Here is a 57,495-nt window from a genome sequence, read left to right as displayed (position 1 = left end):
AGTTGCCGCAGGGCTTGAAAAACTACATTACCCCGGCGGGCCATCAGCGGCTGAAGGATGAATTCGATCAGTTGTGGAAAGTGGAACGGCCGGAATTGGTTAAAACGATTACCTGGGCGGCTTCCAATGGTGATCGATCGGAAAATGGCGATTATATCTACGGCAAGCGTCGGCTGCGCGAAATCGACCGGCGCTTGCGGTTTTTATCCAAGCGCCTGGATAACGCCGAAGTGGTCGACCCCGCGCAACGCGGCGAATGCGATCAAGTGTTTTTCGGCGCTACCGTGACCATTTGCAATAGCCAAGGCGAGGAAAACACCTACAGCATCGTCGGCATGGACGAAGCCGATCCCGGGCGCGGCCGTATCAGCTGGATTTCCCCGCTCGCCAAAGCGCTGCTCAAGGCGCATGAAGGCGACGTGGTGAAGCTGCATACGCCGGGTGGATTGGAAGAACTGGAGGTGGTGGAAATTCGTTACGAAGCGTTGTGAGATTCAATTCCTTATCAGCAATTTATCCGGATAAGCAGTTTGTGCTGAATAGTAGTAACTCCGTGATTTTTCGCACAGAACAATATTAATCATAGCCTTATACTGAATCCGTGGTGAAAAAGTGGAGGACGTATGGATAAGTATATTGCTTTTATGCTGGTTGTTTTGTTATCTCCGGTTGATGTGCAAGCATCATATTTCAATACCGACCGGCCTCAAAAAATCATTGGATCATTTTTGAATGAGGTCGAACACATCGATGAAATAGCAGAATTCAGTAATGCGTTTGGATTTATACCAAAGAGTGTCGATGAAATTACACGCTATCTTGATGCTAATGTGTACAAGATGCTTCCGGTGATTTCGATAGGCAAGCTTCTGTTTGATCCGGAAACCGGCATGTACCGGAACGATCCGTATGGGATTATTGATGCAATTGAGATGTCTGCCGTGCACCATAGAGAAATTTTATTTTTATTCGATGAACCGTTGTGGATGATACGAAAGGCGTGTAGCGAAGGAAAACCCAAGGCATGCCATGATATCGAAAATCGCTATGCAGGCACTTTGTCTGCATTGAGATCGGTAGGGCGATTGCTTAGACAGCAATTTCCGGGGGCTGGTGTGATACATATTGAAGCTTGGGCTGAGTTAGTCCTGCAAAAGCAAGCTTACCCCGATGAACTCGTGATTATGCTGGATGATGCCGAGTATTTGGGTTTTGATTGTTATGGCGATTTTAATTTCTGCGGCTCGCCGGAACTGGGTTATAACTCACACGTTGATTATGGAACAGGGGTGTGGAGCACCATGCAGGCGCTCGAATCAGCGAATCCGATAGGCCGTAAATTATTTTTAGTGCCTGGAGGGTTCTTAGCCGACAAACTCTTTGACGATGTCGAAACGCTAATGGATCAACTATACCGATATGCCTATTTATTGGATCAATCGAAAGAAATTGGCGGGCTGGGTGTGTTCTTATGGAGCGATATGATCGAAGATGGCCGGTTTTTTACCGGTGCGCGGAATATTCAATCAATCGTTGATCTTATAGCTTTGATCGCGCAATTTTTCGGTACGGGGAATAAAACATCGTTTTAAGCGCTCGCGGAACATCTTTTACGATTCAGAGAGCCGGGTGTGTTGGAGCGCAATCCCGCAAAATTCACAGAATCTCGCCATCCACATAAAACCACCGGCCATTTTCCCGCACGAAGCGGCTGATTTCGTGCAAGCGGTGCGCCCGGCCGTTGATTTTGTAACGTGCGGTAAATTCCACGATGGCCTGATCCGCAGCAGTTTGTTCATGCCGTTTGACGGTTAAGCTAAGCCAATGCTGCGCCGGTTGTCCGGTCAAATTCAGGGAGGCCGGGCGTGTATTGGAATGCCAGGTGGCCAGCAGATAGTCTTCACGCATCAATGTATAGGCGCTGTAGCGTGAGCGCATCAGGTTTTCCGCCGTGATGGCAATTTCGTTTTGATCCAGATAACGGCCGCAACAGCTGTTGTATGGCTTGCCGCTGCCGCACGGGCAGGATGATTCTTGTGTGCTTTTCATGCTGGTACTCAAGATGCTGAGTATGCGGAAATTAATTCCAGCTTTTGGCTGCGCGATAGGGATTTTATCGATAGCTCTCTTTTTGTCGCTTCTGCGCGGTTTTTATGGAATTCTTGGTGTACAAGCTGGAATGGCCCACGGCCTTGGGTGTAGCGCGCGCCTTTGCCTGCGTCGTGCGCTTTGACTCGGCGCGTCAGATTGGTTGTGATTCCGGTATACAGACTTCCATCGGCGCATCTTAGGATATAGACTGTCCAATGCATATCAATTTTCTTTGTTGATCGTTCAATCTCAAACATAAAGTAAAAAGCTTGTGGCCAAAGAAGAGGCCGTGCTCACTGATATTGGTTTTATGGTGTAATTTATCACAATCCTCATTTTGCTATCGTGTAAACAATGGATACCCCGCAACGCCGCATCGCGCATCTGGATATGGATGCTTTTTACGCCTCGGTCGAGCTGTTGCGTTATCCAGAATTGCGCGGCTTGCCGGTCGTGATCGGCGGAAGGGACGAGCACCAGCCGGTGCTGCAAGCCGATGGCAAACGGCATTTTTACCGTTTGCGCGATTATGCCGGGCGCGGTGTCATTACCACCGCTACGTATGAGGCGCGTGCGCTGGGTGTGCATTCCGCTATGGGGGTGATGAAGGCTGCACAGCTGGCGCCGGATGCGATTCTGCTGCCGGTTGATTTTCCTGTTTACCGGCATTATTCGCGTTTGTTCAAAAGCGCGGTTGCCGGTATTGCCGCGCAGATTGAAGATTCCGGTATCGATGAAATCTATATCGATTTGACCGGTCTGCCGGAAGATACGCTGCCGCTGGCGCGGCGGATTAAGCAGGCGGTGAAAGACGCGACCGGGCTTTCGTGTTCGATTGGTATCACGCCGAATAAACTGTTGGCAAAAATCTGCTCCGATCTGGAGAAGCCCGATGGTTTGACCATCCTGGCGTTTGATGACATCGCGGAGCGGATTTGGCCGCTGCCGGTGCGAAAAATCAACGGTATCGGCCCCAAAGCGGCCAGTAAGCTCGCGTCACTGGGTATCACGACGATTGCCGAATTGGCGCAGGCCGAACTGAGTTTGCTTCAGACTCACTTCGGGCGCAGTTACTCAGCCTGGTTGTATGAGGTGTCGCGCGGGATCGATCATCGTCCGGTGATTACGAATGCAGAGCCTAAGTCCATCAGCCGGGAAACCACGTTTGAGCGCGATCTGCACCCGCGCCAGGATCGCCCCGGCTTATCCGAGGCATTTACCGCATTGTGTGTGCAGGTTGCCGGTGATTTGAAACGCAAGGGCTATGCCGGGCGTACCATCAGTATCAAGCTGCGTTTCGAGGATTTTCGCACTATCACGCGCGATTTTTCTCTGCCTGGCTATACCAACGATCCGGTCCGGATACGCAGGGCTGCCGGGGAGTGTTTACGCCGGGTGCCGTTGCAGAAGAAGATCCGGTTATTGGGTGTGAAAGTCAGCGCGCTGTGCGCCGAGACTGCCGTGCCGGCGGCCGACGCTTCCCGTCAATGGGAATTGCCACTGGTGTTGTGATTTCATCGCAACGCGGTTGACGTTAATATTCGATAAAGGACAGGTAACTGGTTGTTATTGCTATTTTGATTTTTACCCGCTCTTATACACTGGCTGGAATGAGATCCATGGATTGAATACCCGCTGTTGTTCGTTGCCCATCACAAAAATTTAATAAGGAATTGATCAATGATTGATCGCACGAATCTGTACCGGATTGCGCCTTTTGCTGCCTATGTTTTTTTCATGATATTGGAAGATGTGTTGTTGAAGTTTGGCTGGCAAGTTGATGAATTGCGTCTGCTCTATGTGGTGAAAATCGCAGTCGTGGCCGGTTTGTTGTGGGTGATGCGAAGCGCTTACAGTGAATTGCGCTGGCCCAGCGGTGCAGGCTTCCGGATTTGGGGGGCTGCGCTGGTCGCCGGTATTGTGGTCTTTATCGCGTGGATTAATCTGACGGCCGATTGGATGGTGATGGGTGACGCGGTGGGATTTGATCCGCGCGATAACGGTGAAATCGACTGGTTTCTTGTGACAGTGCGAATCATCGGCGCAGCGCTGGTGGTTCCGGTGATGGAGGAGCTTTTCTGGCGGTCATTTCTGATGCGCTGGATTGAGCATCCCAATTTTCTGACCGTCAATCCGGCGCAGGTTGGAATTAAAGCCTTCGGCATCGCTGCTGCCTTATTTGCGCTCGCGCACAGCTTATGGCTGGCGGGGTTATTTGCCGGTATTGTTTACGGTCTGTTATACACGCGTAGCAGAACGCTGTGGTTGCCGATTCTCGCGCATGCGGTTACCAATGCGGTATTGGGTATATGGATCGTGCTGACAGGGAATTGGGGTTTCTGGTAGAGGGAAAACGATGGCGGGAATTCCTTCCCGCCATCGTTTAAATTACATTTTCAGGGTGTTCAACTATTTCCTGATAAATCAAGTGACGTAGCGCGAATACTTGATCCGGTTTGATGCCGGTATATTCAACGCCCGTGCAGATTATTTTCTGATTTTTCTTGGCGCTTTGCTTGGCGGATCTGATGGTCGCTTTGATGGATAAAGGTATTTCCCTGTCATGTAAAGCGATAGCAAAAGATAGCGTGACTTCCGAACCTAATGTTCCCAATGGCAGGCTTGACGTGATTCCGGCGCCGCAGATACTGAGATCCGTGATGCTGATCGGAATTGATTTCTCAGCAACTGTTGCGGGGAAATTGCATTTGATTCGGCGTGACTTCCGGATACTTTGACCTTGTATGTCTTTGGGGAAAGACAAGTGTAAGTATTTAAAAGGCACTCGAATAATCTTGTCGACAAAAACGGTAAATTTATACGCATATTGCCCGGTAATTAAGCGCACGTGAATTTGCTCACCTTCAATAAAAGGCTCGCCGATTAATTGATCGGATGCAGGCATGGAGACAATCAAAGTGCTGTCCGGCACATAGCCGATCATGGAAACCGCGCATGAGTTGTTTTCGCTGGCATTTTTTGAATAAGTGGCCAAAGTGAGATGCATTTTATGGCCTACTTTCAGATGCATATCTTCAAAGCCGGTTTTTTCCGGTGCTTGAGTAACGGGTTCCGTTTGTTCTGGATCTTGCTTTTCCATGCGGAAGACCGGTAATTCTTCCAGTTGTTTTAACTCATCTTCCGTCTTGAAAATGTAACCGCGCTTTTGTATGGGTTGACGACCCTGATCGAATAAATCCCACGGCAGCGGTTGGCCAACCATCAAGTCTGTTGTTTGTATGGGTATCAAATCCATAGTCGTTTGCTTAAAGTTAATCGTGAAATTTGCTCAACGGACTAGTCAATCGGATCACGGGACGCGAACCTGCATTTAAACTGTCAGTATCAGATTTGCTTTTAACGGAGCGGTTGTTTTAAAACTTTAACAGCGGTGGGTGTATTACAGGGTTAAGATATAGAATAAACGCAAGGATTTTGCCTACGGATTGTAGGAAAAATTAAATATTAAAGGTGTGTTCCCGCTAATACTCTGGTGATGAATCAAGTATCAGTGACGAAGGCGCACAACACAATTTTCCGTGTTATATTTTTTTCTAATCAGTCAAATATCCCGAAGGTTTGCGTTGACCCTTCAAGCAATTCGGTGTTAGAGTTCAATCCATGTGCTAGTTATGGTTTTTGTGGCTCTATTATGTGTTTATTTTTTATAGTCTTTTTTAAAGAGGGGGAAGAATGGCGTATAAAGCGATCGACAAAAAACAGATGACGCATGCTGTGGCAGGAGGGTTGTTGCTGCTTGGTATGAGTTCATCTGGTGTTCATGCAAACAGCGTGATGAGTACCGACAGTTTAAATAATAATCCTTTTGCCAAAGCAATTAAAAATAGCGGCATTGAATTTGGTGGCTGGGTGCAAGGTGGTGCAACGTTTAACCCAAGCCAGACACATGGTTTCATGGGACCGGTTACTTTCGCGGATCAAGCGAACAGGTTTCAATTGAATCAATTAAATTTCTTTATACAACGCGGGGTAAAAACAGAAGGCAAAGGTTGGGATTTTGGTTTCCGGGCTGATTTTATGTTCGGTACTGATGCTATTTTCACCCAAGCTTATGGTAATCCCGCTTTTGATGTGAATAACGGCAGGCCCTTGGCGGATAGGGGTAACTGGGACCTGGAGATATGCTGTAATTCCAGCCGTACGTATGGCATTGCAATTCCGCAAGCTTTTGCCGAGATATATGCGCCAGTTGGTAATGGCTTGAATATTAAAGTGGGCCATTTCTATACACCAATCGGGTATGAAACGGTTCCAGCACCCAATAACTTTTTCTATACCCATGCCTATACGATGCAGTACGGCGAGCCTTTCACGCATACCGGCGTATTGGGTAACTACAATGTGAATAAAAACGTCGTGGCGATGTTTGGTACTATCGGCGGTAGCGGAACAGGCGGCTGGGATGGTAATTTTGACAAACAGATGGAAAATTGGGGCGGGATCGGTGGTGTCACATGGAGCAGTGATGATCACAACACTTCTCTCAATGTCAGCGGTACCGGTAGTACGACTTCAACACGCAACAGCAGTTTTTGGGGAATGTACAGCATCGTCCTGAAACATAAATTCACAGACAAAACGCATCTGATTCTGCAACATGATCACGGTTTTGCGGATAACGTTATGTTATTTAATAACATATATTCCGGTGTTGTCAAGGATGCGGAATGGTACGGTGTTAATTCACACTTTTACTATGATGTGACGCCGGATGTATCGGTCGGTGTGCGGGCTGAATGGTTTCGTGACCGTGACGGCTTCCGTGTGTTTGCACCGGGCAGGGTGACCGCGGCAACCGATTACACGGGAAGAAGCTTTGCGAGTAACATCGGCTTGTTGGGTACCAGTACTCCCGCCGATTATTATGCAGTGACCCTCGGCGCGAACTGGAAAGCCGCTAAAACATTAAAAATCGGCTGGCAAGGATTGAAACAATTGAACATCCGTCCGAATATCCGTTATGACCGTGTGGATGCATTGCACGAATCGCTGCAAGCTTCGGCTTACCGGCCTTTTGGCGGCAACAAGGATCAGATCGTATTTTCACTGGATGCGATTTTGCCTTTCTAAGTTAATAGTTTGATACATGTGACGAGAGTTATGAAATATGAAACAAAAAAATGCGCCCTTGGGCGCATTTTTTTATTCTGCAGTGAATTGATACGATATTGCTGTATCAGGTACATTAGATTATCCATACCTTCCCAATACTCCGGCGACCCGGAATGACTGCATCGTAGGCTTCGGAGGATCTGTCGAAGAGCTCCGCTACGCCTTGAAGCGAAGTTCTTCATTGAGGAATTGCATTCTTACCGGTGGTGACGGCGATGCGAAAAATCAATCGTATCGAGTCCGGATTGATCGTGCGATTCCCGCCCGTAGTAGCCATAAAGCTCGGGAGATTTGAGTAGCGTATGCCGGATGCGTTTGAGGGAAGCGGGCGACTCTCTTGCCGTCAAGTTAGCAGCTGCAGGATCATCCGAATTGATGATTGCGTTGGCTACCGCCAATCCCAGCAATTGTCCCTGCAAGTTGTCAAAACCGAAATGAACCCCCAGATAAAGCCTGCTGGCGCCATTCTCCAGTTGTGCTTGCGAGAACGTCTTGACTGAGCGGCTGGTGATGTTGCCTGTACCGCTGTTAGTTCCGGTAAGCCAAGGGAGGGTGCCCAAACTGACAGCTCCTCCATCGGGTCTGATCTTATCGCCAAAGAATGCACGCAAGATTTCAAACGCTGCGGCGCCGGTTGCGCTGTGCCCGGAGGTGTTGGAAGGATGGGATGGGGTTGCAGCCAGCGGGCGCCAATCGCTATAGCCATTGGTTACCGTGCCATCCGTTCCGGCATTCAATGCCGTAATCGGCCGCCAAAATTTCTGCTCGTATTTGGAAGCGAATGCGGCAATGCGGGCATCGGCGACAGCGCTGTGCAGCAGTGCGAATAGTTTGGCGTTTTGGTCCAGTGTTAACCCTCTGGCTGTGGAGGCGATGTGCGCGGCTTCATTGACGAAGAGCTCGGCATCGATTTTGTAGTACAGGGCTTGCGCGGTCTGGTCGGCGCTGCGAACGCTGGATGTATCCTGGCCATAGGCTTGGACATAATCCAGCTCCAGCTCATATTCCTGGCTGCCAACTTCGGGAGAAATGGGTACCAGCGCCACCAATCTGGCTTTCTCCGAGTTACTCAGGCTGAATGGCGTGACATCCCGCCAGTTCAGATCGATGGCCGGTCTGCCTTGGATCACGCCGCTGGCATCAAACCCGGTTGGCGCGCCGGTGCTGGGATTGGTAACTCCGGCTCCGGCATTGCTTTGACGCCACAGGCCGATGCCGGGATTGGTTGTTGGCGATAGCGCGGCGCCATAAGTTGTGGCTGGACTGGCATTGTCAAGCTGCCGCGCGGCAATAGCGGCGGCTGCCGCCTCTTTGCCCGCCTGGATACCCGGATCTGATGCTGTTACGCCCAAAGCGGCCAAATCAGCGGCGAGCTGTGTATCCAGCCAGATTCTGGTCGGTCCCCAAGCATCTGCCGCAGGGAGCTGACTCACGATCACATCGTGCGCGGCTTGCGCTGCTGCGGCTTGAGCGGAACCGGCATTGCTCTGATGGTAATAGTAATAACCGCTGCTGAAGTGGTTGATGGAATTTACCGCATCGAATACTGCGCGCGCCGCAATAGCGGAGATGCGGGTGGACAGATTGGAATTCAGCGTGACACCGCTGCCGGTGGTGCCATCAAAACCTTTGGTGGCTTTGGCGATATGCTGATTCCAGTCGGTAATTACATCAGCGTGCGCTGGAGGTGCGGATAAAATAATGGTTGCAGCAAGGGTGATAATGGCATGCGGCAATGAGAATAAATGGATTGAGATTTTCATGATGCCCTCTAAAATTAAATAGAGATGTGTCCGTCCGGCTATCCATTGGGAATGGTTTGCGTGTTCCAAGGTTTTGCTCAATAGCGACGATAAGCTAGTCAGTGTTCCAATCTCAGCCAATATAGCGGTTTCTGTAATCTTCTTCATGCGCTCTCCTGCATTTAATTGATTGATGAGTTAAGAGATTTCAATGGCATGCCGGAGAAAACGCACGATCACCTTACAGGTTGTTGAGAAACTAACTGTGCCGCCGCTACCCTGTGAAGAATAGGTTTAATGCTGGTTTGAATGCGTTTTCAAACGATCTGTCAGATCAGATGCGAACTCCGATGGCTGCTTACTTTATCGATCGTTATTTATAATGACAAACAATATTAATTCATCTATCTATAATAATTATGTATATAGGAGTGATTGACATTGCCGCTTGAAGAGACGGGAGTAAGGCCAACATGGATTTGGGCTGTTGCCGGTGCATTCAATCTGCGGCAACTTAATGGATGAGGGAGATAGTGTTTGCGGGAGATGAAAGATAAGGCGTTATTTCTTTGAATTGGAGTGGACTAAAGACGGGCTGATCGAATAAAAAGCTAGTTTCATTCCAATCCAAGAACTGGATTAAATTCTGTAGCATCCGGCTGGCTGTATTGCCGCACTGTGTGCAATAGATTATCCATATCGGCTGGCACCTCAGCTTCCCATGTCAGCATTTGTTGTGTTTGCGGGTGAGTGAGCGCCAGTTTCTGAGCATGCAGCGCCTGCCGGGGGAAATCAGCTAATCGTTGTCCGATGGCTTGCTGGATATTCTTGGGATGGCCGCCGTAAACAGGATCGCCCGCCAGCGGGTGCCCGATGGAGTGCATATGCACCCGTATTTGATGTGTGCGGCCCGTTTCAAGACTGCATTGAAGCAAAGTGCACCCGGAAAAATTCTCGAGCACCTGATAATGCGTAACTGCCGGTTTTCCTGTGTGGGTTACCGCCATTTTCGTGCGGTGAACGGGGTGGCGTCCGACCGGCGCATCGACACTACCCGATTGTGTCATTTCACCTAAAACCAGCGCCAGATAATCGCGTTTCACCGTGCGTTGCTGCAACTGGCGCACCAAGTTTGTTTGCGCTTCGAGCGTTTTGGCCACGACCAATAGTCCACTGGTGTCTTTGTCCAAACGATGAACGATACCGGCCCGCGGTACGTTTTCCAATTGCGGCGCGTGGTACAGCAAGGCATTCAGCAAAGTGCCCTGCCAGTTGCCATTGCCCGGATGGGTAACGAGACCGGCGGGCTTGTTAACGACGATAAGCGCTTCATCTTCGTACACAATGGTCAAGCTGATCGCTTCCGCCGTGTACACCGATTCCGCAGCGCTGTCCTGAGGCAAGATCCTGATATGTTCATTCCCCCACACTTTCTGTTTTACACTGGCTTTCACACCGTCCAGCGTGACCCTGTCCTCGCTAATCCAAGTTTGCAACCGGCTGCGCGACCAATCGGGCAGCAGCTTCGCCAACGCTTGATCAAGTCGTAAGCCGGCGTAATCTGCGGGAATCGTTAATTCAATGGCAGGCGTGGTAAGTTCATTGCGTGCTTGCGCTGGCGGCTTTACGCTATAATCTCCGGCTGCATCTTTGTTTTTTATGGAATTCGTCATGTTACGTAGTTTAGCTTTTATTCTGTTGTTAACGTTATCCGCGTGCAAATTATTGCAGGATCGCACGGAAGATCAGCAGGATTGGTCGGCCAATAGGTTTTATTCGGAGGCGAAAGAAAAACTTAATGAGGGCAATTATACTGCGGCTATCAAGCTGTATGAATCATTGGAAGCACGTTATCCCTACGGCCGGATTGCACAGCAGGCGCAGCTTGAAATTGCTTATGCGCATTATAAAAACGAAGAGCATGCTTCCGCGATCGCAGCAACGGACCGGTTTATCAAATTGCATCCGAATCATCAGAATGTAGATTATGCTTATTATATTAAGGCATTATCAAACTTTAACGATAATTGGGGCATGATGGGGTTCTTGCTGAGAGGCCCGCTGAAGCAGGACATGAGCGAGCGCGATTCAAAAGCTTCGTACGAGTCGTTTGAGAATTTCAAGGAGCTGGTGACGCGTTATCCGGAGAGCAAATATGCGGCTGATTCCAGGCAGCGGATGGCGTATTTGCTGAATTCCATCGCCATGAGCGATATTCACGTCGCGCGTTACTATATGAAGCGCAAAGCCTATGTCGCCGCAGCCAACCGGGCGCAAAACGTGGTGAAGGAATATCCCCGCACACCGGCTACCGAAGAAGCCTTGTATATTATGATCAAAGCCTATGAAGCGCTGGGAATGTACGATTTGCGCGAGGATGCGGAACGCGTGATGCGAATCAATTTTCCGCAAAGTTACTTTTTGACCGAGTTGCCCGAAGTGGGCGGAAAAAACTGGTGGCAATTCTGGAGAAACTGACGCTGCCCGATCACACCTGGGTTATTTCCTGACCCACTTACAGATGAACGGCCAGCACATCGCATTGCGCGTGATAGAGAATGCCTGACGCCGTCGAACCCATCAGCACCGCCAATCCGTGCCGTCCGTGGGAACCGGCGACAATCAAATCGATCCGTTCTTGCGCGGCCAGCCGGATAATTTCCTGTTGCGGTTCACCCCAGATCAGCCAGCGCCGTTGCGCTGCAATACCGAGTTGATCGCTCATCCGGATTAATTTGTTTTTTTCCGCTTCCAGCAAATCATCCGATGAATCTTCATCGAGTGAAATCACCGTGCCATAGGGTGTGTCAGGCATGGGAATATTATCCAGCACATGAATGATGTGAAGCTGCGCATTAAACTGCTCTGCCAGCGATTGCGCTTTTTGTGCGACAGCCTGGCCATGATCGGAAAAATCGACAGCGAGCAAAATATTCTGATATTGATTCATGTTGAGTTCTTTTTGTTGAGTGGATGCAAAAGCGGCAATACGCATTCTAAAACAGGCAGGCACTTTATCATAGCTGTGCTCGTGAGAGCCGCAATGATACTGTGTTATCCGTCATCCTGCGGGCGCAGATAATAGGACAAAAAATCACTGACGCGCTGCTCGTATTCTCTGCCGGCATAGCTGTGCATATTGAAATGCCGCGCGCCGGGGACAATCCATAATTCCTTGGGAAATCTTGCCGCATCGAACAAGCGTTCGGTTTCCGTTTGCGTTGTGTGCACATCATGCGTCCCGGAAATGAACAATACGGGCGCGCTGAGGTTATTGATCCGCGTGATCGGACTCAGTGCATCCAGGGAAACATCCAAGTAGAATGATAGTTGCCACAGCATGAGCGGCAACAGGATCGAGCCATGATCGCCAAAATGCAGCTTTAACCGGTTATCAACCGCTTCTTCGATGGTGGGGTGAAGCGACTCCAGAATGACAGCGTCCAGTTTCAGATTCTGCTGCGCGAGCACAATCGCGGCCGCTCCCAGGGAAGCGCCGATCGCGCCAATCCGCTCGGACGGAAAGGTCTTGCGCAGAAAGGCGACGGACGCTTCGACATTTTCCGCTTCGCGCAAACCGAACGTAATGTGATCTCCGGCAGTTTCCCCATGCGCTTGCAGATCGATAAACAGCACACTGTATCCTTGATCCTTCAGAAATCGCGCCCGGCTCAGCATTTCCATCCGGTTGCTACGCATCGAATGCACCAGCAGCAGCACACCGCCACCGGGTTTTCCGCGAGCCAGCCAACCATGCACGGTGACTCCTTGTTGCGAGGGAATTTCCACGGACTCCACCGGAAAATCCGCTGACAGTGTACTCACTGCCGTGGGTGCCGGAGCGGTCAGAAGCGGGCCGAGGGAAAACAGCATGAGTGTGATGGCGGTGGTTGCGATGGTGATGAGCAGGATCCGGAAGCGAGTTGTGTGTTGCATAATTGCAAATGAGTGATAAGCGTTGTCGGGGAATGTTTGTTTATCTTCTAATCCAGCCAATATTGCTGAATAGGGCGTAATACCTGGAGTGCAGGGAATCGGGTAAAAACATTAATGAGTACTTTAACTGATGATAAACAAGCCCGGATAGAGATGATTTTGACATTTCACTTTCAGTTCTCTATATGATGCTAATGAAATTTAAAAGTAAATTAATTTAGTGATCGACTTTTAGGGGTTAGATTGTGAAATTGAATTTCCTTTTTTTGAATACACTGGCTGCAAAAGATATACAGATCGTAAGAAACGTTAACCCGCAATGGATGCTTTTGCTCTGACTGCCGCGGCAAGGCAGGTTTTATCACAGAGACATAAATCCTATGCATTAAACTGCAAAGCTTAGGCAGGATTGGATACCTTATCATGATTACTAAAGAGCACAAAGAATTTCAGGAAAGGATGCGTTTGGTGTTGGCTGCATTTGCGCAAGAGCTGCCGCACCGGATCAGTGAGATTGAGTCTCTATGGCAAAAGCTGCGGTCGGAATGGGATAGCAAAGCTTTGCAGGAAATGCATCGTTCCGTGCACCATTTGGTCAGCAATGGTAAAACGTTCGGTTACCCGGAACTGAGTGTTGAAGCACGTGCGCTGGAAAAAATCCTGAAAAGCATGTTGCAGGTTACGACTCCGGTAGACGATTCGCAATCGAGCCGGATTTTGCAGCAGATCGACGCCTTGAAGCGGATTTCTATCGAGCAGGAATCCAAGCAAGCACAGGATGCCGCTGCGACGGTTCATGACGAAAATGCATTGTTGCCGAACGCGCAAACATCCAGCCTGATATATGTCGTGGAAGCGGATGCCGAAGCCGCGCAGGAGCTTGCACTGCAACTGCGCTATTACGGTTACGAAGTGGAGGTATTCAACCACCTGGATAAATTCCGCGCCGCCGTGCAGCACAGGCCCGATGCCATTATCCTGATGGATGTTGAGTTTCCGGAAGATGAAATGGGCGGGATTCTGGTCATGGAACAGATTCAGAAAGAGCTGGCGCAACCGGCCCGGGTGATCTTTATCTCAACGCACGATGCGATGGCTTACCGGCTCGGTGCCGTGCGTGCCGGCGGCGTGGCGTATTTCACCAAGCCGATCAACTCCACCGAATTGATTGATCAACTCGATTTGATTACCGCCTCGCAAATTCAGGAGCCGTTCCGGGTATTGATTGTGGACGATAGTCAAACCATATTGGCGTACCACGCCACGATACTGGAACAAGCCGGGATGCTGGTGAAAACCGTGGGCGAACCGCTGAAGCTGCTGGGCGCATTGAACGATTTCAATCCCGATCTGATTCTGATGGATCTGTATATGCCAGGGTGTAACGGCGTTGAACTGGCGCGAGTCATCCGGCAAATCGATGGTTTTCTGAGCACCCCAATCGTATATCTTTCTTCGGAAAATGATTTCAATACACAAGCGGAAGCCATGAGCTTGTGCGGCGATGATTTTCTGGTCAAACCGATCGGGGCCGGGCATTTGGTTTCGGCCGTGACGACACGGGCGACGCGCGCGCGCTTTTTGCGTTCGATGATGATTCATGACGGTTTAACCGGTTTGCTCAATCACACCGCGATCAAGGAAGAATTGGCGCGCGAAGTGATACGATCCAGCCGTTTGAGCTCGCCGCTCTCGCTGGCGATGGTGGATATCGACTTCTTCAAGAAAGTGAATGACACCTACGGACACGCCGCAGGCGATCGTGTGCTCAAGAGCCTGGCGCGGCTACTGAAACAGCGTTTGCGCGAAACGGATATCGTCGGACGTTACGGCGGCGAGGAATTCGCCGTGATCATGAACGATACCGATGCGGCGTCGGCGGCCAAAGTGATTGATGAGATACGCACGGTTTTCTCGCGCTTGCTGCATCTGAGCCACGATGAAGAGTTTTCAGTCAACTTCAGCTGCGGGATTGCCGATCTCGCGCATTTTTCCGATGCCGTGAGCCTGAGCGAAGCAGCTGATAAAGCGCTTTATCAAGCGAAACAAAGAGGGCGCAACAAGGTGATCGTGAATGCCGGGGATTGAATCCGCGTAGTTACCGGTCATCGCTGCGGGTACGCAGCAAGCGGGGCGGATGGATATCCGTATCGAAAGCGAATTGCCGCTTACTGAAAGCGGCGCGGGATTGTGGATCGGAATCAATAGTTTCGATCGCTTCGATGACCGCAACGCGCGGCGCCAGACCGGCGCGATTAGCCACCTGAATGGCAAGCCCGGGGCGGGCGTTGAGCTCGATGATCATCGGCCCTTGATCCCTATCCAACACCAAGTCCGCACCCAAATAACCCAAACCAGTCATCTCATAACAAGCGGCAGCCAGCTGCAATAGCTTATCCCAATGCGGTACGGTCAATTCGGCAAAAGTCTTGCGTGTATCCGGGTGGTGCGTGACGGATTCGCCGTACTGCACCGCATGTAACGCCCGGCCTGTTCCGATGTCGATGCCAACGCCGACCGCGCCCTGATGCAGATTCGCCTTGCCATCGGAAGCGTGCGTGGTCAGCCGCAGCATAGACATGATGGGATAACCGCGCAACACGATGATGCGGATATCGGGAATACCTTCATAACTGTAATCGGAGAAAACCGGGTCAAGCTGGATCAGCGATTCGATCATCACGGTATCCGGTTTGCCGCCCAAGCTATGCAATCCGCTCAGAATATTCGATACATGCCGTTCGATGTCGGCCAGTTGTATCGCATCGCCGCTGGGTTTGAAGTAAAGATTATGGTCATGTTCGGTAATCACCAGAATACCTTTGCCGCCGCTGCCCTTGACCGGTTTGATGACAAACTGGCTGTATGGATGCAATATTTCCTTCAGCGACTTCACATCATGCTGATACTGCACGGTACCGAGCAATTTGGGCACGGTGACCCCGGCTTGCTGCGCCAGCAGTTTGGTTTTTAACTTGTCATCGACCAGCGGATATAAGTGGCGCGGATTATAGCGCGAGATCAAACCAAAATTTCTTTGGTTCATGCCGATAATGCCGAAACTCCGCAGCTTCTTAGCGCTTGCCAGCAACATTGCGTCGTTCCAGGGCGTGAAAACGGTACAGCTCGGATAAACGGTAACCGGTATATTGTCCAAGAATCAGGATCAGTGCCAGATTGACCAGCATCAGCTCGGGAAAATTAAAGGTTAAATATTCAATCGTGCGGTTGGTCATAAATAAATACGCAATCACCGCAGTCAACAAACTGCCGCCACCCTGGATGAAAACTTCCCGGGGGCCGTCTTCCTCCCACAGCACCGACATGCGCTCAATGGTCCAGGACAGAATGATCATCGGGAAGAAAGTCACGGTCATGGCCTGATCGAGGCCGAGTTTGTTACTGAGGATGCTGATACTCGCAATAATGGCGATGACCACAATGATCACCGCCGAGATGCGCGCGACAAACAATAAGTTCAGTCGCGACAAATAGGATCGGATCAGCAGCCCCGTGCCCACCACGGTGAGAAAAATGATGAGGCCGGTGAGCAATGTGGTCTGTATCAGCGCCAGTGCAATCAGGATCGGCATGAACGTGCCGGACGTGCGGAGACCGACCAGCAAGCGCATGATCACCACAATCAATGCGCCGATCGGCAACAGCAAAATCATTTTGAACGCATTCTGTTGCTCGATCGGCAAGCTGTAAATGGAAAAGTCGATGATGCCGGCTTGCTTGTTCATACTGTCGCGCACCACCAAATCCCGGGTGGAATGAATATTGCGGATAATGGAAAAGGATATCTGCGAGTTTTTACCGCCGACCACATCCAGCAGGGATTGGTCGCCACGTTGCCAGACCAGGAATTTTTTCGGTTTTCCGCTTTTTCCCGAGTTTTGGTTGAACAGCAACCATTCGTTACCGATATACACTTCCACAAAATTGGTCAGCGACTGTCTGCGGCGGCCATCTTCCAAGTACAAACCACGCACGATGCGCGCGCTGATGCCTTCCAACGCCAGCAAGTTGATGATCAGGTGGGTTTTGTAATCTTCACTGGACTGATCATTAATCAGCAAACTCAAGTTCTGGCTGGGTGCTTTGGAATTTAACGTCGTGATCAGTTCCCGGGTAAAAATTTCGGTGTTGGCGGATCTACTGCGCACCTGATCCAGCAATGTGGTTGCTGCGGTTTTAATGACTTCATCAAATTCCGGTTTCTCCGGTTCCGGGGGCAGGTCTGGCGTATCGGGTGGCTGGGTGAGCTGGCCGGTTTCGTACATACTCAGGCGATAATAAGCTGTCTGCAAGCCGGATGCCGCCCTTTTACTCCACTGCGCGCGGCGTCCCGACGGGGAAGTCAATTCGCTGAAGCTGTAATCGGAAGAGGCAAAATCTTCTTCCATAAAAACAGTATTGGGGGTTTCGGGTGGTAGCGCGAAGGAAACGATAACGGGATCGCCACGTGCAACAAAATCGATTCTGGCTTCGATGGTCCACACTGATTTTTTGTCATCCGGCGATAACGGAAACCCCAAAGCGAAATGCTTGTACAAGGTCAAGCCGATTCCCAATCCCAGGAGCAGGATGACTACAATATAGAGTCTTAATTTGGCATACATTATTTTGTCGTGGCGGCTGCGGGATTATCGGCTGTAACCGGAGCGGGTTTTTTACTGACATCGACAATGGCCAGGTCTTGCAGCAAGTTGCGTCCGATCAGCACCTGGTGCTTAAACCGGCTGCGATTTTCCAAGGTGAAGTTGATCTGCTCATCGATATCGGCCAGTATCACGCGCATTCTAACCACCGGGCGGCGTTGCGATTCCCGGTTTCCCAGCTCCTTGACGCGCGCGTAGCGGCGCAGACGCCGGGTGAGTTCTATTTTCTCCCCGGTTTGCGGGTGAATTAAATTGAATTTCACAAAGGGTTTTCCATCCCGCTCGAATTCGACAATGTCCAGTGCATTCAACGACGACGTTTGCGCGCCGGTATCGATGCGTGCGCTGAATTCAAGGCCCGGCGGATCAAGATGCACGATCTCTATACCACCCAGCACGGTTTTTGCGTCGATTTTCCCGGCGTCTTTCAGCGCGGCGGATGCTTCCGTATTCTCGCAAACGCATCCATCCGCTTTGGGAGCGCCGGCATTGTCATCGCCAGTGGAAGGTTTGTCCGTCTGATCTTTTTCCAGCGATTTTTTCAGCTCGACCAGTTCGGCGAACAACGTGACCAGCTCGGATTCCCGTGCATTGACGCGGGCTTCGCGCTCGGATAATGGATCGGACTGCGGATTGCAAGCGGAGAGCATGAAGCACACGAGCAGTAGGATTAAGCAATGGCCGGAAATTTTAGTGGAGTAGTATGAATGAGTGATTCTCATGACCGTGTTTTCTAATTCTTTGAGAGTATGGCATTACTGCCGGATAAATGGTACCCGTAAAATGGGCCGGTTGTGCCCGATGCTTCATCGCAATGTCCGCCAATAGGGCGATACAGCGGTTCATCCGGCAAGATAATTGTGTGCGTTGTTATTGTAGATGAATCGATAAGGTCTGGTTTTTGTACGTGCAGGCGTAGCGGTGAATTTCCAGGCAGTGCGACGTCACGGTAAATTGAAAGCTCCCTGTTTTTTCATTGCGGGTATCGAACTTGAATTCAAACAGCCCGTTCTGATCGCTCGGATAGGATTGATCGGCAGCTACCGATCCGTCCGAGCGGGTCAACTTAAAGTTGAGCAAAACATCGGGTGCCGGTTGTTCGTTGTAATCCACTCTGCCATGCAAAACAATGGTTTCTCCGATGGTGTACTGCGTCTTGGGATCGATCAGAATTGGCTGGGATATATGCGTTGCCCATGCCTGACCGGTGAATCCGGTTAAGACTATCAGCCATGCGGATAAAAGCAAAAAGGTTTTTTTTGAGATCATGATCAATGCGGTAACAAGTTGGAATTCATTAAGGGAGCGGAGCGGGAAGTCAATGCCGGTGCAGAAGGCTATTTCTTGGGCAGGAAAAGATCGGTAATAGTTCCTTCCGCTATCTCCGCGGCAAACAGCACGGTTTCCGAAAGTGTCGGATGCGGATGGATGGTTAGGCTGAGATCCTGCATGTCCGCACCCATTTCCAGCGCCAGCACCGTCTCGGCAATCAACTCACCGGCGTTGACACCGGTCATGCCAGCGCCGAGTATGCGGCGCGTGGTTTTATCCAGCAGCAGTTGCGTCAAGCCTTCTTCCCGCGCCATCGAGATCGCGCGGCCGCTGGCAGCCCACGGGAAGACGGCTTTTTCGTAATCGATACCTTGCTTGATCGCCTCTTTTTCGGTCAGGCCCATCCAAGCGATTTCAGGATCGGTGTAGGCGACCGACGGAATCGTGCGCGCGTCGAAGATGGCTTTGTGCCCGGCGATCACTTCGGCGGCCAGTTTGCCTTCGTGGCTGGCTTTATGCGCCAGCATCGGTTCGCCCACGATATCGCCGATAGCGAAAATATGCGGCACGTTCGTGCGCATTTGCGGATCGACCAGGATAAAACCACGTTCGTTGACCTGAATGCCGATTGCTTCGGCGCCGATCTCGCGTCCATTCGGACGGCGTCCAACCGCCATCAGAATGCGGTCGTACGTTTGCGGTTGCGGTGCGTTGTCACCGTCGAAGGTGGCGGTCAATCCGGCTTCGGTAGCTTCTATTTTCGTGACTTTGGTTTTCAGATAGATCGCTTCGTAGCGTTTGCCGATGCGGCGCTGCAGCGGTTTGACCAGGTCTGCATCGGCGCCCGGAATCAATTGATCCATCCATTCCACCACGCTGATTTTACTGCCCAGCGCGGCATAAACCGTGGCCATTTCCAGGCCGATAATGCCGCCGCCGATGATCAGCATGCGTTGCGGCACATCGCTCAGCGCCAGCGCGCCGGTAGAATCGATCAGACGCGGATCGTCGTACGGAAAACCGGGAATGCGCGTGACGCTGGAACCGGCGGCGATAATGCAGTGCTCGAACGAAACCGTTTTCAATCCTTCCGCCGTTTCGACTTGAATGCTGTGTGCTGTGGCAAATTTTCCGCTGCCGTGCACGACTTCGACCTTGCGCTGTTTGGCTAACGCTTTCAGCCCCTTCGTTAGTTTGACAATGACCGATTCCTTCCAGCCGCGCAGTTTATCGAGGTCGACTTGCGGTTTGCCGAATACAATTCCATGCGACGCCACTTCCTCCGCTTCGGTGATGACTTTGGCCGCGTGCAGCAACGCTTTGGACGGAATGCAGCCGACATTCAGGCACACGCCGCCGAGCGACGAATAGCGTTCGATCAGAATGACTTTCTTGCCCAGATCGGCCGCGCGGAAAGCGGCGGTATAGCCGCCGGGACCCGCGCCCAATACCACGACATCCGCGTGCATATCGCCCGGAACGATGGATTGCGAAGATGCGGCGGGTGCTGGCGCAGCTGGTTGAGCAGGTGCTTGTTCGTGTTCTTGAGTAGTTACTTCCGGGTGCACCGGTGCGGCAGATTGCTCCGTGACTGCCAGAGTGAGAATGACGGTGCCTTCCGACACTTTATCGCCGACCTTAACCTTGAGATCTTGCACCACCCCGGCTTGCGGCGCGGGTACTTCCAGCGAAGCTTTGTCGGTTTCCAGCGTGATCAGCGAAGTTTCTTTTTCAACTTTATCGCCGGGTGCAACGAGCACTTCGATGACCGGAACATCCTTGAAATCACCGATATCGGGAATTTTTATTTCAACAGTTTGCGTCATAACACCCTGGTTGATAAGTGAGTGCCATGCACTCGGTTTGATGCGAAAAAGTACGTGTGCGGCGGATTATTGCCGCAATTGGCCGTCGCCCAGCACGATGAATTTCTGGCTGGTCAATCCTTCCAGTCCGACTGGGCCGCGCGCATGGATTTTGTCGGTCGAAATACCGATTTCAGCCCCCAGACCGTATTCAAATCCGTCGGCAAAACGCGTCGTGGTATTGACCATCACCGAGCTGGAATCGACTTCGCGCAGAAAACGGCGTGCGCGTGTGTAGTTTTCCGTGACAATCGCGTCGGTGTGTTGCGAGCCGTACTTCGTGATGTGATCGATCGCTTGGTCCAACCCGTCGACAATGCGGATGCTGAGAATTGGCGCGAGATATTCCTCGTACCAATCCTGTTCGGTGGCTTCCTTGATTTGCGGAATGATGCCGCGTGCTGCCGCATCGCCGCGCAGTTCAACATTTTTATCGAAGTAAATCTTGCTCAGCGCAGGCAGAATTTTTGCTGCGATACCGGCATGGATCAGCAGCGTTTCCATCGTGTTGCAAGTGCCGTAGCGCTGCGTTTTGGCGTTGTCGGCGATGCGGATCGCCTTGTCGAAATCCGCCTGATCGTCGATGTACACATGGCAAACGCCGTCCAGATGCTTGATCACCGGGATGCGCGCCTCGTTGGCGATGCGCTCGATCAACCCCTTCCCGCCGCGCGGCACGATGACATCGACGAAGTCCTTCATCGTGATCAGCTCACCTACCGCCGCGCGGTCGGTGGTTTCAATCACTTGCACCGCGCTTTCCGGCAAACCGGCCACGCGCAAACCTTCCTTGACGCACGCGGCAATCGCCTGATTGCTGTGAATCGCTTCCGAACCGCCGCGCAGAATCGCCGCATTGCCCGCTTTCAGGCATAAACCGGCGGCATCGGCGGTCACATTCGGGCGCGCCTCGTAAATGATGCCGATCACACCCAAAGGCACGCGCATTTTGCCGACCTGAATGCCGGACGGACGGTAATTCAACCCGCTGATCTCGCCCACCGGATCGGCCAGTGCGGCGATCTGCAGCAAGCCTTCCGCCATCGTTGCCACGCCTTTGGCCGACAACGTCAAACGGTCGATCATCGACGCCTCCAAGCCCTTGGCGCGCGCATTGTCCAGATCCTTGGCGTTGGCTGCCAGTAAGAGCGCTTCGTCGCGCCGGATAGCATCCGCCATCGCCGTCAGCGCGCGATTCTTCGCCGCCGTATCCGCTTTGGCAACCAGCCGTGACGCTGTACGCGCTTCCTGTCCGACGGCTTGCATGTAACTTTTGATATCTGTGGTATTCATGGATTTCGTTTTGATAAGGATATGAATTTCCGGGTAGTGGGGCATTATAGTACAAGATGGAAGCGATAGGATAAGCGGCAACGGCCGCGGTGATTCACAAAAGCCGGAGGGGTGCGGTTATTCGTAGTGCGTCCACAGGCGCAGAATTTTTACGATTTTTTCTTGTTCGAGAACTTGATAAACCAACCTATGTTGAATGTTGATGCGCCGAGAGTAGGCACCGGATAAATCACCCACTAATTTTTCATACGGCGGGGGATTTTGATACGGATTTTGCCGGATAATGTCGAGCAGTGCCTGCGCCGTTTGTTTTAAACCGGCGGATGATAGCTTCTTTGCATCTTTTCTGGCTTGGCTGGTGTAAACGAGCGACCACATCACCAATCCAAGTCTTTGCTGCATTGACTGACGCCGGTAGCGAGTCCCTCAATAATCGACTCACGCATGCCGGGAATCGATAACAAATACAGCGTCTCATTGATCGCATTCCAATCTTCCTCGGACAGCAGCACGGCGTTGGCTCGTTTTCCTTTGATCATGATCGGCTGGTGAGTCTGAGCCGTTTCGTCAATCAAACTGTACAGTTTTGCTCTGGCTTCCGTGGCGTTGAGTATGGTCATAGTCACCTCCAAAAAATAGAAGCGTACGCTGTGGCGTACGTGGTGTCAAAGAGAAAAGTAATCACCTGGAAATGGTGCGATTGATTGGAGCAATACCCGGCGCAACTCCAATTGCGCGCTATCGGGCTTCGCGCTTCATTCAGTCCCGATTCAGACAGATCGCATTACAGTGACCCCAGCGGCAATTTGTGCGGAAAGTACGACTGAAAGGAGAGGTAAAATGAGCATCACAAGAATCGAATTATTCTCTCGCAAACAAGGCGAGCCGGGCGTACACATTCTGTTCCTTGTGCTGGCCGTTATGCTGCTTTCCGGCTGTAAAACCGTGCCCATCCAGGACAGGAATTTTGCCGGAAACGGTGGTTTCTGGGAGCAAGACGAGAATATGGGGTTCCGCCTTCATCGCAACGCCGGAGCGAGCGATGCCGTCATCGGAACGCTCTATGCGTCGGGCAAAAACGTGTTATTGAACGGCGAGCAAGTAAAAGTTTCTGCGCCGGTAAAGAATAACGCGTTCATAAGCTCGGGGATGCAAAGCGGCGCACGCATTGAATTCAAAGCATCGGATTCAACCTGCTCGATACGCGTCGACCAGTTCAATGCCGGCAAAGCGTACGCGGACACATCGAGTTGTCTGCACGATATCGAAACACTGCATGCCAGGATACAAGCCCAAAACGCAGTGCTGCAAATCAACGTATCGCAACAGCAAACCAGCATTATGGTGCTCAGCGGCACAATTGAAGTGATGACGCGGGAGGATACAGGGCAATTCGTGGTTGTCCGGGCGGATCAAAAAATTACCGTCACGCCGGATGCCATCGGCCAACCCCATGCACTGGCCCCGGATGAAATCTGGCAACGCATGCGCTGGCGCGAGGATTTTCAGCTCTATAAAACCGTCGTTGACTGGAGAAAAGTAGTCTCCGGTGTTGCTATCGTTGCACTTGTCGCTGCTGCGATATTATTTGGTAAGGGCCGTGGCGGGAGTGGGCATAGCCATGGTTTTCCTCGGCATCGGTAGATAACGATCATCAGTCTCAAGTCAACTATGCATTTTCTTTGTTCGAGACCTGATCCCGTTAGTGTTTTGCGACTGAGCGGTTCCGTCTTGAAAACGAAATGAAAACGCGGCTTTGTTGATGCTTCACTAGCTGCTTCCGGGATTCTCGTTCGGCTGTACGAGCTGATAGTTGTCTTGCGGAGCCTAAAGTAAAAGTAAGGAACGGCGTGTTTTTGCATCGTTCCTTTTGATTGGTGAGTTAGAGCCTTCTCGGGGCGCTCTTGAGCGTTTCATCAATAGCAGCAATGAGTTTTCCAAAACTTGTTGTTACATCATTTCGAGCCTCCTCAGACTCGGCTCTTGTCTCATGTTTCATGTCTTGCGATATGTACCAACCGGCAGAGTGCGTAACATCACGAAGAGCGGAAGCAATGCTCGGGTAGCGAAGAAAGCGACCCGTTGCAGCACGCAAGAGCTGTAATTTTTCCCGTGCGGCAGCTCGTTCTTCATCAGATCGAATATTGTAAGAGAGCAAATCTTCGACAAGGCGGCCTGCGGTGTCTTCAAGCTCAGAGAATCGATTGAGTTCCCTCTCCCAAAGAACTTTCCGCCGCTCTCGCCCTTCATTGAGATGTGCGCTCCAGAAGAGATTAACGATTGAGACTGCTGCGGCGACACAGGCAACAATAATTGCTGCGTAATCCTTGAGTGCGATAAGCAATTGTTCCATGGCTTTAACTAGAATTAAGTACCTGAGATAACGTAATCTATTACATCAAAGATAAAATCTATCATGGCATGTTGCATGCAATTTGCTTTTTTTCATGAGACTGGATCAACTGGAGTTTTTTCATAATAAATTTTTCTTTATCTACAGCAGCTCGATCTTGATTGGAGATCGCGACAATTCAAAACACCATCACATGATCCACTAAATACCTTCCATCCCGATGCACCAGCACCATTTCCGCAACAAACTCGCCCGGTGCTTTCGTGAACGCTTGCTTCCAAACAAGCGCTGCCGAGTCCGAGCGGCGGAAGACGGAGACAGGGATTCGCGTAGTGAAGTAGCCTTTTTCCGTCTGGTATTGCTGGCAGATGCATTGAAAATAATCCAGCGTGACGATGGTTTTCAGCCGCTCGGTGAAATCGCGCACATGCCGGGCGTGGTCGAGCTGGGTGGAGGCATCCATCAAGTTATCCATGATTGGATCGGCGATCGCCAGAATCTGCTGTTCGCTCATGATTTCAAAGTTCAGGGTCATTTCCTTTAACGCGAATACCGGTTTTTTATTCCGCGATGCTGATACCCGAACCGCCCATTTCCTTCGGAACATCTTTCATCTTGGGCAGTCCGTCCGCGATGCGCAACACGGATTCCTGATAATGCACGTGAATGGCTGGTTGGAACGAGAAATTCTGCAGGATGGGGGCAAATACATCGATGAGATTCCAGCCGGGATGCTCGGAGTAAATATGACCGCCGCATGTTTTGCACCATTTGCGGGCACTTTGCGGCGTTTTGTTGTAGGTGCCGATGTTGTCCGCGCCGCGCGTAATTTGCAGCGCTGCGGGCTTCCATAGCGTAAAAGCATTGACCGGACCGGCAGACCAATGCCGGCAGGATTCGCAATGACAATAACCCATCGCATCCGGCTCACCGGTTACCGTAAACTCAACCGCGCCACAAAAACAATGGCCCTTGTATACCTTTTGATCCATGGAAATCTCCTTGATGGTTTCGTCTATGAACAGGAAGTGTCCGGCTGTCGGATCGTTACTTTCCTGGCGTGTTTTCCAGATCGGACTGTTTCTTGTAAGTTTCATAAGAAGCACCGGCATTGGCCAGGCAGCGCTCGCGTTCCTGTTGATCCACCAGCTGGGTGCATTGGTTGCGTTGCCATGCCTGCCCGGTATTGTGGAGTTGCTGCGTGGTGCAACCGGTTGCCGTCAATATAGCGATGGCGGCAATGATAGCCAGAATGCGGGAGCTCATGCGACGTGTTCGTCGCCGATGACGTTGATCATCCAGGCGATACCGAAGCGGTCGGTGAGCATGCCGAAGCGCGGCGACCAGAAGGTTTTGGTCAGCGGCATTTGCACCTGGCCGCCATCGGACAGCGCGGCGAAATAGCGATCCGCTTCGGCTTCTGTGGCGACCGAAATCGACAGCGAAAAGCCTTTGAATTGCGTTCCTACTTCGCAACCATCCGAAGCCATTATCACATTGCCGGCGACGCGGAAGCTGGCGTGCATGACTTTGTTTTCAAATCCCGGTGGCAGCATGCCGGGCGGCGTGGGATCGGGGCTTTCGCTGAAGCGCATCAGCATGTCGACCTGCGCGCCGAGCGCGGTGCGGTAGAATTCGAGCGCTTCTTCGCAGCGCCCGCCGAACATCAAATACGGTTGAATTAAAGGGTTGGCCATGATGATTCCTCCTTTTGCAGAGCGTTACAAAGTTTTTAAATACTCAATGATCGCAAACGCACCGTCCTTGTCGTTTGACCAGTTGAGACGGTAGGTTTTCTTGCCTTCGACGATATCCTTGTCATGACCTTTGTTGCTCAGTGCGGGTACCGCATTGGTCTGGAACACATAACCTTCTTCCTTATCGCTTGTCTGTTGCGGGCTCCAGGAGAAACCGAGCAGTTTCTGGTCGTAATCGAGGCGGCTTTTGACGAAACTGGCTGGGCGTTCGTCCGGTACCAGCAGATGATAAACCGTCGGCACCGTGCCGTTGTGCAAATACGGCGCTTGCGCCCACACACCGCTCAACGGCCGGGCGTTGTAGCCGTGGTGTTCGCTATTGGGTGACATCAGCAAGTCTTTTTTACCGGCCAGCGAGACGCCGTCAAACTCGGCGCAAGGCTTGATGTCTTTGTTGTACAGCCGGATGGTGGTATCCGGGGAACAGTTGTCGTACAACCCCTTGCGTGCAGCGTAGTTCAGCACCGCGCCGACCACGTAAGCCCGTTTCATGCTGGTGCCGAGGTTGTCGTAGACCTTGCCGTTTTTCGGTTGATGGCAATCGGCGCAGTGTTCGGCGAATAAGTCCTGTCCCTTTTTGGCTAATGCAACATCGACTGCAAACGGATAAGGGCTGGCGGGCAGGCCATCGAGCAATTCTTCGGCAAACGCGGCGACGCGCACGTCGGTCTGTTCCAAGCCCAGCGTGAGCATAGCGACCAGGTTGCGGTAGATCGGCATCGGTATATTGCCGTTCCATTGCCCGCCGCCATTGATCAGCCGTTTATGGCTTTCATCCCAGTTGGCGAGGCGCTTGTCTTGTTCCCAGACCGACATGAAATCGGTAATGCCCGGTTCGGGCGGCAGGACGATACCGGCGAACCATTTCAATATGGGTTTACTGCGCAAACCGATATAGCCGTTGATCGCGCTCAAACCGGTGGCGTCGGCCATGCCGGGAAAACCGGCGATCATCGCGGATTCAAGACCAGGGTAGTTTTTGGCGACCAGAGCGCCAAAGCCTTCGTATTCGGCTTCGACGCGTTGCGCGTATTTTTTCACCGTTTGCCCGGCGGTTTTCTTGAACAGCGCGATCTGCGCCGCTTCGTAATCCGCATCGAATTTTCTGCCCGCGGATTGGTAATTGTTGTAAAAGTAATTCGGGTTTTGCTGGTGCGTGGCATCCAATGCGTTCAGCAGCTTTTGCGTTAGCACTGCGTAGCGCTCATCGCCGGTTTTGCCCGCGTAGGCTTTTTGGAGGGTTTGGTATGCTTTGACGCGGAACTGCACAATGTTGAACGAACCGTTCACCCCGCCGTCGAGGTAATCCATTTGCCCGTTTTCCAGCCGCACGCGGCCAATGTGGCAGGCGCCGCAGGTAAACGAAGCGTAGTCGATGTTGCCTTGCGCTTCGGCTCGCGATAAGCCGCTGAAACCGATACCGCGCGCGACCGGGAAAGTTTTTTGCCGCTCGTCGATGAACAGGCCGATCGCGTCGAGAAAGTTGTCCTCGCTGCCCCACAGTTCCGGCGCGAGTTTCGGCAGCAGTTTCAAAACGAGATAGGGAATGCCGTCGGCTTCGCTGAAGGCAAAATTGCCGAACCAGTCGTAAGCGACCTGATGCGATTGGAGATAGTCTGCTTTTTTCTGCACTATTTTGGCTTGCGCCTGCGGCCAATCATCCGGCACCGGGCTGACATAAGCCGGAGGCGATGGGGCTTCCAAGGGATGCGAACTACAAGCTGCGAGGGTGATGGCGGATAGGGCAAACAGAACAGCGATCCGGGTTTTCATGGACATTCCTTATCGTGAAGTTGAATAGAAGGCTCCAGGCTGTGCGGCATTTCTCAGCGCGGGCCGGTTGCCGCTTGGCTTTGGTAGCGCATCGGGAGCGGATTAACCGGTTTTTTGATTTTATCCTGTGTATATGTGCGTTACTGTACAGATCCAATTCAAAGATGATTGTAATGTAACTTCCGGGCAGTGGAATAAGTAATTCACGCCCGGGCTGCAACTATCCGGTTGCGGCTGAAAAGTTTTCAGGAGGAATTCCTGATTTCAATTATTTTCTCAGGGAGAAAAAACATGCAATTCAATAAAATGAAATGTACTCAGTTAGTGACCGTCATCGCATTGACGTTTTGCGCCTTTGGCGTTAATGCGCAAAAAAGCCATGTGCCCGCGCCGATGAATAAAGACCAAGTAGACGGCAGAATCGGTGAAGCCGAAGGTAAAGTTAAGGAAGCCACTGGCGTGATACTGGACGATAAAAAAATGCAAACGGAAGGCAATGTGCAAAAAAATGTCGGCAAAGCCCAGAAGGGTTATGGTGATCTCAAGCAAGATATTGAACAAGGTAAATGACACGAGCAAAGCTCAACAGGACGGGCGAATCACGGTAGACTGACGGGCTTTGTCTGTTGGAATCCGCGCTGCGCGATAGGAGAGTGAACGTACTGTGAACATTAAGAATTCGATCGAAACCAAACTGCAATCACTGCAACCGCAATTTCTGGAAGTGGTTAATGAAAGCCACCAGCACAATGTACCGGCAGGATCCGAATCCCATTTCAAGGTGACGATCGTTTCCGATGCATTTCAGGGAAAAATACTTGTGGCGCGTCACCGGATGGTGAATCAAATCCTGGCTGATGAGCTGGCGCAATCGATTCATGCGCTTGTTCTACACACCATGACGATGGAAGAATGGTTTGAAAAGAGTGGAACACGCAACGATTCGCCGCCATGCCTGGGGGGCGCTAAATCTCAATAGCCCCGGGATTAATCAATGGGCATCCATTGTTCGAGATTTTAGCCTGGTTACGAAGTGGCCAATTTAACCCTTGAGTTGTAAGAGCGCAGTAAAGGGGAAGTCTAATGCGGGATAGCGTTCCCGGTTATCTGCCCATTCGGGTATAGCAATTGAAAAATAGCGCAATCATTTCAGGAGGCAATCATGATCGAGCAATGGCAAGTCCCCAGTGCAACATTTAAAACGCGCGTGCGCGATGAATCGATAGGCGGCGATAATCCATTTCGCTGGCAGGATGTAACGACGGACGATATTTTTAAGAATAAGCGGATTGTATTATTCGCATTACCCGGCGCCTACACGCCGACCTGTACTACCGCGCATTTGCCTGGTTACGAGCAGCGCTATGACGATTTCAAAACGCTGGGTGTCGATGAGGTGATTTGCTTGTCGGTGAACGATGCATTTGTTATGTATCAATGGCGTAAACATCTCGGGGTCGAGCACATGTTCATGCTGCCCGATGGCAATGCCGAGTTCACGCGCAAGATGGGAATGCTGGTAGACAAATCGAACTTAGGATTCGGCATGCGTTCCTGGCGGTATTCCATGGTTGTTCAGGATAAGCAGATCGAGAAAATATTTGTGGAGCCAGGTTTTGCGGACCATTGCTCTACCGATCCTTTTGAGATTTCAAGCGCTGACGCTATGCTGAAGTACCTAAGATCTCGCTAACAGGCCGTTGAAAAACTATAAGTGTCATTACGAATCGTGCTGGGAGATATATTTTCCCAGTATCCTTTCGTATTGATCCTTAACAACCTCGTAACACTCGCACGCGGCGCCCAGCAGACCCTTCCGGTCAAGTAATTCGATTTTGCCGCGCGTATATTTGATGAACCCATTGTCCTGAAGCTGCGCGGCTGCGGCGGAAACGCTTTCGCGGCGCACACCCAGCACGCTGGAGATACGGCTGTGGGTCATATGGATGGTTGTCGTTTGCAGATTGTCGCTGATGATCAGCAAGAACCGGCATAGCTGCTGTTCGATAGAATGCAGGCGATTACAGATCACATTCTGAGAAATCTGGGCAAGCAGCGTCTGTGTATACAGCATGCAGATTTCCTGAAAGCCGGATATCTCTTCAAAATATTGCTCAACATCTTTGGCTTGCATCACATAGGCCTGGCCAGGATTCATGACTACAGCCCGTTTAGCCATTCGGGCATCGCCGATAAAAGTGACGACACCAACCAGTCCCTGCCTGCCGGTCATTCCAACCTCAATCGATTCGCCGTCTTCTGTTTCGTAGAGCAAGCAGATCATGGCACTCGTGGGAAAATAGATATGTTTGCGCTTTTCGTTCATTTCCCACAGGACTTCATCCAGTTTCAGGTCGACCAGTTTTAACGAAGGTTCAATCTTGTCGAATATCTTTTCCGGCAAGGCTGCCAGAAGCAGATTCTGTATTTGGGAGGGGGTTTTTTTGGCCGTGGGCATAATGGCTATCCAAATTATTCCGGCCTTGACCTGAATCGTCAGTTCGTCTGGAACTCGTTGATCTTTTTAAGAGAAGTGTTTTGCAGTCCGAATATTAGCATAATTTTGAGTGATCGCTCTGTGTGATACCGTACAGACGCTTCTTTTCGCGCCTCGTATCTTTTGCGTAATTGCAATTCATATCTGCCGCTTTTTCTTTTAGACGAACTGCAATGAGTGCCAATCGCTTAGCGCCTTTTACCTTGCTGGAGAATATGATATGAACGATATCAACATGCAGGCGTGCATAGATGCGTGTAGCCGCTGCCACGAAACCTGTTTGCATACTGCGATGAATCATTGTCTTGTAGTGGGTGGCAAACATGTCGAAGCCAGTCATTTCCGCCTCATGATCGATTGCGTCGAAATCTGTCAGTTTTCAGCTGACTTAATGTTAAGCGGTTCGATCTTTCATCACAGGGTTTGTGCTACCTGTGCAGAAATCTGCGAGGCTTGCGCCAAGAGTTGCGAACAGATCGGCGGCATGGAGGATTGTGTCAAGGCCTGCCGCGACTGCGCGGAGAGCTGCCGTAAAATGGCCGCCACCAGCGTCTTACCAGACTGAATAGTGGTGAAATCCGGCGGTAATCCTCAGTTTCTCCAGTTTTGATACTGTAACCAGTTAAAGCGATGGATTACCCGCATCAACTCCAATGAGCTGCAATGATCCAAGTAAAACCGGATGCGTTGATCCGTGCAACTCAGGGTGCGCTCTGAGTTAAATCTGGGAAATCGGGATACGGGAACACCGGAACCCTGAATTACAAATAGGCACAATACTGAATTGCCGCCTTCATTGGAGGAAATTGCCATGAATGAAATACTGGATGTGATTATCGTCGGAGCGGGTAGCGCAGGCTTGTCCGCGCTGCGGGAAGTGAGAAAATATACGCAACACTTTGTGATTATCAATGACGGACCCTGGGGGACTGTCTGCGCGCGGGTGGGTTGTATGCCATCCAAGACGCTGATTGAAGCCGCCAATGCCTTTCATCGCCGCGGTACCTTTGAAGAATTCGGTATCCGCGGCGGGGATCAGCTTACGCTGGATATACCGGCGGTGCTGCGGCGTGTGCGGCGGTTACGCGATGATTTTGTTGCCAGCACGGTAAAAACGACGGAAGAACTCGGTGAACGCGCCATTTCCGGGCGTGTGCGTCTGCTTGCGCCGGATAGATTGGAAGTCAATGGTACGGAATTGCGTGCGCATAAAATTATTATTGCGACCGGATCGCGTCCGGTTGTACCTGCGCCCTGGAATGCATTGGGAAACCGGTTGCTCACGACAGATACCTTATTTGAACAGGAAACGCTGCCCGCACGCATGGCTGTTGTGGGCATGGGGCCCATTGGCGCTGAGATGGCGCAGGCGCTTTCTCGGCTGGGTATTCAAGTGGCGGCATTTGGCGGTAAAGCGATTGCCGGATTAACAGACCCGCAGGTGATTGCAGTGGCGGCTGATCTGTTTAAGAAAGAATTTCCTCTGCATATGGGCGAGAAAGCCGAATTGAGCCTTGTGAAAGATGGCGTGCAGGTACGTGCCGGGAGTATAGAAGTGGTAGTCGATTGTGTGCTTGCGGCGTTGGGGCGACGTCCGAATATCGGCAATCTGGGTCTCGAGACATTGGGCGTCTCGCTGGATGAACACGGCATGCCGCCTGTAAACCCAGGTACCATGCAAGTGGCTGATCTGCCCGTATTCATGGCGGGTGACGCGAATGACCAAGCGCCGCTGCTACATGAGGCGGCCGATGAAGGATATATCGCCGGGCTGAATGCCATGCGTTCTCATCCAATTTGCTTTACACGCCGGACACCCTTGGCCATCGTTTTTACTGATCCGGACATCGCAGTCGTAGGCAGCCGCTTTGAGGCGCTCGATCCGGCAAAGATTGTGGTAGGAGAAGTACATTTTGACCGTCAGGGACGGGCGCGCGCCGGTCAGCGCAACAAGGGTATTCAGCGTCTTTATGCCGACGCAGTAAGCGGCAAGTTATTGGGTGCGGAAATGTGCGCGCCTGCTGGCGAACATATGGCACATCTGCTGGCACTGGCTATCGATCGCTCGCTTACAGTGCAGCAATTGCTGCGTCTGCCGTTTTACCATCCGGTTCTGGAAGAGGGTCTGCGCACGGCACTGCGCGCGCTGGCGGTGCAGCTGCCGTCCGTCAACGAATCCGATTTGTCCATGTGCGGCGCTTATAATACGGAAGCGCTTGATTGATAGCTGTCTTGCGCTGCATGCGCTAATGGCGCTATGACGAGCAGCCAGAATGCGGGATCAGGATAACAACGACAAATAGATTTCCCGGTAAGCCGCCGCGCTGGCATGCCAGCTGAAATCCTTCGCCATACCGTTTTTCTGCAAGCGATGCCAGATTTTTTTGTCGTGATAAGCCGCTGCCGCGCGTTTGATCGTGGCGAGCAAGTGATCCGCGCTCATCGTGTCGAATACAAACCCGCTGGCGCTGCCATTGGCCAGGGTTTGCGGTGTGCAATCAACCACGGTGTCGAGCAGGCCGCCGGTTGCATGTACTACCGGCGGAGTGCCGTAGCGCTGGCTGTACATTTGATTCAGGCCGCACGGTTCAAAACGCGACGGCATCAGGAAGCAATCCGCGCCGGCTTCGATCAGATGCGATAACGCCTCGTTGAAGCCGATGCGCACGGCGATAGCGCCGGGGTGGGCTTGCGCCAGCATCGACAGCTGGTGTTCCAATTGCGCTTGGTCGCTGCCGAGCACGATCAGTTGTGCGGGGATTTTTACCAGTTGCGGTGCGATTTGGATCAGCACATCGATTCCTTTTTGGTGGCTCAAGCGGCTGATTACACCGAATAGCGGAATCTCGGCGTTTACCGTCAGTTCCATCTGCTGTTGCAATGCGCTTTTGTTGAGCGCTTTATCGGCGAGTTTTTTGCTGCTGTAATGTTTGACTAGATGCCTGTCGGCCGCGGGATCCCACTCGTTGACATCAATGCCGTTGACGATCCCGGACAAGTGGCTGCGGCGCGTCGCCAGTAGTCCTTGCAAGCCGAATCCCAACGGTTGCGCTTGAATTTCTTCCGCGTAGTTGGGGCTGACCGTGGTGATATGGTTCGCGTAATAGAGTCCCGCTTTGAGGAACGACAGATTGCCGTAATATTCTACGCCGTTGATAGCGAAACTGTGCGGCGGCAATCCCAGTTGCACCACGCTGCCGGGCGGGAAAACACCCTGGAATGCGAGGTTGTGGATCGTCATGACCGTGGCGGCTTTTTTACCGGGGTGAAAATGCAGGTAAGCGGGCGTGAGACCGCTTTGCCAGTCATTACAGTGCGCAATGTGCGGACGCCAAGCGATCGGACTGTCGTCGCTGGCCAGAATTGCGCCGATTCTCGACAGCAAACCGAAACGCAGCGCATTGTCCGGCCAGTCGCGCCCGAATTCATCCATGTAAGGCCCGCCATCGCGGCGGTACAACCCCGGACAGTCGATGACAAAGACCGGAATGTGTTCGGTTTTGCTCAGCGAAAGCCGTGCCGACAGCAAGGTGGCGGGGGGGAATTGCGGCAGCGCGGTGAACTCGGCCACTTTGGATTTGTATTTAACCCCGGCCAGCACTTGCGGGTAACCCGGCAGCAGCAGCCGCACATCGGTATGCAATGCGCGTAATGCGGCGGGCAATGCCGCGCTGACATCGCCCAAACCGCCGGTTTTACAGAGTGGAAAAACTTCCGGCGTGATGAATAGAACACGCAGTTCTTGCGGTGACGGCATGAGGATTGTCTACTGGTTGGCCTTGAAGTAACCGATCAAGCCGTTGGTGGATGCGTCGTGAGAAGTGACGGTACCTGTGTGTTCCAGTTCGGTCAGGATTTTTCCCGCCAGCTGCTTGCCCAGCTCCACGCCCCATTGGTCGAACGGATTGATATTCCAGATCACGCTTTGCACGAACACTTTATGTTCGTACAGGGCAATCAACGCCCCCAGTGTTTCGGGATCGAGTTTTTTGAATAGAATCGACGTGGTCGGACGGTTACCGGGAAAAATTTTGTGCGGCAGCAATTGTTCCACGGCATTCGCGCTCATGCCCTGTGCAGTTAGCTCGGCGCGGACTTCCTGTTCATTCTTGCCGGTCATCAATGCTTCCGTCTGGGCGAAGAAATTCGCCAACAACATGCGATGGTGATCGCCGACCGGATAATGACTCTGGCAAGGCGCCAGAAAATCGGCGGAAACGGTTTGCGTGCCCTGATGCAATAATTGATAGAACGCATGTTGCCCATTGGTGCCGGGTTCGCCCCAAACGACCGCGCCGGTGGCGTAATCGACCGCCTCGCCGTTACGGGTGATGCGCTTGCCGTTGCTTTCCATTTCCAGTTGCTGCAAATAAGCGGGAAAGCGATGCAGCGATTGATCGTACGGCAATACGGCATGCGATGATGTATCGAAAAAATTGATTTGCCAGATACCGATCAAGCCCAGTATCACTGGCAGGTTTTTTTCCAGCGGCGCGGTGGCGAAGTGCCGGTCCATGCCGCGCGCACCGGCGAGCAGGGCATAAAAGTTGTCCATGCCGGCGGCGAGCGCAATCGGCAAGCCGATTGCCGACCATAACGAATAACGCCCGCCGACCCAATCCCAGAATTCAAACATGTTGTCAGGATCGATGCCGAATTTTTCCACCGCGGAGCGATTAGTCGATACCGCGACAAAGTGCTGCGCGATGTCTTGCTCGCTGCCGCCGTGCGCCAGAAACCAGGTGCGCGCGGTGTGCGCGTTGGTGAGCGTTTCCTGCGTGGTGAAGGTTTTCGAAGCGATGATGAACAAGGTTGTCTCAGGATTGAGATGACACAACGTGGCGGATAATTGCGCGCCGTCGATGTTGGAAATGAAATGCGCCGTGATGCTGCTGAGCTGGTAAGGCTTGAGCGCTTCGGTCACCATTACCGGGCCGAGATCCGAGCCGCCGATGCCGATGTTGACGATGTCGGTGAACATTTTGCCGCTGTAGCCTTTGCGCGCGCCGCTGTGCACCGCGATGGTGAAACGCTCCATTTGTTTCAACACGCGTTTGACTTCCGGCAACACGTCGATGCCACCCACATGGACCGGCTGCTCGCTGCGCAACGCGATATGCAATGCGGCGCGCTGCTCGGTGGAATTGATTTTTTCACCGGCAAACATGCGCTCGATCCAATCGCTCAGTTTTTGCTGCCGCGCCAGTGCCAGCAACAGATCGACCGTGTCCTGATTGACCGGTTGCTTTGAATAATCGAGCAGAATATCGTTGAACAGCAGCGAGAATTTCTCAAAACGCTGCGGATCTTGCTGGAATAAACTGCGCAAATGCTGTTGCGCCATGACGGGTTGATGAGCTTGCAGCGCAAGCCAGGCCGGTGATTGCGTAAGGGATGGCATCATATTTGTGTTAACTGCTGAGATTATGGATCATGCTGACGATTAGCCGGTTCTCTGCTATTTCCTGGTATTGATCTGCAAGGTGACGATCAACTCCGGTGCTGTGACCGGCCATTCCAGGATAAGCGTCGTTGCCTGCATAATTTTTTCAAACCCGCTTTCGGATTGCGATACCGAGAAATGCGGGTGTGCACGTAATGTAACCGGATGAGATGTCGTCAGTGTGACACTGCCGCCCAAGGTGTCATCGTCCAGGGTGAGTTCGGATAGACCGGTTAATTCGAGCCACTGGCCGAAGCCGCCGGGAATTTTACCTTGATAAATATAGCGTCCGCCGACACCGTCGCAGCTCGGCATCGCCAAGTTGATTTCGGTGCTGAAGCTGTGCGCCAGTTTGGCGGTGAAATGATAAGTGACTTGCAGCCGGTTGCCGTCCAGCATAATCAGTTTATGCACCGGATACGCCGTGTTTTCCGACTGGAAATGGTTGTTTTCAAGCGCTGAAGCCAGAGACCGGTAGGTGATGAACATGCCGTCCAGGCGGTCGACGAACAGATTACGCGGATGATCGTCCGGCACAATGTCTTCGGCGCTGATTTCATGCTTGTAGCTGATTCGGTCATGCGCGGAGGCGATGCCGCTAGTTGTGTGGCTGGATGGCGCGCCTGCGCCCGGTTGAATTTTCTGATAATAATGTTCGACCTGGCAGCGCAGGGTATCGCCAAAATTATGCCGGAGCGGATAGGCATCCAGCTCGCAAATGCTGGCAAACTGATCCAGTTTCAGCACGGCTTGCAGAACGCCATTGTGCAAGTAAGTTTCTTCCACGCCGTCCAGATCGGTGTCTTCGGTGAAATACGCCGCGCGTGGCGCGCGCGCGTCGAGCAACGCTTCCAGTTCAACCAGCGCGTTGTACACGGCGCGGCGCAGATGCGGCAAGTACAGCCCGCCGAACAGGCCGTGCCAGTAAGCATCGTTGGCTTGCGATTCGTAAAGCTTTTGCTGCATCAGCGCGCTGCGATACTTTTGCGGCAGCGCATTCAGCCGTGCGGATAGACTCAGCATGCGCTTATGCATCCAGTTGGATTCCGGGTAACGCGAGAAGAAGTTTTTCCAGATACCACCGCGTAAAAACGCTTTTTTGTGCTCGTACCAGCCGCTGGTTTTGGCTTGCTGCACCAAGTCCGCGTAGGTATTGGCGGATTGCGCGGGCAAGGTCCATTCGTTCATCTCAATGTACGATACCGTGGGCAGGTAGACGATGCCACGGGTTTTTTCGCTGGCGTGATATTCGCTGTAGTGCTGCGTGCTGATTTTGTTCGAAGCGAGTACGCCTTGAATAAAACGTTCGAGCCAGCCTTTTTCGTATACCCACTGGTAAGTTTCCGGCCAGATGCCGAATTTCTCGATGTCATCAAAGTAAATCGCCGCCGCGCGGGTATTTTGCGCATGCTGACCGGCGAGTGATTCCAGATAGGCGATGGTTTCCTCGACGGGAGAAAAAGGAATTTTGTAGCGCAGCGATTCGGAAATCGGGAATAAGTCGAGCTTATGGGAATCTTCTTCGGTGGTGAAGTAACCGTTTAATTCCTCCGGTGTTTTGCCCGCGCAGAGAAAATGGTAGTCGTCCACGGTGACATAGCGGATACCGCAATCCGCCAGCGACGGAACGACGGTGGATTCCCACACGCGTTCGGTGAGCCATGCGCCTTGCGGGCGTTGACCGAATTTTGCCGCTAATTTATTGGAGAAGGCGTCAATCTGCCCGGTGCGGTCGCGGTTGGGAATGACTGCCAGCACCGGTTCGGTATCGCCAGCGCCGAATAACTCCACTTGCCGCCGTGCGACCATTTCGTGCAGTAATGCCATATCATCGGGAAAACGCTGCAACAGGTAATCGAGCAGCCAGCCGGAGAAATGCACGGAAAAGCGGAAATCCGGATAGCGGTACAGCACCTGCAGAAACGGTTTGTAACAGCGCAGATGCGCGTCTTCGAGCACTTCGGGAAAATTACCGACGGGCTGGTGCGCATGCACACCGAAAAGTAGCGATACACGTTGTGACATTCAATGATCCTGGTAGTCGTTTTTAAAAACCAGCGCGACCGCACACCCGATTATACAACTGCGCGATGCAGTTGGAGCTGATCAGGTGCTATGAAGACCGCCGCATGGCACTGCTTGCTTCGTTTTGCTCATTGCCTTTGCTAATCGATTCCTGTAATGCCGGTGGTACCGGCAGTTTAAGTAAGCGATACAGATTCATCAGGTTCAACCGGAATAGATGATCGAAACTGGCGACCGAGTGCGCCGGGTTGTAATCGCCAAACCACCAGAACCAGTCGGAGCTTTCGCAGGAGGCCAATTGACGGCTGGCTTCAACCTTTCTTTCGTCGCTCAAGCGATCGCTTTGCATGACCAGGTCAAAACTCTGTTTTGCGGCGCAGAGCATATCCCAGGCATGATTCTTTTCCTTGTCGCCGATCCAGGTTGAGAAGGTGCCATACACCCAGCTACCGGCCGCCAGTGTTGGCAATGTTCTAGTAATATTAGTCTTCTCCGTGCCGGCGATATAGTTCCGGTACGTCGTGGTGCGGATAAACGGGTGGTTCTCGAGCAAACCATAGAGATCATCGAGAAAATAAAAGCCATTGTAGGGATACGACTCCCAGGCATTTTCTCCATCCAGAATCACACTGACTACCGGATTCTCACCGGCAGGGGTGCCATGGTAGATCCGCTCCAGCGATTGGATAAAATTTTCCGCGGCATCGCGGCCAAACCATTTGGCGTATTCAAAGCCGATCAAGTCGGACAATTGGTCGTCACGGAAAAAGCAGATGACTTGTCCGGATTCTCCATCGATTTGGTAGGGGCGGTACAAATACTCGTTGCGGTCCGGTAACGGCGCGTCCGGATAAGAAGCCCGCAGGCTATTGGCCAGTACGCCTTCGCCGCTCGCGCTCCATTGGCAATTTTGCTCGGCAAAGATTTTCAGTAACGCTGACGACAAAGCGCCTTCGGCTGGCCATATCCCGGTGGGTTGTTCATTGAAACGCTGGGTGTGGCTGGAGATGGCCGAAGAAAGATGAAACGCAACGCGGCTGCGGCCGCCCGGATACAGTTGGTGCTCCGGTAATGTTACGCCGGGTTGACTGTCGCGGGCGGAAGTGAAATCGATCAGCAGCGGTGCGAGCGGATGATAATGCGGCGTGGTGGATAACTCAATCTGGCCGGATTCGGCGAGTTTGCGGTAACGCGGGATCAGTTCCCGGATCAATTCACCGATCAGGTTGAACAGTTGCAAGCGGTTTTCATAGCTGAATTCCTGGCTTTGCGCCATCAATTTCATCACAAACTCGTTATTGCGGCGCACGCTTTCGCCCATCCACGCCAAGTGATACCACACCAGCAAATCGGCTAAATACTGCCCGGAGAAATAAGTCAGTTCGCTTTCGCTGCGTTTGTTGAACATCTGGTAGAGCTCGTGCAAACGCTTATAGGCCGGATACGGTTGCAGCATGGTGGTGTGATTGCTGAGAAAGCAACTGTCGAACACGTATAAGCGATCCTGGATGGAGATGTGTTCCAGGTCGGGTGTTGCTAACAGACGCAGCAAGGGGCTGCGGATTTGCCCGGTGGAAAATTGCATGGAGAAATCCTCCAGCTGATCCAGCAGCACCGGCACAAAATTAATGACTGCTTTGGTGCGCGGGTGCATTTCCAGATGATACGCCATGTCGGTATAGTCCTTGATGGCATGGAGATATACCCACGGCAACACAAATTCGTTGGTGACATAATCCCGGTAGTCCGGCTGATGCATGTGCCACAGTAAAACTAGATTTAATTGCTTCATTTAAAAATGGTGATACCCGCTGAATTATTGTTATTAGAGAGGCTTCTCATAGGTTACGTTCGCCATGACCAGGTCAGCAGGCCTTGTGGATTTCCTGTCCCAGCATTTCGGGTGTGATCAAGGTAATACCTCTATCTGTTACATAGAACCGCTTGCGATCTTCATCGGGATCATAGCCCACCACCAATCCTTCGGGAATGATGCATTTTTTTTCCACCACCACACGGCGCAGGCGCGCATGCCGGCCGACCACCACATCGGGCAGGATGACCGAATCTTCCACACTGCTGAAACTATTCACTTTGACATTGGAGAACAGCAAGGAACGGCGCACCGTCGCGCCACTGATAATGCAACCGCCCGATACCGAAGAATCCAAAGCCTGGCCGCGGCGGTCGTCGTCGTCGAAAACGAACTTGGCGGGGGGCAATTGTTCCTGATGCGTCCAGATCGGCCAGTCGGCATCGTACAAATTGAGCTGCGGGGTGACGCTGACGAGATCGACGTTGGCTTCCCAATACGCGTCGATCGTTCCCACATCGCGCCAGTACGGTACTGTATCCGATGCCATGTTGACGCAACTGTTCTGGAAACGGTGCGCGAAGACGCGGTAGCGCGGCACCAGGTAAGGAATCAGGTCTTTGCCGAAATCGTGCGATGAGTCCTGGGTTTGATGGTCGCGGATTAATTGCTGGTAAAGAAATGCGGCGTTGAACACATAGATTCCCATGCTCGCCAGCGCTTTTTCCGGTTGACCCGGTATCGGCGCAGGATGTGCCGGTTTTTCGGTAAAGCTGGTGACCTGCCAGGCTTCATTGACGCCCATCACCCCGAAAGCAGTGGCTTCTTCCAATGGAACTTCGAGGCAAGCCACCGTCATATCCGCGCCTTTCTGGATATGCTCGGCCAGCAGTTTGCTGTAATCCATTTTGTAAATGTGATCGCCGCCCAGAATCATCACGTATTTAGCTGCGTGGCGCTGCATAATGTCGATATTCTGAAAAATCGCGTCGGCTGTGCCTTGATACCAGGTTTCATCGGCCGTGCGCTGCTGCGCGGGCAGCAGTTCGATAAATTCCTTGAAACGCCCATCGAGAAAACTCCAGCCGTGCTGGATATGGCGGATCAGGCTTTGGGCCTTGTATTGCGTGACCACGCCGATGCGCCGGAAACCCGAGTTGACGCAGTTGGAAAGCGGGAAGTCGATGATACGGAATTTGCCGCCAAAGGGAACCGCCGGTTTGGCGCGCCAATCGGTCAGTTGATGCAAGCGGCTGCCGCGTCCTCCGGCCAGAATCAGCGCCAGTGTGTCGTGCGAAATGTTGCTGTGGAAGTGACTGCCGGTTTTGTTTTGCGCCTGGGATTCACCGGCATAGTGCGGTTCATTATGATTGTCCATCGCGATGTCCCTTTTTAATGCATGTCGATATAGTATCGTATTATGGCACTTTCTCACATTAAGCTCTCAGTTCAATTGTCTTAAGTCAAAGAGCAGACACGTTATAATTCACGAGATATCAGCCAACCGGTCAAATAATGTGATTACAGTCAGAAAAACTAACGCCATGCAAAATGCGCTGCTCGATGCGCGCCTGCACGATCCCTATGCCTACCTCGGGCTGCACCGTGAGCAGGGTCAAACGCTGGTACGGGTATTCCGTCCCTACGACGTACAGGTGTGGATCAGGACGGCAACCGGTTTTGAGCCGATGCAACGCATCCATCCGGATGGAATTTTCGAATGGCGTGGAGACACTGCCCCTGCTATGCCCTACCGTTTGCGCATCGAGAAAAAAGGGGAGCGGCATATCGTTTATGAGCTATTCGATCCGTATGCTTTTGCGCCGCAAATTTCCGATCACGATTTGTACTTGTTCAACGAAGGCAAGTTATGGCAGACGTATCGTACCCTCGGCGCACATTCTGTCAGCAATGCCGGGGTGAATGGCATGCGTTTCGCGGTGTGGGCGCCGAATGCTGAACGGGTCAGTGTGGTCGGTGATTTCAACCGCTGGGACGGCCGTATGCATCCCATGCGCGTGCATCATGCCAGCGGTGTCTGGGAATTGTTCATTCCGGAATTGCCGCCCGGTTCGCTGTACAAATTCGAGATTCGCAACCGCGCCAGCGGCGAGATTCTGATCAAAACAGACCCGTATGCCCAGCGCTTTGAACTGCGCCCTCAGACGGCGGCATTGGCGCCCGCGGATAGCGGTTTTGACTGGCAAGATACGGCATGGATGACTCATCGCGAGAACTGGGACTGGCTGCACGCGCCGCTGAACATCTTTGAAATGCACGCCGGTTCGTGGAAGCGCCATCCCGATGGGCGTTTTTATAATTACCGCGAGCTGGCGCAGCACCTGTTGCCTTATGTAGTGGACATGGGCTACACGCATATCGAACTGATGCCGGTTTCGGAACATCCGCTGGACGAATCGTGGGGTTACCAGACCACCGGCTATTTTGCCGTCACCAGCCGTTATGGCTCACCCGATGATTTCCGCTTTTTTGTCGATGCCTGCCACCAAGCGGGAATCGGTGTGATTCTCGACTGGGTGCCTGCGCATTTTCCGCAGGATGCATTCGCGCTGGCGCGCTTCGACGGCACGGCGTTGTACGAGCATGAAGACCCGCGCTTGGGATTTCACCAGGATTGGGGTACGTACATTTTCAATTACGGACGCAACGAAGTGAAATCGTTTCTGCTGTCCAGCGCGCATTATTGGCTGTCCGAATTTCATCTGGACGGATTGCGCGTCGATGCGGTCGCTTCGATGTTGTACCTCGATTACTCGCGCAAGGAAGGCGAATGGCTGCCGAACAAATACGGCGGCCGGGAGAACCTGGAAGCGATCGATTTTCTGCGCGATCTGAACGTCATGGTGCACGGTGAATTTCCCGGCGCGCTGACACTGGCGGAAGAATCCACCGCCTGGCCCGCGGTGTCGCGCCCGACCTACGTCGGCGGCCTGGGGTTTTCGATGAAATGGAACATGGGCTGGATGCACGACACATTGTCGTACATGTGCCAAGATCCCATTTACCGGCGCTATCACCAGGATCAACTTACGTTCAGCCAGCTCTATGCGTACAGCGAAAACTTTGTCCTGCCGTTTTCACACGATGAAGTCGTGCACGGCAAAGGCTCGCTACTCAACAAAATGCCCGGCGACGATTGGCAGAAATTCGCCAATATGCGCCTGTTATTGACGTACCAAATGACTTGTCCGGGCAAAAAACTCACTTTCATGGGCAATGAATTCGCGCAGCGCCTGGAATGGCGTGTAAGCGCCGAGCTGGACTGGGGTTTGCTGCAACAACCCTTGCATGCTGGTGTGCAAGCCGCGCTGCGCGATTTGAATCGCTGCTATCAAAACACCCCGGCCCTGCATCAACTCGACTTCGCCGCCGAAGGCTTTCAATGGATTGACTGCCAGGATGCCGATCAATCCACCATCAGCTACCTGCGGCGCGGCAAAGACGGCGCGTTCGTGCTGGTCATCCTCAACTTCACCCCGGTCCCGCGCAACGGCTACCGCATCGGCGTTCCCGCCGGGGGCATGTACCGCGAAATCTTCAACAGCGATTCGGCGTATTACGGCGGCAGTAACATGGGCAACCTCGGCAACATCGCCAGCGTGCAAATGCCATGGATGGGATTCGCCGACTCGATTGCGATTACGTTGCCGCCGCTGGCGGGGGTGGTGTTTGCGTTGCAATCATGAGTGATATTTTTATTGCGTATTCGAGAAGCGATGCTGCAATTGCGGAGCGTTTGGTGCAACATTTTCGCCAGGAAGGCTGGGAAGTTTTTATCGATAGCAAACCCATGTGGGGCGGCGTTGGCATAAGGAAATCGAACGCGAATTGCATGCAGCAAAAGCGGTAGTGGTGCTGTGGTCGGCCACGTCGCGCGATAGCGATTTTGTACTGGAAGAGGCGGAATACGGTAAACGCAAAGACATTCTCTTTCCGGCGTTCATCGAGCGCGTGGAATGTCCGTATGGATTTGGTCGTATTCAAACTGCGGATTTGATTGGTTGGGATCATCGGACGGAACATGCCGGATTGGCTCAATTGTTGGAATCGTTGCGGGTACATTTGAATGGTTCCACTACTGGATCGCCAATAATCGCTGAGCCAGCAAAGTCGGCTCCTACTGCTCAAACCATATTCACACTCGGTGACACCTTTCGCGATAAATTTAGGGGCTGTAGTAGATTAGCTTAACTGATAAGCTAATTTGTAAGAAATCTCAGGGTTGTTTACAGAGAGGTTGATTGAAATAAGCGTGAAGTATTTCATAAGGGGTAGCATTATTCAAACTCTTATGAGGTTTGACGGTATTGTAGAAGTTAATGAAACGGGAAAGCAGAATGCGCCGATCGGCGCAGTCTTTAAAGGAAATCTGGCTGTGCCACATATCCATCAGGGTGCGGATGACTCGTTCGGCTTTGCCATTGGTTTGCGGACGATTGATGCGGGTAAACTTCTGTCCGATACCGTGTTGTGTGCAAGCTTTGCCGAAAGCATGGCCGTCAGTTCCTTTAAATTCCTTGCCGTTATCGGAATAAGCGCAGTCGATCTGATACGGACATTGGGCAATGACAGTGTCTATGAGAAAGCGAGCTGCGCTGTGTTGAGTTTTATCGGGAAAAATATCGGCATACAGCTCCCTGGAAAAATCATCGATGGCCACAAACAGGTACTCGCGAGGTTCATTGGCGGATTGCCCTTTCAACAAGGAAAGCCGCTTGGTATCAAAGTGAACAAGCTCACCTGGGTAAGACTTGTTATAGCGTTTGGCTTCACGCTTGAGCCGTTCCTGGATGGCTTGTTCGACCTTAGCCAGGCGCTTAAGACCGTATTGCAACGTCTTGAACCGCTGATTGGTGCTGTCACGCGGCGTAAATTCCTGCAGTCTCGCGCGTTTCAGTACATCATAAATCGTTGGCCGGCTGACATGAAAGCGTTCCGCCAAATGCGCCACCTTCCACAGCCGGGTTTGATAAAGCCGCCAGATTTCCTGACGATCTAATAAAGTTAATCGGGTGCGTTTGTGTATGTTCATCTACAGTATTCTCCCAAATACTGTAAACAACGCTAGTAATTCTTACAGCTAATTTAGGGCCTGTTAACGCTATTTGATATAATTTGGTGATGGAAATCACCGAAACTCAATATCAACAGATCGAGCACTGCCTGCCGCGTCAGCGTGGCAACGTCAGCCATTCCAATCTGCAAGTTCTCAATGCCATTCTTTACGTTGCCGAGCATGGCTGCAAGTGGCGAGGACTGCCCAAGCGATTCGGCAACTGGCATACCATCTATACCCGCATGAATCGCTGGGCAAAGAGTGGTGTACTGAGCCATGTATTTGGGCAACTTCAGCATCAGCAAATCATCCGTATCCGTATTGAAACTGTTTCGCTGGACAGCACCAGCATCAAAGTCCATCCCGACGGTACGGGTGCGTTAAAAAAAACGGCCCCCAATCCATCGGAAAATCTCGAGGTGGATGGACCACCAAAATTCATCTGGTTGCCGCAGATTCCAGAACAACCATAAGCTTTGCCCTCTCGCCCGGTCACGCCCACGATGCGCCAGAGGGCAGGCAGCTTTTGCTTTCCCTCGGTCCCGTCAATACGCCCACCTACCTGCTGATGGATCGTGCTTATGAGGGCGACCAAACCCGGCAACTGGCACTAGATTTGGGTTACATCCCGGTTGTTCCGCCCAAAGCAAATCGCTTGTCACCCTGGGAATACAACCGTGCCATGTACAAAAAACGCAACGAGATCGAACGATTGTTCAGAAGGCTCAAGGGATTTCGCCGCATCTTCTCCAGGTTCGATAAGCTCGATGTCGTCTTCATCTCCTTTATCCACTTCGCTCTCATCGTCGAAGCAATCAGATTGTGTTAACAGACCCTAATGAAGATAAGTCATTGTAGATTATTAAAGAAAACGCAATCAAGGTTGTTGGAATATTTTGTGTTGGAAGTTACAGCGCGATCAGCAGCCGATATATTGGGAATTCAACCTAATAGTGCAGCACTGTTTTATCGCAAAATACGGGAAGTGATTGTTTATCATCTAGAGCAAGAATCTCACGAAATTTTTCATGGTGTAGTGGAATTAGATGAAAGCTACTTTGGTGGTATTCGTAAGGGCAAGCGTGGTCGCGGCGCTGCGGGTAAGGTTGCTGTTTTTGGCATATTGAAGCGCGGTGGCAAGGTTTATACGAGGGTTGTTGGAGATACTAAGACAGAAACGTTGATGCCGCTAATTACTAGAAAGATAGCGCCTGACAGCATAGTTTATACAGACTGCTATCGTAGTTATAATGCGCTCGACGTGAATCATTTTTACCATAAGCGTATCAACCATTCCACACTATTTGCACAAGGTAAGAATCACATCAACGGCATTGAAAACTTTTGGAATCAGGCCAAACGCGTCTTAAGAAAATACAATGGTATTCCTAAAGGATCATTTCCATTGTTTCTCAAGGAATGTGAATTCAGATTCAATTATGGAACTCCTAAACAACAGTTAAAAATTTTGAAATCTTGGACTCATATTTAACCTGATCTACTACAGCCCCTAAATTTAAATTTGGCGGTGAAGGGCCACTAATGATGGTTATTCCTACTGGGCGTTTTTTGATGGGTTCGCCGGATGATGAGCTAGGAAGGCACGATAACGAAGGATCGCAACATGTAATCCGCATCGAGAATCTATTTGCTCTGGGTGTTTACTCGGTGACTTTCGATGAATACGACCAGTTTTGCAAAAATACTCAACGGGAAAAGCCAGATGACAAAGATTGGGGGCGAGGGGATCGCCCGGTCATCAACGTTACCTGGCATGACGCACAAGCATATTGCAAGTGGCTAAGCAAACTAACAAAGCAATACTATCGTTTGCCGAGTGAAGCCGAATGGGAATATGCTTGCCGCGCCGGAACCCAAACACCGTTTTATACCGGGAAAACGATTAATTCCGATCAAGCAAATTTTGCTGGGAACCATGGCCAAACACTGCCGGTGGGTTCTTTTCCGCCAAATTCGTTGGGATTGTATGATATGCACGGCAACATTTGGGAATGGACGCAGGATTGCTGGCATGGCCATTACGACCATGCGCCGGATGACGGTTCGGCTTGGCAGGATGAGAATGGTGGCGATTGCAGGCTTCGGGTGGTTCGAGGTGGTTCGTGGCTCAACAAACCACAACTCTTGCGGTCGGCTAAACGTAACTGGGTCCTCGCAGGCAGGACGAACATCAGCTTGGGTTTTCGCATCGCCAGGGTTTTTTGACCTTTGATCTTTGCGCTTTTGCTCTTTGCGAAGTGCAGGGGCGCAGCCCCTGCGGATTTCTTGGCGAATAGGCTACACAAAAGGGTTTTTTATGGTGAGCTGCTGATCGATGACTTGTCCGTCGTGCATGTCCTCGGAATACAAAGTAGTGCAACCTGCGAGCAAGGCTGCTGCGACGATCATGGCGTCGTATATTGAAAGACGGTATTGCATGGAGAGTTGAATTCCACGGTCGTGAGTGTCAATCGTTATTGGCTCCACGGCGCAAATCGTTCGTATTTGCGTAAGGATTTCCTGAATTTCCTCAAACGGCATTTGCAGCTTCCTCGATGCTACGCTGGCAAATTCGTTGAGAACTTGAACGCTGATGGTGCTCCCGCTAGCGATGATATCTTCCGCTTTTCCGGCTTTTATGGGATCTGCGGACAATAAGTACAGAAGAATATTGGTATCCAGAAATGCCTTATCGGTCATGGGCTTCGATACGGTCGAATTTAAAATCCGCTGGTAATTTTCCGCGGTATTTTCTTAAGCGGGCAAGAATCTCGCGCACTTCGGGTGTTTTGCTGATTTCCAGGTCGCGCGATCCCGTGACATGAATTTCAATATTGTCACCTTCCTTGAGATCCAATACTTCAACCACGGCGGCGGGTAATCTTACCGCTAAGCTATTACCCCATTTGGCAACTTGCATTAGTTAATCCTTAAGTAATGATATACATAGATTTATAGTATATCTTGAATTCGGTATTCATGGTTTTTGGTGTTTAAACATTAGATTTCATCGGTTCGCCACAACTGCGCTGCGCCGCGCACGCCGGAGCTGTCGCCGTGGATGTTTTTCAGAATCGGGGTGATGAGCTGATCGTTGAACACGTAATGCGCGACGCGGTTGCGGCCTTCGCTGTAGAGCCGGTCGATGTTGGAAAGCCCGCCGCCAAGGACGATGGCATCGGGGTCGAGGATGTTGATGACCATCGCCAAGGCGCGGCCGAAGCGGTCGAAGAAGCGTTGCATCGTTGCTTCCGCCAAGGCGTCGCCTTGCGCTGCCAGCGCCACGATGTCGTTGGCCGTGAATGTTTGATTGCCGCCGTGGCGGTGATAATCGGCGGCCAGGCCGGGGCCGGAGATCAGGGTTTCGACGCAGCCTTTCTGGCCGCAGTAGCAATCCGGCCCATTCCATTCGAGGATATTGTGTCCCCACTCGCCGCCGATGTGCTGGCGGCCTGGGTGCAATTGCCCGTTGAACACGATGCCGCCGCCCACGCCGGTGCCCATGATCACGCCGAACACCATGCCGTAACCTTTTCCCGCACCATCCAGCGCTTCGCTCAGGGCGAAGCAATTGGCGTCGTTGGCGATGCGCAGCGGGCGTTGCAGTATGTTTTGCAAATCCTCCAGCAGCGGTTGATCGTTCAGGCAAACGGTATTGGAATTTTTCATTTTGCCGGTTACCGCCGAAATGGCGCCGGGCGTGCCGATGCCAACCGGGCAGCGTGTGCCGGCTTCCGCTTCCAGATCGCGGACGAGTTGCCGCAGGATTTGCAGAATGGCGGAATAACCTTCCGCCTGCCGTGTATCCACGCGCTTTCTCAGCAGCTCGTTGCCACTGTGGTCGAGCACTACGCCTTCTATTTTTGTACCACCCAGATCAATACCGATACGCATGTGTGAATCTCAATAATGTTTTGCTCAATGGATAGTGCCAGGGTTTTTAGATCGATTGCCGGTTGTCCAGCGCGCCGCGCATGAATACCAATGCGCCTTTGCCGGTCGAGATCGGACGGGATTCCGAGCCCGCCGGTGCGAGTTGCCAGTCGCCGCTGCGCAGCAACGTGTCGCCGAAGAATGCGTCACCTTCGAGCAACAGACACTCTTCGTCGTGCGCGAGCAACGGTTGCGGTGTGGTCCAGCACGCATCGGCGGCGATGCGGATCAGTGCCGACCGGCTATGGCCATCGTCGTATAGCGGTTTGCTGGAGACGCCGGGCGCCACATCCGACCATTCGCCTTCGTTGGCGCGGATGGTGATTAATTCGCGGCCTTCGCCGAGCAGGAACGCGGTGAGCAAGTCGCGCGCGACTTCCGCGCTGTGGCCTACCGGTATGCCGCGCAAATACAGCAGCGCGCCACTTTCCGACGAGATTTTGCCATGCCGGCTGCCCGCGCGCGCCATGTGATAATCTCCGGTACTCACCCTGAGGTTTCCGAGACTGGCCGATCCGCGCAATACCACGCATTCTTCGTCTTCATGGTGGCGGTGCATCGGCAGGCTGGCGCCGGGTTGGAGATCGAGCAAGAAGGCACGGCTGTTTTTATCCAGCGTTTTGGCGCGCACGCCGGGGCGGATCTTGCGCCACTGGCCTTGATCGCTGCGCACGGTGATGCGCGCCGATTCCGCAGCCGCGCTGGCATGAATGCGCTGAAAAAGCTGCGCGCGGATTTTTGCGCGTTGTTGCGCGCTCGGCTGCAATGACGCCATTCCTTCCAGCAAAGCCGATTCGACTTTTTCTGCGTGTTGCGGATTGTCCGGGTCTAATGAATAGCGTTTTTTCATCATTCAAAGCCTTTGATTAAATCGTCTTCCAGCACCTCGTGCAGCTGTTTCAGGGCGCGGCGGATATGCGACTTTACCGTACCCAGCGCCAGGCCCGTGGAAGCAGTGATCTCTTCGTGCGTCAAACCGCGGAAGAAAGCCATCGCGACCAATTGCCGCTGGACCGGTTCGAGTTGCTGCAACGCCTGATTCAATTTCAGATTATGCTGCGTAGCGGCCAGCAGATCTTGCGGATCGCCGTCGTGCGAAGGTTCAAGGGCTAATAGAAGCTCCGGCTCCTCGCAAAGTTCAGCATGATCTTCCTTGCGCAAGTAATCCAGCGCGCGGCTGCGCGCGATCGTCAGCAGCCAGGCGATGACGTTGCCGCGTTGCGCATCGAAGCGCGGCGCTTCGCGCCACACTTGCCAATACACGTCCTCGCTCACTTCCTCAGCCGCTTGCGCATTGCGCGTGATGCGTAGCGCTACGCCATAAACCCGGTTCAGCGTGGCCTCGTACAGATCGGCCAGCGCCTGCTCGTCATGCGCCGCAATCGCAGTGACTAAAGCCCGCATGTGCGCATCCGCAGCGCTGCTGTCACGATTGTGTGTGCTGCTCGTCGTCACTCCCGGTCAAATCCTTCGCATTACGTTGGTCTTTTTTCTGTGCTGAAATATATCATCAGATGCGTTCAGGCACACGGTTCCTGTCGCCGGCGGTAAAAAATCATCACACTAAAAACTACTGATAGTAAGGCGTGATAAACCGGCTGCGCGCGAGTTTGCGGGGAATGCGCACATCTTCCGGTTGCAGCCATTGCCGGTTTCTCCTCAGTGTTATCGGGCTGAATGGATTTGTCAGGCCAGTAAGGTGTATTTCTGGATGTCCGGTGCTTGGGCCAGCAGGGGCGTTACTTCTGCCAGTGCATTCTGGATATGCGGCGTGCCGAAGTGTGCGACGATGGCATTTTCGTCTGTCCATTCTTCGATAAACAAAAATTCAACCGGATTACCGTCATTGCTGAATAACTGGTAGCTCAAGCATCCAGCTTCCTGGCGCGTTGGTGCGACGATTCCTTGCAGAATCGCTTGCACTTGTGGAATTTTGTCTGCGCGTGCGATGAGGTGCGCAACGACTTTGATAGTTTGCTTCGACATGAAATTTTCCTTCCTTCGGTTGATGAGCCATCTCAAGCGATATGAAAGCGATCGCTTCTATAAATCTATACGAAGGAATCTGCTGTTTGGATGCAACGGACTATGACTGCATGATTGAGTGAGCCGGTTTTTTTTCTTGTGAGTGCTATTTAACTGTCTGTATATAAATTGAATATGCAGAAAGATTAAAAATCTTATGATGGCTTGCATCCAAATCTCAAGTGGCTGCGTATTGTGCAATGGAAGGACTTCAAAAATATTTTTGAGAGATTCCACGAACTGCCAGTGAGAGCGGAAACGCGTACTGGAAACAATAATCTGAAATGAATGAACAGGAGAGGAAATCATGATGTTTGCACAATCAAGACAAGTTTCACCGGAATGGCTTAAATATCTCGCGATGGCGTTAATCTGCGCACTGGTTGCCGTCGATGGCATCGGTTCGGTCATGGCGGATCAAGTCAAGACCAGTACACAGCAAACAAACACCAGCGATAGCTCGGACGAACCGCGTCTGGTGATACATAGTGACTCTGTTGCGTCTCGATTGGGCGGGTATTATGGCATTTTGGCGTTTTTGGATAACTATGCATTGCCTGCTTTATTGTCCGATCGTGAAATCGCATCGTTCTTTGGCAATTTGACGGAAACCCCCGTGGATATCTCGCAGTGCTTGGCCATGATGCTGGATCATGACTTGGGCGGTTCCTCACGGCATGATGGCACCGTGCTCGATACCGGTCATAAATGCCGGGGTTCGATGCCTAAAATTCACAAGGGGCGCAATATTCCGGATAGAACCATTACAAAATTCATTCAGATCATCGGTCAACAAGCTGAGTTGGCCGGTATAAGCGAAGCCGATATCAAAGCCGTTGCCAAGGTGCTTGAGCAAAAGCGTGCTGGGGTACGTAACAAATAATTCAATTCCTTCCGGTTTTATGCCCCGCTGCGTGTGGCGGGGTTTTTTTATTGCGGTTGAGAGAAACGGGAGTTATTGCATTGAATGCAAGCCGATCATGTTGCCTTCGGTGTCCCGGATCAAAGCGATAAAGCCATAGGGACCGATGGACATTTTTTCACGGATCAAATGCCCTCCCGCAGAGGCTGCACGAGCAGCCTCAACAGCACAATCCGCACAGGAAAAATAGACCAGCACAGCATTTCCGCCGAATGGCCCGTCTGCCATTTTGACCAGCGCGCCGGATGCGCCCATTTGACCTTTCAGCATGGGAAAACTCCGCTTTGACAGATTGGCGATTGATCAAGGTTTCTTCAGATTCATGAATAAATTCAAATTCGGCATACGATTGAAGGAAATCCACAAGGAAAAATCGGGATATTTGTCTGCCGGAAAAAAGAAATCTTCAGGGCAAATTAGTTAATTTTTTGTGATGTTTTAGTTAATTTTTTACTTGATTTGTAAGATAGCATATAAGAGCGGTGTAAAAGAATGAACAATAATCGTAAGAAAAGTAATAAGTTAAAGTAAGTAAAGGCTATAACAATAACATTAATTAGAGAAATTTAATTTCTTGGATTGGATTCTCTAATTATTTAAAAAAGGAGTGGGCACAATGGCAACCGTTTTTACAGATAAACCGGATTATAACCCTGGGCAAACAGCGTTGATTACAACCGATGGATTTCTCCTAGGTTCCAACATCAAGTTCCAGGTTCAGCATATCCTTGCGGGTCTTGATGGTGTATTCGGTGTAAACCCCTTAACTGGCATCGACGATGATCTGTTAGGTAATAATAACGGCTCGGGGCACCTGCCGTGGATTGTCACTGATGGTGACGAAGCTAATGATTTGGATAAGAGCATCAACGGCAGCATCCAAACACTATGGTATGTCAATCCCGATGACTCCTTGAATGAAACTTTTCTGTTAACGGCAACCGGCGCAGGTGCCGACGGTGAGTTTGGTACGTCGGATGATGAAGTGGCCACATCCATCTTTACCGATTCAGCGGGCACTTATACTTTAAAGTGGACAGCAGCCGATCCAGCGGTGAACAAAGCTCCTTACCTGCCCACCTATACTAAAATTTCACCAGCGGAATATTTGGCGGCGGGATTTACTTATCCGAGCGGGCGTGCGGATTTGCCATCTTCAAATCCGATTGATAACGCTGTTGCTTATGGCCCAACGTTCACATCAAGCGATCTTGATGCCGTGACCTCTTTAACTCCGAAGGATATGGCGCTCGGTCAAATTGTGCCATTTGAAATGATCATCAGTGTGAATGGCGATACAGCGCCTGAGAATGGAGTGATTACTTTTACTACCGATTTTTTAGCCAAAACGACCAGTGCCAGTAACAATAACTTTGGGTTTGATACCAACTATAAAATTATTGCAGCTTTTGTCGACACTGGAGATGCCGCTACAGTCGATCCGGGATCAGATGCTAAAGTGGATTCTTTTAGCTCGGCGATTTTTGGAACAGGCACTAACAATGAGCGTATACAAAGCACCGTTCAAGTTTCGGGTCTGAATAATGGTGACAATGTCGTCGTCGAGCTTTGGGCCGTGCTTAAAGATACGATTACTTCAGGTGTAACGGGCAATGTGCAAACAAGTCTGGTTAGCGCTTACACAGGACCTATAAGAGGCACAGTTGACAAAAAAGACGAAATCGGCGGAGGAAGTCAAATAGTTCCGTTAAATAAGGTTGGGGAATTCTTTACAGCGAAGGCTGATTTATCAGTCGTTAAAAGCGATAGCACCGATGCTTCCACTAATTCCGCGAATTTGACATCGGGCTCCGATCTTGATCCAACCGATCTGAATCCGGGCGACACGTTTACTTATACGATACTCGCCAAGAATAACTCAACCGATACGGTTGCCAATGGCGTTGTGGTTACCGATACGCTTGATGCCAATGTGACATTTGTATCAGTAACAGGTGGTGGAGTTTTTGCAGATAATGGATCTGCGGCGGATACCGTAACCTGGAATGTCGGTTCCCTTAATCCTGGTGAAACTCAGGTGCTTACCGTTACCGTCAGAGTAAACGACAACGCGCCAACCGGCAATCTCACGCAAGACTTACTGAATAGTGTCAGTATCACTGCGATCACCCAAGATCCGACTCCTGGCAACAATACCAATACCGAACCGACCAATCTTGAAGTGGGGTTTGTTCCGAACGGAAGTATCGCCATTATCAAGACCACCAATGGAACTGATGGTCCGACTATTTCTGAAGGTGAAACCGTTACATGGACTTATACGGTATCAAATACAGGTAATGTGGATTTATCCAATATTCAAGTTGTGGATGACAATGGTACCGCGAGCAACAGCGATGATTTTAAACCAACATTAATTTCTGGTGATGATGGTGATGACCGTATTCTTGGATTAAATGAGGTATGGACTTTCCAAGCGACCGGTGTCGCGTACCCTGTTAATTACTCAAATATAGGTACAGCATCCGGTGAGTATCTTGATAGTGCTAATCTGCTTAAAACCGTAGATAGCTCTGATCCAAGCTCGTATGTTGGTGAAAACGTGGCTGCGAAGATCACGATAGACAAGAGCGGCCCTGCGACGATCAGCGAAGGTGGAGCAAACGTAATTTACAACTTCACCATCACAGCGGATGCCACGAATGCATCGACCGACCCTGTGACGGTCACCTCACTGAGCGACAACACCTTCAGTGCGGCGGATAACACCGCGTTGTTTGCTGCGGCGCTGGAAGCCTACAAAGTAGCGAATCCAAGTGCAACGGCCATCGTACTGAATCCGGGCGAATCGCTCAGTTTCAGCTTTGACCCGACGGGCAATCTGGAGCTGAATGCCGGTGAGAAGCACACCAACACGGTGACGGTAGAAGGCAAAGACGACGATGAAGGCACACCGACGATCAGTGATACCGATGATCACACCGTAACCGGTGAGGACGTGGCTGCGAAGATCACGATAGACAAGAGCGGCCCTGCGACGATCAGCGAAGGCGAAGCAAACGTAATTTACAACTTCACCATCACGGCGGATGCCACGAATGCATCGACCGACCCTGTGACGGTCACCTCACTGAGCGACAACACCTTCAGTGCGGCGGATAACACCGCGTTGTTTGCTGCGGCGCTGGAAGCCTACAAAGTAGCGAATCCAAGTGCAACGGCCATCGTACTGAATCCGGGCGAATCGCTCAGTTTCAGCTTTGACCCGACGGGCGATCTGAAGTTGAATGCCGGTGAGAAGCACACCAACACGGTGACGGTAGAAGGCAAAGACGACGATGAAGGCACACCGACGATCAGTGATACCGATGATCACACCGTAACCGGTGAGGACGTGGCTGCGAAGATCACGATAGACAAGAGCGGCCCTGCGACGATCAGCGAAGGCGAAGCAAACGTAATTTACAACTTCACCATCACGGCGGATGCCACGAATGCATCGACCGACCCTGTGACGGTCACCTCACTGAGCGACAACACCTTCAGTGCGGCGGATAACACCGCGTTGTTTGCTGCGGCGCTGGAAGCCTACAAAGTAGCGAATCCAAGTGCAACGGCCATCGTACTGAATCCGGGCGAATCGCTCAGTTTCAGCTTTGACCCGACGGGCGATCTGAAGTTGAATGCCGGTGAGAAGCACACCAACACGGTGACGGTAGAAGGCAAAGACGACGATGAAGGCACACCGACGATCAGTGATACCGATGATCACACCGTAACCGGTGAGGACGTGGCTGCGAAGATCACGATAGACAAGAGCGGCCCTGCGACGATCAGCGAAGGCGAAGCAAACGTAATTTACAACTTCACCATCACGGCGGATGCCACGAATGCATCGACCGACCCTGTGACGGTCACCTCACTGAGCGACAACACCTTCAGTGCGGCGGATAACACCGCGTTGTTTGCTGCGGCGCTGGAAGCCTACAAAGTAGCGAATCCAAGTGCAACGGCCATCGTACTGAATCCGGGCGAATCGCTCAGTTTCAGCTTTGACCCGACGGGCGATCTGAAGTTGAATGCCGGTGAGAAGCACACCAACACGGTGACGGTAGAAGGCAAAGACGACGATGAAGGCACACCGACGATCAGTGATACCGATGATCACACCGTAACCGGTGAGGACGTGGCTGCGAAGATCACGATAGACAAGAGCGGCCCTGCGACGATCAGCGAAGGCGAAGCAAACGTAATTTACAACTTCACCATCACGGCGGATGCCACGAATGCATCGACCGACCCTGTGACGGTCACCTCACTGAGCGACAACACCTTCAGTGCGGCGGATAACACCGCGTTGTTTGCTGCGGCGCTGGAAGCCTACAAAGTAGCGAATCCAAGTGCAACGGCCATCGTACTGAATCCGGGCGAATCGCTCAGTTTCAGCTTTGACCCGACGGGCGATCTGAAGTTGAATGCCGGTGAGAAGCACACCAACACGGTGACGGTAGAAGGCAAAGACGACGATGAAGGCACACCGACGATCAGTGATACCGATGATCACACCGTAACCGGTGAGGACGTGGCTGCGAAGATCACGATAGACAAGAGCGGCCCTGCGACGATCAGCGAAGGCGAAGCAAACGTAATTTACAACTTCACCATCACGGCGGATGCCACGAATGCATCGACCGACCCTGTGACGGTCACCTCACTGAGCGACAACACCTTCAGTGCGGCGGATAACACCGCGTTGTTTGCTGCGGCGCTGGAAGCCTACAAAGTAGCGAATCCAAGTGCAACGGCCATCGTACTGAATCCGGGCGAATCGCTCAGTTTCAGCTTTGACCCGACGGGCGATCTGAAGTTGAATGCCGGTGAGAAGCACACCAACACGGTGACGGTAGAAGGCAAAGACGACGATGAAGGCACACCGACGATCAGTGATACCGATGATCACACCGTAACCGGTGAGGACGTGGCTGCGAAGATCACGATAGACAAGAGCGGCCCTGCGACGATCAGCGAAGGCGAAGCAAACGTAATTTACAACTTCACCATCACGGCGGATGCCACGAATGCATCGACCGACCCTGTGACGGTCACCTCACTGAGCGACAACACCTTCAGTGCGGCGGATAACACCGCGTTGTTTGCTGCGGCGCTGGAAGCCTACAAAGTAGCGAATCCAAGTGCAACGGCCATCGTACTGAATCCGGGCGAATCGCTCAGTTTCAGCTTTGACCCGACGGGCGATCTGGAGCTGAATGCCGGTGAGAAGCACACCAACACGGTGACGGTAGAAGGCAAAGACGACGATGAAGGCACACCGACGATCAGTGATACCGATGATCACACGGTGACGGCGCTGGATATTCTGCCTGAAATCAGCGTAATCAAAACCGTTGATGTCAACGGTGACGGTAATGCGTCAACCGGCACTGGCTTCAATGATAGTGAGTCAGTCTCAGAGGGTATTGATAATAAGGCAGTGACCTATCGCTACGCCATAACCAGTCATAATGCGGAAGCATTGAGTTTGGATTCGTTGAGTGATGACAAGCTCGGTGACATTCTTGATCTGGGTACTCTACTAGTTGGAAGTGATACAAATAGTAATGGTATGCTCGATCAGGATGAAACCTGGGTCTACACGTTAGCTACTACGATTGCAGCGGGGAACGTTGATTCGCCTCTTATTAACGAGGTAACAGCGGAGGCCAGTGATGATGATGATAACTCTGATACTGAAACTGATACTGCAAAGGTCACATTTACTAACGCCACACCGACAATCACGGTGGATAAACTGGTAGATGCCAATGGGGATAATATATTCCATGATATGGAAGCAGCGAATGGAAATACTAATATCACATTGACGTATCAATATACGATCACGGCTCCATCAACCAATGTT

Annotated in this window: 55 protein-coding genes (2 of these 55 running past the window's edge); 19 read left to right on the top strand and 36 right to left on the bottom strand. The window is 51.8% G+C overall.

Features of this window, described 5'->3' with window-relative positions; genetic code table 11:
* On the top strand, positions 1-491 hold the 3' portion of the coding sequence (gene greB, locus R2083_RS12455) for a transcription elongation factor GreB (RefSeq protein WP_317531568.1). It extends 58 nt beyond the left edge of the window; only the last 491 of its 549 coding nucleotides appear in the window; its start codon lies beyond the left edge, outside the window; its stop codon occupies positions 489-491.
* Positions 492-623: 132 nt separating this feature from the next.
* Positions 624-1,592 carry a hypothetical protein gene (locus R2083_RS12450; protein WP_317531567.1) on the top strand — a complete coding sequence of 323 codons (969 nt, stop codon included), beginning with the start codon at positions 624-626 and terminating at the stop codon, positions 1,590-1,592.
* Positions 1,593-1,656: 64 nt separating this feature from the next.
* On the opposite strand, the gene R2083_RS12445 is transcribed toward R2083_RS12450, so the two are convergent.
* Together R2083_RS12445 and R2083_RS12440 are read right to left on the bottom strand one after the other, a co-directional pair.
* Positions 1,657-2,049 (bottom strand): YchJ family protein, encoded by a 393-nt coding sequence (locus R2083_RS12445; protein ID WP_317531566.1) that lies wholly within the window; start codon positions 2,047-2,049, stop codon positions 1,657-1,659.
* Positions 2,050-2,057: 8 nt separating this feature from the next.
* Positions 2,058-2,312 carry a GIY-YIG nuclease family protein gene (locus R2083_RS12440; protein WP_317532090.1) on the bottom strand — a complete coding sequence of 85 codons (255 nt, stop codon included), beginning with the start codon at positions 2,310-2,312 and terminating at the stop codon, positions 2,058-2,060.
* A 133-nt stretch (positions 2,313-2,445) separates the two neighbouring features.
* Between R2083_RS12440 and dinB the strand changes: the two genes are divergently transcribed.
* Entirely contained in the window at positions 2,446-3,603 is a 1,158-nt protein-coding gene (dinB, locus tag R2083_RS12435; RefSeq protein ID WP_317531565.1) for a DNA polymerase IV, read from the top strand.
* Between the two features lie 168 nt (positions 3,604-3,771).
* Positions 3,772-4,437: a CAAX prenyl protease-related protein gene (locus R2083_RS12430; protein ID WP_317531564.1), complete on the top strand. Its 666-nt coding sequence runs from the start codon at positions 3,772-3,774 to the stop codon at positions 4,435-4,437.
* 37 nt (positions 4,438-4,474) lie between these two features.
* Here the strand turns inward: R2083_RS12430 and R2083_RS12425 are convergent, their stop codons facing one another.
* On the bottom strand, positions 4,475-5,347 hold the full coding sequence (locus R2083_RS12425) for a flagellar brake protein (RefSeq protein ID WP_317531563.1): 873 nt from the start codon (positions 5,345-5,347) through the stop codon (positions 4,475-4,477).
* A 437-nt stretch (positions 5,348-5,784) separates the two neighbouring features.
* Between R2083_RS12425 and R2083_RS12420 the strand changes: the two genes are divergently transcribed.
* Positions 5,785-7,182 (top strand): porin, encoded by a 1,398-nt coding sequence (locus R2083_RS12420; protein ID WP_317531562.1) that lies wholly within the window; start codon positions 5,785-5,787, stop codon positions 7,180-7,182.
* A gap of 239 nt (positions 7,183-7,421) precedes the next feature.
* Here the strand turns inward: R2083_RS12420 and R2083_RS12415 are convergent, their stop codons facing one another.
* Positions 7,422-9,134 carry a vanadium-dependent haloperoxidase gene (locus R2083_RS12415; protein WP_317531561.1) on the bottom strand — a complete coding sequence of 571 codons (1,713 nt, stop codon included), beginning with the start codon at positions 9,132-9,134 and terminating at the stop codon, positions 7,422-7,424.
* 449 nt (positions 9,135-9,583) lie between these two features.
* A complete protein-coding gene (rluD, locus tag R2083_RS12410; protein WP_317531560.1) occupies positions 9,584-10,639 on the bottom strand; it encodes a 23S rRNA pseudouridine(1911/1915/1917) synthase RluD in 1,056 nt (351 codons plus the stop codon).
* Between rluD and R2083_RS12405 the strand changes: the two genes are divergently transcribed.
* A complete protein-coding gene (locus tag R2083_RS12405; protein WP_317531559.1) occupies positions 10,638-11,444 on the top strand; it encodes an outer membrane protein assembly factor BamD in 807 nt (268 codons plus the stop codon). The two genes, rluD and R2083_RS12405, sit on opposite strands and share 2 nt — an antisense overlap.
* Before the next feature lie 37 nt (positions 11,445-11,481).
* On the opposite strand, the gene R2083_RS12400 is transcribed toward R2083_RS12405, so the two are convergent.
* Together R2083_RS12400 and R2083_RS12395 are read right to left on the bottom strand one after the other, a co-directional pair.
* Positions 11,482-11,916, bottom strand: a complete 435-nt coding sequence (locus R2083_RS12400; protein WP_317531558.1) for a universal stress protein — start codon at positions 11,914-11,916, stop codon at positions 11,482-11,484.
* 104 nt (positions 11,917-12,020) lie between these two features.
* A complete protein-coding gene (locus tag R2083_RS12395; RefSeq protein WP_317531557.1) occupies positions 12,021-12,902 on the bottom strand; it encodes an alpha/beta hydrolase in 882 nt (293 codons plus the stop codon).
* Positions 12,903-13,325: 423 nt separating this feature from the next.
* Here R2083_RS12395 and R2083_RS12390 point away from each other — a divergent pair, with 423 nt between their 5' ends.
* Entirely contained in the window at positions 13,326-14,990 is a 1,665-nt protein-coding gene (locus R2083_RS12390) for a diguanylate cyclase (protein ID WP_317531556.1), read from the top strand.
* A gap of 10 nt (positions 14,991-15,000) precedes the next feature.
* Here the strand turns inward: R2083_RS12390 and R2083_RS12385 are convergent, their stop codons facing one another.
* The 8 genes from R2083_RS12385 to R2083_RS12350 all read right to left on the bottom strand — a co-directional run bounded on the left by R2083_RS12385 (position 15,001) and on the right by R2083_RS12350 (position 22,616).
* The gene (locus R2083_RS12385) at positions 15,001-15,996 is read right to left on the bottom strand and encodes an alpha-L-glutamate ligase-like protein (RefSeq protein WP_317531555.1); all 996 of its coding nucleotides are present in this window, start codon (positions 15,994-15,996) and stop codon (positions 15,001-15,003) included.
* Entirely contained in the window at positions 15,977-17,527 is a 1,551-nt protein-coding gene (locus tag R2083_RS12380; protein WP_317531554.1) for an inactive transglutaminase family protein, read from the bottom strand. Before R2083_RS12380 ends, R2083_RS12385 begins: the two co-directional genes overlap by 20 nt.
* Entirely contained in the window at positions 17,527-18,288 is a 762-nt protein-coding gene (locus tag R2083_RS12375) for an ATP-dependent zinc protease (protein WP_317538652.1), read from the bottom strand. The genes R2083_RS12380 and R2083_RS12375 overlap by 1 nt, the downstream gene beginning before the upstream one ends.
* Positions 18,289-18,436: 148 nt before the next feature.
* Positions 18,437-18,835 carry a hypothetical protein gene (locus tag R2083_RS12370; protein ID WP_317531552.1) on the bottom strand — a complete coding sequence of 133 codons (399 nt, stop codon included), beginning with the start codon at positions 18,833-18,835 and terminating at the stop codon, positions 18,437-18,439.
* A gap of 68 nt (positions 18,836-18,903) precedes the next feature.
* Positions 18,904-20,664, bottom strand: a complete 1,761-nt coding sequence (lpdA, locus tag R2083_RS12365) for a dihydrolipoyl dehydrogenase (RefSeq protein ID WP_317538651.1) — start codon at positions 20,662-20,664, stop codon at positions 18,904-18,906.
* 66 nt (positions 20,665-20,730) lie between these two features.
* Positions 20,731-21,996, bottom strand: coding sequence for a glutamate-5-semialdehyde dehydrogenase (locus R2083_RS12360; RefSeq protein ID WP_317538650.1), 1,266 nt, complete (start codon positions 21,994-21,996; stop codon positions 20,731-20,733).
* Positions 21,997-22,113: 117 nt separating this feature from the next.
* Positions 22,114-22,398 (bottom strand): Txe/YoeB family addiction module toxin, encoded by a 285-nt coding sequence (locus R2083_RS12355; RefSeq protein WP_317538649.1) that lies wholly within the window; start codon positions 22,396-22,398, stop codon positions 22,114-22,116.
* Positions 22,374-22,616: a type II toxin-antitoxin system Phd/YefM family antitoxin gene (locus R2083_RS12350; RefSeq protein ID WP_317538648.1), complete on the bottom strand. Its 243-nt coding sequence runs from the start codon at positions 22,614-22,616 to the stop codon at positions 22,374-22,376. The genes R2083_RS12355 and R2083_RS12350 overlap by 25 nt, the downstream gene beginning before the upstream one ends.
* 220 nt (positions 22,617-22,836) lie before the next feature.
* Here R2083_RS12350 and R2083_RS12345 point away from each other — a divergent pair, with 220 nt between their 5' ends.
* The gene (locus tag R2083_RS12345) at positions 22,837-23,640 is read left to right on the top strand and encodes a hypothetical protein (RefSeq protein ID WP_317538647.1); all 804 of its coding nucleotides are present in this window, start codon (positions 22,837-22,839) and stop codon (positions 23,638-23,640) included.
* A gap of 238 nt (positions 23,641-23,878) precedes the next feature.
* On the opposite strand, the gene R2083_RS12340 is transcribed toward R2083_RS12345, so the two are convergent.
* The 6 genes from R2083_RS12340 to R2083_RS12315 form a co-directional block, all read right to left on the bottom strand.
* Positions 23,879-24,349, bottom strand: coding sequence for a hypothetical protein (locus R2083_RS12340; protein ID WP_317538646.1), 471 nt, complete (start codon positions 24,347-24,349; stop codon positions 23,879-23,881).
* Between the two features lie 178 nt (positions 24,350-24,527).
* Positions 24,528-24,884 (bottom strand): hypothetical protein, encoded by a 357-nt coding sequence (locus R2083_RS12335; RefSeq protein WP_317538645.1) that lies wholly within the window; start codon positions 24,882-24,884, stop codon positions 24,528-24,530.
* Positions 24,885-24,909: 25 nt separating this feature from the next.
* Positions 24,910-25,446: a GFA family protein gene (locus R2083_RS12330; RefSeq protein ID WP_317538644.1), complete on the bottom strand. Its 537-nt coding sequence runs from the start codon at positions 25,444-25,446 to the stop codon at positions 24,910-24,912.
* The gene (locus tag R2083_RS12325; RefSeq protein WP_317538643.1) at positions 25,397-25,615 is read right to left on the bottom strand and encodes a hypothetical protein; all 219 of its coding nucleotides are present in this window, start codon (positions 25,613-25,615) and stop codon (positions 25,397-25,399) included. Before R2083_RS12325 ends, R2083_RS12330 begins: the two co-directional genes overlap by 50 nt.
* A complete protein-coding gene (locus R2083_RS12320; RefSeq protein ID WP_317538642.1) occupies positions 25,612-26,046 on the bottom strand; it encodes a VOC family protein in 435 nt (144 codons plus the stop codon). Before R2083_RS12320 ends, R2083_RS12325 begins: the two co-directional genes overlap by 4 nt.
* Positions 26,047-26,070: 24 nt before the next feature.
* Entirely contained in the window at positions 26,071-27,879 is a 1,809-nt protein-coding gene (locus R2083_RS12315) for a cytochrome C (RefSeq protein WP_317538641.1), read from the bottom strand.
* Between the two features lie 291 nt (positions 27,880-28,170).
* On the opposite strand from R2083_RS12315, the gene R2083_RS12310 reads away from it, so the two are divergent.
* The 3 genes from R2083_RS12310 to R2083_RS12300 all read left to right on the top strand — a co-directional run bounded on the left by R2083_RS12310 (position 28,171) and on the right by R2083_RS12300 (position 29,572).
* Positions 28,171-28,449: a CsbD family protein gene (locus R2083_RS12310; protein WP_317538640.1), complete on the top strand. Its 279-nt coding sequence runs from the start codon at positions 28,171-28,173 to the stop codon at positions 28,447-28,449.
* Between the two features lie 94 nt (positions 28,450-28,543).
* Positions 28,544-28,858, top strand: a complete 315-nt coding sequence (locus R2083_RS12305; protein WP_317538639.1) for a BolA family protein — start codon at positions 28,544-28,546, stop codon at positions 28,856-28,858.
* A gap of 183 nt (positions 28,859-29,041) precedes the next feature.
* A complete protein-coding gene (locus R2083_RS12300; RefSeq protein ID WP_317538638.1) occupies positions 29,042-29,572 on the top strand; it encodes a peroxiredoxin in 531 nt (176 codons plus the stop codon).
* A 27-nt stretch (positions 29,573-29,599) separates the two neighbouring features.
* Here the strand turns inward: R2083_RS12300 and R2083_RS12295 are convergent, their stop codons facing one another.
* Together R2083_RS12295 and R2083_RS12290 are read right to left on the bottom strand one after the other, a co-directional pair.
* Complete coding sequence (locus R2083_RS12295; RefSeq protein ID WP_317538637.1) at positions 29,600-30,337, bottom strand: Crp/Fnr family transcriptional regulator; 738 nt, start codon at positions 30,335-30,337, stop codon at positions 29,600-29,602.
* Positions 30,338-30,431: 94 nt separating this feature from the next.
* The gene (locus tag R2083_RS12290; RefSeq protein ID WP_317538636.1) at positions 30,432-30,716 is read right to left on the bottom strand and encodes a hypothetical protein; all 285 of its coding nucleotides are present in this window, start codon (positions 30,714-30,716) and stop codon (positions 30,432-30,434) included.
* Between the two features lie 471 nt (positions 30,717-31,187).
* Between R2083_RS12290 and R2083_RS12285 the strand changes: the two genes are divergently transcribed.
* Positions 31,188-32,600 carry a dihydrolipoyl dehydrogenase gene (locus tag R2083_RS12285; RefSeq protein ID WP_317538635.1) on the top strand — a complete coding sequence of 471 codons (1,413 nt, stop codon included), beginning with the start codon at positions 31,188-31,190 and terminating at the stop codon, positions 32,598-32,600.
* A gap of 57 nt (positions 32,601-32,657) precedes the next feature.
* On the opposite strand, the gene glgA is transcribed toward R2083_RS12285, so the two are convergent.
* The 5 genes from glgA to glgC all read right to left on the bottom strand — a co-directional run bounded on the left by glgA (position 32,658) and on the right by glgC (position 41,035).
* Complete coding sequence (glgA, locus tag R2083_RS12280) at positions 32,658-34,133, bottom strand: glycogen synthase GlgA (RefSeq protein ID WP_317538634.1); 1,476 nt, start codon at positions 34,131-34,133, stop codon at positions 32,658-32,660.
* Positions 34,134-34,142: 9 nt separating this feature from the next.
* A complete protein-coding gene (pgi, locus tag R2083_RS12275) occupies positions 34,143-35,777 on the bottom strand; it encodes a glucose-6-phosphate isomerase (protein WP_317539004.1) in 1,635 nt (544 codons plus the stop codon).
* A gap of 57 nt (positions 35,778-35,834) precedes the next feature.
* A complete protein-coding gene (locus R2083_RS12270; RefSeq protein ID WP_317538633.1) occupies positions 35,835-37,844 on the bottom strand; it encodes an alpha-amylase/4-alpha-glucanotransferase domain-containing protein in 2,010 nt (669 codons plus the stop codon).
* Positions 37,845-37,932: 88 nt separating this feature from the next.
* Positions 37,933-39,636 carry a glycoside hydrolase family 57 protein gene (locus R2083_RS12265; RefSeq protein WP_317538632.1) on the bottom strand — a complete coding sequence of 568 codons (1,704 nt, stop codon included), beginning with the start codon at positions 39,634-39,636 and terminating at the stop codon, positions 37,933-37,935.
* Positions 39,637-39,709: 73 nt separating this feature from the next.
* On the bottom strand, positions 39,710-41,035 hold the full coding sequence (gene glgC / locus R2083_RS12260) for a glucose-1-phosphate adenylyltransferase (RefSeq protein WP_317538631.1): 1,326 nt from the start codon (positions 41,033-41,035) through the stop codon (positions 39,710-39,712).
* A gap of 166 nt (positions 41,036-41,201) precedes the next feature.
* Between glgC and glgB the strand changes: the two genes are divergently transcribed.
* Positions 41,202-43,364 (top strand): 1,4-alpha-glucan branching protein GlgB, encoded by a 2,163-nt coding sequence (glgB, locus tag R2083_RS12255; protein WP_317539003.1) that lies wholly within the window; start codon positions 41,202-41,204, stop codon positions 43,362-43,364.
* A gap of 106 nt (positions 43,365-43,470) precedes the next feature.
* Positions 43,471-43,869: a toll/interleukin-1 receptor domain-containing protein gene (locus R2083_RS12250; protein WP_317538630.1), complete on the top strand. Its 399-nt coding sequence runs from the start codon at positions 43,471-43,473 to the stop codon at positions 43,867-43,869.
* 25 nt (positions 43,870-43,894) lie between these two features.
* Here the strand turns inward: R2083_RS12250 and R2083_RS12245 are convergent, their stop codons facing one another.
* Positions 43,895-44,710, bottom strand: a complete 816-nt coding sequence (locus R2083_RS12245; protein ID WP_317537428.1) for an integrase core domain-containing protein — start codon at positions 44,708-44,710, stop codon at positions 43,895-43,897.
* Between the two features lie 89 nt (positions 44,711-44,799).
* Here R2083_RS12245 and R2083_RS12240 point away from each other — a divergent pair.
* The 3 genes from R2083_RS12240 (at position 44,800) to R2083_RS12230 (ending at position 46,960) form a co-directional block, all read left to right on the top strand.
* Positions 44,800-45,563 (top strand): IS5 family transposase gene (locus R2083_RS12240; RefSeq protein ID WP_317530936.1). Its coding sequence is split into 2 segments (ribosomal slippage): positions 44,800-45,115 and positions 45,115-45,563, totalling 765 coding nucleotides; the frame shifts between segments, so codons are not numbered across the junction.
* 9 nt (positions 45,564-45,572) lie between these two features.
* Positions 45,573-46,226, top strand: a complete 654-nt coding sequence (locus R2083_RS12235; protein ID WP_317537191.1) for an IS1595 family transposase — start codon at positions 45,573-45,575, stop codon at positions 46,224-46,226.
* 50 nt (positions 46,227-46,276) lie between these two features.
* Positions 46,277-46,960 carry a formylglycine-generating enzyme family protein gene (locus tag R2083_RS12230; protein ID WP_317538629.1) on the top strand — a complete coding sequence of 228 codons (684 nt, stop codon included), beginning with the start codon at positions 46,277-46,279 and terminating at the stop codon, positions 46,958-46,960.
* 72 nt (positions 46,961-47,032) lie between these two features.
* Here R2083_RS12230 and R2083_RS12225 read toward each other — a convergent pair whose 3' ends face one another.
* The 6 genes from R2083_RS12225 to R2083_RS12200 all read right to left on the bottom strand — a co-directional run bounded on the left by R2083_RS12225 (position 47,033) and on the right by R2083_RS12200 (position 50,653).
* The gene (locus R2083_RS12225) at positions 47,033-47,434 is read right to left on the bottom strand and encodes a PIN domain-containing protein (RefSeq protein WP_317538628.1); all 402 of its coding nucleotides are present in this window, start codon (positions 47,432-47,434) and stop codon (positions 47,033-47,035) included.
* On the bottom strand, positions 47,424-47,654 hold the full coding sequence (locus R2083_RS12220) for an AbrB/MazE/SpoVT family DNA-binding domain-containing protein (protein WP_317531526.1): 231 nt from the start codon (positions 47,652-47,654) through the stop codon (positions 47,424-47,426). The genes R2083_RS12225 and R2083_RS12220 overlap by 11 nt, the downstream gene beginning before the upstream one ends.
* 80 nt (positions 47,655-47,734) lie before the next feature.
* Positions 47,735-48,628: an ROK family protein gene (locus R2083_RS12215; RefSeq protein WP_317531525.1), complete on the bottom strand. Its 894-nt coding sequence runs from the start codon at positions 48,626-48,628 to the stop codon at positions 47,735-47,737.
* A gap of 46 nt (positions 48,629-48,674) precedes the next feature.
* On the bottom strand, positions 48,675-49,517 hold the full coding sequence (locus tag R2083_RS12210; RefSeq protein ID WP_317538627.1) for a cupin domain-containing protein: 843 nt from the start codon (positions 49,515-49,517) through the stop codon (positions 48,675-48,677).
* Positions 49,517-50,122, bottom strand: coding sequence for an RNA polymerase sigma factor (locus R2083_RS12205; RefSeq protein WP_317538626.1), 606 nt, complete (start codon positions 50,120-50,122; stop codon positions 49,517-49,519). The genes R2083_RS12210 and R2083_RS12205 overlap by 1 nt, the downstream gene beginning before the upstream one ends.
* Before the next feature lie 231 nt (positions 50,123-50,353).
* Positions 50,354-50,653 carry a putative quinol monooxygenase gene (locus R2083_RS12200; protein ID WP_317531522.1) on the bottom strand — a complete coding sequence of 100 codons (300 nt, stop codon included), beginning with the start codon at positions 50,651-50,653 and terminating at the stop codon, positions 50,354-50,356.
* Positions 50,654-50,999: 346 nt separating this feature from the next.
* Here R2083_RS12200 and R2083_RS12195 point away from each other — a divergent pair, with 346 nt between their 5' ends.
* Positions 51,000-51,575 (top strand): hypothetical protein, encoded by a 576-nt coding sequence (locus tag R2083_RS12195; protein ID WP_317531521.1) that lies wholly within the window; start codon positions 51,000-51,002, stop codon positions 51,573-51,575.
* Positions 51,576-51,647: 72 nt separating this feature from the next.
* Here the strand turns inward: R2083_RS12195 and R2083_RS12190 are convergent, their stop codons facing one another.
* Positions 51,648-51,884 carry a hypothetical protein gene (locus tag R2083_RS12190; RefSeq protein WP_317538625.1) on the bottom strand — a complete coding sequence of 79 codons (237 nt, stop codon included), beginning with the start codon at positions 51,882-51,884 and terminating at the stop codon, positions 51,648-51,650.
* 346 nt (positions 51,885-52,230) lie between these two features.
* On the opposite strand from R2083_RS12190, the gene R2083_RS12185 reads away from it, so the two are divergent.
* Positions 52,231-57,495, top strand: the 5' portion of a protein-coding gene (locus tag R2083_RS12185) for a hypothetical protein (RefSeq protein ID WP_317538624.1). Its footprint extends 1,200 nt past the window's final position; only the first 5,265 of its 6,465 coding nucleotides appear in the window; the start codon lies at positions 52,231-52,233; its stop codon lies beyond the right edge, outside the window.

The sequence above is a fragment of the Nitrosomonas sp. Is35 genome, from assembly GCF_033063295.1.
Lineage (GTDB): Bacteria > Pseudomonadota > Gammaproteobacteria > Burkholderiales > Nitrosomonadaceae > Nitrosomonas.
This window is presented reverse-complemented; position numbering and strand designations above follow the sequence as displayed.

What these genes read in the sequence shown, in the direction of transcription:
- R2083_RS12450 (WP_317531567.1), top strand. Translation starts at nt 624, where the DNA reads ATGGATAAGTATATTGCTTTTATGCTGGTTGTTTTGTTATCTCCGGTT.
- R2083_RS12445 (WP_317531566.1), bottom strand. Translation starts at nt 2,049, where the DNA reads ATGAAAAGCACACAAGAATCATCCTGCCCGTGCGGCAGCGGCAAGCCA.
- R2083_RS12440 (WP_317532090.1), bottom strand. Translation starts at nt 2,312, where the DNA reads ATGCATTGGACAGTCTATATCCTAAGATGCGCCGATGGAAGTCTGTAT.
- dinB (WP_317531565.1), top strand. Translation starts at nt 2,446, where the DNA reads ATGGATACCCCGCAACGCCGCATCGCGCATCTGGATATGGATGCTTTT.
- R2083_RS12430 (WP_317531564.1), top strand. Translation starts at nt 3,772, where the DNA reads ATGATTGATCGCACGAATCTGTACCGGATTGCGCCTTTTGCTGCCTAT.
- R2083_RS12425 (WP_317531563.1), bottom strand. Translation starts at nt 5,347, where the DNA reads ATGGATTTGATACCCATACAAACAACAGACTTGATGGTTGGCCAACCG.
- R2083_RS12420 (WP_317531562.1), top strand. Translation starts at nt 5,785, where the DNA reads ATGGCGTATAAAGCGATCGACAAAAAACAGATGACGCATGCTGTGGCA.
- R2083_RS12415 (WP_317531561.1), bottom strand. Translation starts at nt 9,134, where the DNA reads ATGAAGAAGATTACAGAAACCGCTATATTGGCTGAGATTGGAACACTG.
- R2083_RS12405 (WP_317531559.1), top strand. Translation starts at nt 10,638, where the DNA reads ATGTTACGTAGTTTAGCTTTTATTCTGTTGTTAACGTTATCCGCGTGC.
- rluD (WP_317531560.1), bottom strand. Translation starts at nt 10,639, where the DNA reads ATGACGAATTCCATAAAAAACAAAGATGCAGCCGGAGATTATAGCGTA.
- R2083_RS12400 (WP_317531558.1), bottom strand. Translation starts at nt 11,916, where the DNA reads ATGAATCAATATCAGAATATTTTGCTCGCTGTCGATTTTTCCGATCAT.
- R2083_RS12395 (WP_317531557.1), bottom strand. Translation starts at nt 12,902, where the DNA reads ATGCAACACACAACTCGCTTCCGGATCCTGCTCATCACCATCGCAACC.
- R2083_RS12390 (WP_317531556.1), top strand. Translation starts at nt 13,326, where the DNA reads ATGATTACTAAAGAGCACAAAGAATTTCAGGAAAGGATGCGTTTGGTG.
- R2083_RS12385 (WP_317531555.1), bottom strand. Translation starts at nt 15,996, where the DNA reads ATGTTGCTGGCAAGCGCTAAGAAGCTGCGGAGTTTCGGCATTATCGGC.
- R2083_RS12380 (WP_317531554.1), bottom strand. Translation starts at nt 17,527, where the DNA reads ATGTATGCCAAATTAAGACTCTATATTGTAGTCATCCTGCTCCTGGGA.
- R2083_RS12375 (WP_317538652.1), bottom strand. Translation starts at nt 18,288, where the DNA reads ATGAGAATCACTCATTCATACTACTCCACTAAAATTTCCGGCCATTGC.
- R2083_RS12370 (WP_317531552.1), bottom strand. Translation starts at nt 18,835, where the DNA reads ATGATCTCAAAAAAAACCTTTTTGCTTTTATCCGCATGGCTGATAGTC.
- lpdA (WP_317538651.1), bottom strand. Translation starts at nt 20,664, where the DNA reads ATGACGCAAACTGTTGAAATAAAAATTCCCGATATCGGTGATTTCAAG.
- R2083_RS12360 (WP_317538650.1), bottom strand. Translation starts at nt 21,996, where the DNA reads ATGAATACCACAGATATCAAAAGTTACATGCAAGCCGTCGGACAGGAA.
- R2083_RS12355 (WP_317538649.1), bottom strand. Translation starts at nt 22,398, where the DNA reads ATGCAGCAAAGACTTGGATTGGTGATGTGGTCGCTCGTTTACACCAGC.
- R2083_RS12350 (WP_317538648.1), bottom strand. Translation starts at nt 22,616, where the DNA reads ATGACCATACTCAACGCCACGGAAGCCAGAGCAAAACTGTACAGTTTG.
- R2083_RS12345 (WP_317538647.1), top strand. Translation starts at nt 22,837, where the DNA reads ATGAGCATCACAAGAATCGAATTATTCTCTCGCAAACAAGGCGAGCCG.
- R2083_RS12340 (WP_317538646.1), bottom strand. Translation starts at nt 24,349, where the DNA reads ATGGAACAATTGCTTATCGCACTCAAGGATTACGCAGCAATTATTGTT.
- R2083_RS12335 (WP_317538645.1), bottom strand. Translation starts at nt 24,884, where the DNA reads ATGACCCTGAACTTTGAAATCATGAGCGAACAGCAGATTCTGGCGATC.
- R2083_RS12330 (WP_317538644.1), bottom strand. Translation starts at nt 25,446, where the DNA reads ATGAAACTTACAAGAAACAGTCCGATCTGGAAAACACGCCAGGAAAGT.
- R2083_RS12325 (WP_317538643.1), bottom strand. Translation starts at nt 25,615, where the DNA reads ATGAGCTCCCGCATTCTGGCTATCATTGCCGCCATCGCTATATTGACG.
- R2083_RS12320 (WP_317538642.1), bottom strand. Translation starts at nt 26,046, where the DNA reads ATGGCCAACCCTTTAATTCAACCGTATTTGATGTTCGGCGGGCGCTGC.
- R2083_RS12315 (WP_317538641.1), bottom strand. Translation starts at nt 27,879, where the DNA reads ATGAAAACCCGGATCGCTGTTCTGTTTGCCCTATCCGCCATCACCCTC.
- R2083_RS12310 (WP_317538640.1), top strand. Translation starts at nt 28,171, where the DNA reads ATGCAATTCAATAAAATGAAATGTACTCAGTTAGTGACCGTCATCGCA.
- R2083_RS12300 (WP_317538638.1), top strand. Translation starts at nt 29,042, where the DNA reads ATGATCGAGCAATGGCAAGTCCCCAGTGCAACATTTAAAACGCGCGTG.
- R2083_RS12295 (WP_317538637.1), bottom strand. Translation starts at nt 30,337, where the DNA reads ATGCCCACGGCCAAAAAAACCCCCTCCCAAATACAGAATCTGCTTCTG.
- R2083_RS12290 (WP_317538636.1), bottom strand. Translation starts at nt 30,716, where the DNA reads ATGACTGGCTTCGACATGTTTGCCACCCACTACAAGACAATGATTCAT.
- R2083_RS12285 (WP_317538635.1), top strand. Translation starts at nt 31,188, where the DNA reads ATGAATGAAATACTGGATGTGATTATCGTCGGAGCGGGTAGCGCAGGC.
- glgA (WP_317538634.1), bottom strand. Translation starts at nt 34,133, where the DNA reads ATGCCGTCACCGCAAGAACTGCGTGTTCTATTCATCACGCCGGAAGTT.
- pgi (WP_317539004.1), bottom strand. Translation starts at nt 35,777, where the DNA reads ATGCCATCCCTTACGCAATCACCGGCCTGGCTTGCGCTGCAAGCTCAT.
- R2083_RS12270 (WP_317538633.1), bottom strand. Translation starts at nt 37,844, where the DNA reads ATGTCACAACGTGTATCGCTACTTTTCGGTGTGCATGCGCACCAGCCC.
- R2083_RS12265 (WP_317538632.1), bottom strand. Translation starts at nt 39,636, where the DNA reads ATGAAGCAATTAAATCTAGTTTTACTGTGGCACATGCATCAGCCGGAC.
- glgC (WP_317538631.1), bottom strand. Translation starts at nt 41,035, where the DNA reads ATGGACAATCATAATGAACCGCACTATGCCGGTGAATCCCAGGCGCAA.
- glgB (WP_317539003.1), top strand. Translation starts at nt 41,202, where the DNA reads ATGCAAAATGCGCTGCTCGATGCGCGCCTGCACGATCCCTATGCCTAC.
- R2083_RS12245 (WP_317537428.1), bottom strand. Translation starts at nt 44,710, where the DNA reads ATGAACATACACAAACGCACCCGATTAACTTTATTAGATCGTCAGGAA.
- R2083_RS12235 (WP_317537191.1), top strand. Translation starts at nt 45,573, where the DNA reads ATGAAGATAAGTCATTGTAGATTATTAAAGAAAACGCAATCAAGGTTG.
- R2083_RS12230 (WP_317538629.1), top strand. Translation starts at nt 46,277, where the DNA reads ATGATGGTTATTCCTACTGGGCGTTTTTTGATGGGTTCGCCGGATGAT.
- R2083_RS12225 (WP_317538628.1), bottom strand. Translation starts at nt 47,434, where the DNA reads ATGACCGATAAGGCATTTCTGGATACCAATATTCTTCTGTACTTATTG.
- R2083_RS12220 (WP_317531526.1), bottom strand. Translation starts at nt 47,654, where the DNA reads ATGCAAGTTGCCAAATGGGGTAATAGCTTAGCGGTAAGATTACCCGCC.
- R2083_RS12215 (WP_317531525.1), bottom strand. Translation starts at nt 48,628, where the DNA reads ATGCGTATCGGTATTGATCTGGGTGGTACAAAAATAGAAGGCGTAGTG.
- R2083_RS12210 (WP_317538627.1), bottom strand. Translation starts at nt 49,517, where the DNA reads ATGAAAAAACGCTATTCATTAGACCCGGACAATCCGCAACACGCAGAA.
- R2083_RS12200 (WP_317531522.1), bottom strand. Translation starts at nt 50,653, where the DNA reads ATGTCGAAGCAAACTATCAAAGTCGTTGCGCACCTCATCGCACGCGCA.
- R2083_RS12195 (WP_317531521.1), top strand. Translation starts at nt 51,000, where the DNA reads ATGATGTTTGCACAATCAAGACAAGTTTCACCGGAATGGCTTAAATAT.
- R2083_RS12190 (WP_317538625.1), bottom strand. Translation starts at nt 51,884, where the DNA reads ATGCTGAAAGGTCAAATGGGCGCATCCGGCGCGCTGGTCAAAATGGCA.